This window comes from Pseudomonas ficuserectae (assembly GCF_024584585.1).
Lineage (GTDB): Bacteria > Pseudomonadota > Gammaproteobacteria > Pseudomonadales > Pseudomonadaceae > Aquipseudomonas > Aquipseudomonas amygdali.
The window spans coordinates 863,137-920,807 of record NZ_CP085684.1 but is presented as its reverse complement, the minus strand read 5'-3'; the positions used below and the strand labels follow the sequence as shown (position 1 = coordinate 920,807).

Annotated in this window: 50 protein-coding genes and 3 pseudogenes (2 of these 53 only partly in view); 44 read left to right on the top strand and 9 right to left on the bottom strand. The window is 56.8% G+C overall.

Features of this window, described 5'->3' with window-relative positions; all coding sequences use genetic code 11:
* The 4 genes in view from cobJ to cobG are tightly spaced (each overlapping or abutting the next) and all read right to left on the bottom strand, a layout consistent with a single transcriptional unit that may run on beyond the window.
* Positions 1–1,629 carry the 5' portion of a precorrin-3B C(17)-methyltransferase gene (gene cobJ, locus LJU29_RS04160; protein ID WP_005753157.1) on the bottom strand. Its footprint begins 72 nt before the window's first position, so only the first 1,629 of its 1,701 coding nucleotides appear in the window; it begins with the start codon at positions 1,627–1,629; its stop codon lies beyond the left edge, outside the window.
* Positions 1,629–2,363 (bottom strand): precorrin-2 C(20)-methyltransferase, encoded by a 735-nt coding sequence (locus LJU29_RS04155; RefSeq protein ID WP_371321897.1) that lies wholly within the window; start codon positions 2,361–2,363, stop codon positions 1,629–1,631. Before LJU29_RS04155 ends, cobJ begins: the two co-directional genes overlap by 1 nt.
* Positions 2,360–2,986 carry a precorrin-8X methylmutase gene (locus tag LJU29_RS04150; protein ID WP_002555383.1) on the bottom strand — a complete coding sequence of 209 codons (627 nt, stop codon included), beginning with the start codon at positions 2,984–2,986 and terminating at the stop codon, positions 2,360–2,362. The genes LJU29_RS04155 and LJU29_RS04150 overlap by 4 nt, the downstream gene beginning before the upstream one ends.
* Positions 2,983–4,323, bottom strand: a complete 1,341-nt coding sequence (gene cobG / locus LJU29_RS04145) for a precorrin-3B synthase (RefSeq protein ID WP_306459389.1) — start codon at positions 4,321–4,323, stop codon at positions 2,983–2,985. The genes LJU29_RS04150 and cobG overlap by 4 nt, the downstream gene beginning before the upstream one ends.
* A 125-nt stretch (positions 4,324–4,448) precedes the next feature.
* Between cobG and LJU29_RS04140 the strand changes: the two genes are divergently transcribed.
* Genes LJU29_RS04140 through LJU29_RS04130 form a run of 3 tightly spaced genes read left to right on the top strand, consistent with a single transcriptional unit; the run spans position 4,449 to position 7,479 of the window.
* Positions 4,449–5,651, top strand: a complete 1,203-nt coding sequence (locus LJU29_RS04140) for a bifunctional cobalt-precorrin-7 (C(5))-methyltransferase/cobalt-precorrin-6B (C(15))-methyltransferase (protein ID WP_002555385.1) — start codon at positions 4,449–4,451, stop codon at positions 5,649–5,651.
* The gene (locus LJU29_RS04135; protein WP_257111691.1) at positions 5,651–6,763 is read left to right on the top strand and encodes a cobalt-precorrin-5B (C(1))-methyltransferase; all 1,113 of its coding nucleotides are present in this window, start codon (positions 5,651–5,653) and stop codon (positions 6,761–6,763) included. Before LJU29_RS04140 ends, LJU29_RS04135 begins: the two co-directional genes overlap by 1 nt.
* Positions 6,760–7,479: a cobalt-precorrin-6A reductase gene (locus tag LJU29_RS04130; RefSeq protein ID WP_122321140.1), complete on the top strand. Its 720-nt coding sequence runs from the start codon at positions 6,760–6,762 to the stop codon at positions 7,477–7,479. Before LJU29_RS04135 ends, LJU29_RS04130 begins: the two co-directional genes overlap by 4 nt.
* Positions 7,480–7,629: 150 nt before the next feature.
* Here LJU29_RS04130 and LJU29_RS04125 read toward each other — a convergent pair whose 3' ends face one another.
* Entirely contained in the window at positions 7,630–8,088 is a 459-nt protein-coding gene (locus tag LJU29_RS04125) for an REP-associated tyrosine transposase (protein ID WP_122321142.1), read from the bottom strand.
* Positions 8,089–8,231: 143 nt separating this feature from the next.
* Between LJU29_RS04125 and LJU29_RS04120 the strand changes: the two genes are divergently transcribed.
* From LJU29_RS04120 to LJU29_RS03920, 41 genes and pseudogenes are all read left to right on the top strand, one after another.
* Entirely contained in the window at positions 8,232–8,693 is a 462-nt protein-coding gene (locus LJU29_RS04120) for a copper chaperone PCu(A)C (RefSeq protein ID WP_005753166.1), read from the top strand.
* A 13-nt stretch (positions 8,694–8,706) separates the two neighbouring features.
* A complete protein-coding gene (locus LJU29_RS04115) occupies positions 8,707–9,141 on the top strand; it encodes a DUF2946 domain-containing protein (protein ID WP_005753167.1) in 435 nt (144 codons plus the stop codon).
* 84 nt (positions 9,142–9,225) lie between these two features.
* The gene (locus LJU29_RS04110) at positions 9,226–10,599 is read left to right on the top strand and encodes a PepSY-associated TM helix domain-containing protein (protein WP_057422714.1); all 1,374 of its coding nucleotides are present in this window, start codon (positions 9,226–9,228) and stop codon (positions 10,597–10,599) included.
* Positions 10,600–10,846: 247 nt separating this feature from the next.
* A pseudogene (locus LJU29_RS04105) lies at positions 10,847–12,387 on the top strand (dermonecrotic toxin domain-containing protein); the annotation flags it as partial.
* Between the two features lie 101 nt (positions 12,388–12,488).
* A complete protein-coding gene (locus LJU29_RS04100) occupies positions 12,489–13,349 on the top strand; it encodes a ParA family protein (RefSeq protein ID WP_002552583.1) in 861 nt (286 codons plus the stop codon).
* Between the two features lie 57 nt (positions 13,350–13,406).
* On the top strand, positions 13,407–14,753 hold the full coding sequence (dnaB, locus tag LJU29_RS04095) for a replicative DNA helicase (protein ID WP_055001702.1): 1,347 nt from the start codon (positions 13,407–13,409) through the stop codon (positions 14,751–14,753).
* Positions 14,750–15,340 (top strand): hypothetical protein, encoded by a 591-nt coding sequence (locus LJU29_RS04090; RefSeq protein ID WP_257111690.1) that lies wholly within the window; start codon positions 14,750–14,752, stop codon positions 15,338–15,340. The genes dnaB and LJU29_RS04090 overlap by 4 nt, the downstream gene beginning before the upstream one ends.
* A 340-nt stretch (positions 15,341–15,680) precedes the next feature.
* Positions 15,681–16,466 (top strand): hypothetical protein, encoded by a 786-nt coding sequence (locus LJU29_RS04085; RefSeq protein ID WP_223282472.1) that lies wholly within the window; start codon positions 15,681–15,683, stop codon positions 16,464–16,466.
* Between the two features lie 511 nt (positions 16,467–16,977).
* Positions 16,978–17,649 carry a hypothetical protein gene (locus LJU29_RS04080; RefSeq protein WP_155511866.1) on the top strand — a complete coding sequence of 224 codons (672 nt, stop codon included), beginning with the start codon at positions 16,978–16,980 and terminating at the stop codon, positions 17,647–17,649.
* The gene (locus tag LJU29_RS04075) at positions 17,646–17,975 is read left to right on the top strand and encodes a hypothetical protein (RefSeq protein WP_046835504.1); all 330 of its coding nucleotides are present in this window, start codon (positions 17,646–17,648) and stop codon (positions 17,973–17,975) included. Before LJU29_RS04080 ends, LJU29_RS04075 begins: the two co-directional genes overlap by 4 nt.
* 1 nt (position 17,976) lies before the next feature.
* Positions 17,977–18,381 carry a hypothetical protein gene (locus tag LJU29_RS04070; protein ID WP_005747005.1) on the top strand — a complete coding sequence of 135 codons (405 nt, stop codon included), beginning with the start codon at positions 17,977–17,979 and terminating at the stop codon, positions 18,379–18,381.
* Positions 18,378–18,623: a hypothetical protein gene (locus LJU29_RS04065; RefSeq protein ID WP_032649250.1), complete on the top strand. Its 246-nt coding sequence runs from the start codon at positions 18,378–18,380 to the stop codon at positions 18,621–18,623. The genes LJU29_RS04070 and LJU29_RS04065 overlap by 4 nt, the downstream gene beginning before the upstream one ends.
* Positions 18,559–18,876, top strand: a complete 318-nt coding sequence (locus LJU29_RS04060) for an Arc family DNA-binding protein (protein WP_005747006.1) — start codon at positions 18,559–18,561, stop codon at positions 18,874–18,876. The genes LJU29_RS04065 and LJU29_RS04060 overlap by 65 nt, the downstream gene beginning before the upstream one ends.
* Before the next feature lie 2 nt (positions 18,877–18,878).
* Positions 18,879–20,621: a ParB family protein gene (locus LJU29_RS04055; RefSeq protein WP_257111689.1), complete on the top strand. Its 1,743-nt coding sequence runs from the start codon at positions 18,879–18,881 to the stop codon at positions 20,619–20,621.
* A gap of 36 nt (positions 20,622–20,657) precedes the next feature.
* Positions 20,658–21,395, top strand: a complete 738-nt coding sequence (locus tag LJU29_RS04050) for a DUF2857 domain-containing protein (RefSeq protein WP_007251597.1) — start codon at positions 20,658–20,660, stop codon at positions 21,393–21,395.
* Positions 21,392–22,753 (top strand): STY4528 family pathogenicity island replication protein, encoded by a 1,362-nt coding sequence (locus LJU29_RS04045; protein WP_257111688.1) that lies wholly within the window; start codon positions 21,392–21,394, stop codon positions 22,751–22,753. The genes LJU29_RS04050 and LJU29_RS04045 overlap by 4 nt, the downstream gene beginning before the upstream one ends.
* Positions 22,750–23,868 carry a serine-rich family protein gene (locus LJU29_RS04040; RefSeq protein ID WP_257111687.1) on the top strand — a complete coding sequence of 373 codons (1,119 nt, stop codon included), beginning with the start codon at positions 22,750–22,752 and terminating at the stop codon, positions 23,866–23,868. The genes LJU29_RS04045 and LJU29_RS04040 overlap by 4 nt, the downstream gene beginning before the upstream one ends.
* A gap of 14 nt (positions 23,869–23,882) precedes the next feature.
* Positions 23,883–24,662 (top strand): PFL_4669 family integrating conjugative element protein, encoded by a 780-nt coding sequence (locus tag LJU29_RS04035; protein WP_005747011.1) that lies wholly within the window; start codon positions 23,883–23,885, stop codon positions 24,660–24,662.
* Positions 24,663–24,667: 5 nt separating this feature from the next.
* Entirely contained in the window at positions 24,668–25,222 is a 555-nt protein-coding gene (locus LJU29_RS04030; RefSeq protein WP_005734579.1) for a DUF3158 family protein, read from the top strand.
* Between the two features lie 5 nt (positions 25,223–25,227).
* Positions 25,228–26,061, top strand: coding sequence for a Rha family transcriptional regulator (locus LJU29_RS04025; protein ID WP_122325435.1), 834 nt, complete (start codon positions 25,228–25,230; stop codon positions 26,059–26,061).
* An 11-nt stretch (positions 26,062–26,072) separates the two neighbouring features.
* Positions 26,073–26,534, top strand: coding sequence for a single-stranded DNA-binding protein (locus tag LJU29_RS04020; protein ID WP_005760514.1), 462 nt, complete (start codon positions 26,073–26,075; stop codon positions 26,532–26,534).
* Between the two features lie 9 nt (positions 26,535–26,543).
* Positions 26,544–26,681 (top strand): hypothetical protein, encoded by a 138-nt coding sequence (locus LJU29_RS04015; RefSeq protein ID WP_162234942.1) that lies wholly within the window; start codon positions 26,544–26,546, stop codon positions 26,679–26,681.
* 182 nt (positions 26,682–26,863) lie between these two features.
* On the top strand, positions 26,864–27,151 hold the full coding sequence (locus LJU29_RS04010) for a hypothetical protein (RefSeq protein ID WP_005747017.1): 288 nt from the start codon (positions 26,864–26,866) through the stop codon (positions 27,149–27,151).
* Between the two features lie 75 nt (positions 27,152–27,226).
* The gene (locus LJU29_RS04005) at positions 27,227–27,427 is read left to right on the top strand and encodes a CrpP family ICE-associated protein (protein ID WP_074800021.1); all 201 of its coding nucleotides are present in this window, start codon (positions 27,227–27,229) and stop codon (positions 27,425–27,427) included.
* Between the two features lie 104 nt (positions 27,428–27,531).
* On the top strand, positions 27,532–29,430 hold the full coding sequence (locus LJU29_RS04000) for a PcfJ domain-containing protein (RefSeq protein WP_257111686.1): 1,899 nt from the start codon (positions 27,532–27,534) through the stop codon (positions 29,428–29,430).
* A gap of 2 nt (positions 29,431–29,432) precedes the next feature.
* Positions 29,433–31,385 carry a DEAD/DEAH box helicase gene (locus LJU29_RS03995; RefSeq protein WP_257111685.1) on the top strand — a complete coding sequence of 651 codons (1,953 nt, stop codon included), beginning with the start codon at positions 29,433–29,435 and terminating at the stop codon, positions 31,383–31,385.
* Positions 31,386–31,672: 287 nt separating this feature from the next.
* Complete coding sequence (locus LJU29_RS03990; protein ID WP_057454322.1) at positions 31,673–32,653, top strand: hypothetical protein; 981 nt, start codon at positions 31,673–31,675, stop codon at positions 32,651–32,653.
* Positions 32,654–33,394: 741 nt separating this feature from the next.
* A complete protein-coding gene (gene tssI / locus LJU29_RS03985) occupies positions 33,395–35,251 on the top strand; it encodes a type VI secretion system tip protein TssI/VgrG (RefSeq protein ID WP_054997596.1) in 1,857 nt (618 codons plus the stop codon).
* Between the two features lie 249 nt (positions 35,252–35,500).
* Positions 35,501–36,052 (top strand): annotated as a pseudogene (gene pilL2 / locus LJU29_RS03980) (PFGI-1 class ICE element type IV pilus protein PilL2); the annotation flags it as partial.
* A gap of 496 nt (positions 36,053–36,548) precedes the next feature.
* A complete protein-coding gene (locus LJU29_RS03975; RefSeq protein ID WP_004663588.1) occupies positions 36,549–36,731 on the top strand; it encodes a hypothetical protein in 183 nt (60 codons plus the stop codon).
* Positions 36,731–37,519: a hypothetical protein gene (locus tag LJU29_RS03970; RefSeq protein WP_019740426.1), complete on the top strand. Its 789-nt coding sequence runs from the start codon at positions 36,731–36,733 to the stop codon at positions 37,517–37,519. The genes LJU29_RS03975 and LJU29_RS03970 overlap by 1 nt, the downstream gene beginning before the upstream one ends.
* Before the next feature lie 583 nt (positions 37,520–38,102).
* Positions 38,103–40,124 (top strand): DNA topoisomerase III, encoded by a 2,022-nt coding sequence (locus LJU29_RS03965; RefSeq protein WP_257111683.1) that lies wholly within the window; start codon positions 38,103–38,105, stop codon positions 40,122–40,124.
* A 1,073-nt stretch (positions 40,125–41,197) separates the two neighbouring features.
* The gene (locus LJU29_RS03960) at positions 41,198–41,731 is read left to right on the top strand and encodes a hypothetical protein (RefSeq protein ID WP_019740320.1); all 534 of its coding nucleotides are present in this window, start codon (positions 41,198–41,200) and stop codon (positions 41,729–41,731) included.
* A 207-nt stretch (positions 41,732–41,938) separates the two neighbouring features.
* The gene (locus LJU29_RS03955; protein ID WP_019741155.1) at positions 41,939–42,307 is read left to right on the top strand and encodes a hypothetical protein; all 369 of its coding nucleotides are present in this window, start codon (positions 41,939–41,941) and stop codon (positions 42,305–42,307) included.
* Between the two features lie 304 nt (positions 42,308–42,611).
* Positions 42,612–42,830, top strand: coding sequence for a hypothetical protein (locus tag LJU29_RS03950; RefSeq protein ID WP_005740009.1), 219 nt, complete (start codon positions 42,612–42,614; stop codon positions 42,828–42,830).
* 96 nt (positions 42,831–42,926) lie between these two features.
* A complete protein-coding gene (locus tag LJU29_RS03945) occupies positions 42,927–43,481 on the top strand; it encodes an STY4534 family ICE replication protein (protein ID WP_005740010.1) in 555 nt (184 codons plus the stop codon).
* Between the two features lie 354 nt (positions 43,482–43,835).
* Positions 43,836–44,171, top strand: a complete 336-nt coding sequence (locus LJU29_RS03940) for a hypothetical protein (protein ID WP_019741156.1) — start codon at positions 43,836–43,838, stop codon at positions 44,169–44,171.
* A 95-nt stretch (positions 44,172–44,266) separates the two neighbouring features.
* Entirely contained in the window at positions 44,267–44,878 is a 612-nt protein-coding gene (locus LJU29_RS03935; RefSeq protein ID WP_019741157.1) for a DUF3275 family protein, read from the top strand.
* Positions 44,879–45,003: 125 nt separating this feature from the next.
* A complete protein-coding gene (locus LJU29_RS03930) occupies positions 45,004–45,603 on the top strand; it encodes a hypothetical protein (RefSeq protein ID WP_003319068.1) in 600 nt (199 codons plus the stop codon).
* A gap of 29 nt (positions 45,604–45,632) precedes the next feature.
* Entirely contained in the window at positions 45,633–47,084 is a 1,452-nt protein-coding gene (locus LJU29_RS03925; RefSeq protein WP_019741158.1) for a DUF6094 domain-containing protein, read from the top strand.
* A gap of 103 nt (positions 47,085–47,187) precedes the next feature.
* Positions 47,188–48,969: pseudogene (locus LJU29_RS03920) on the top strand (SNF2-related protein); the annotation flags it as partial.
* A gap of 310 nt (positions 48,970–49,279) precedes the next feature.
* Here LJU29_RS03920 and LJU29_RS03915 read toward each other — a convergent pair.
* The 4 genes from LJU29_RS03915 to LJU29_RS03900 all read right to left on the bottom strand — a co-directional run.
* Complete coding sequence (locus tag LJU29_RS03915) at positions 49,280–49,591, bottom strand: type II toxin-antitoxin system RelE/ParE family toxin (RefSeq protein WP_053486599.1); 312 nt, start codon at positions 49,589–49,591, stop codon at positions 49,280–49,282.
* Complete coding sequence (locus tag LJU29_RS03910; RefSeq protein WP_004643047.1) at positions 49,588–49,839, bottom strand: type II TA system antitoxin, ParD family; 252 nt, start codon at positions 49,837–49,839, stop codon at positions 49,588–49,590. Before LJU29_RS03910 ends, LJU29_RS03915 begins: the two co-directional genes overlap by 4 nt.
* Positions 49,840–50,297: 458 nt before the next feature.
* On the bottom strand, positions 50,298–56,903 hold the full coding sequence (gene xopAD, locus LJU29_RS03905; RefSeq protein ID WP_257111682.1) for a XopAD/skwp family type III secretion system effector: 6,606 nt from the start codon (positions 56,901–56,903) through the stop codon (positions 50,298–50,300).
* Between the two features lie 562 nt (positions 56,904–57,465).
* Positions 57,466–57,671 carry the end of an IS5-like element ISPsy2 family transposase gene (locus LJU29_RS03900; RefSeq protein WP_054078085.1) on the bottom strand. The gene runs 775 nt beyond the window's last position, so 206 of the gene's 981 nt are visible here — the last part of the coding sequence; its start codon lies beyond the right edge, outside the window — the gene reads right to left on this strand; it ends in the stop codon at positions 57,466–57,468.

Genomic DNA, 57,671 nt, shown 5'->3' with positions numbered 1-57,671 from the left:
GCAGGTCAGGGAAGAGCCGATCAGCACCATGGTTCGCATGTCCACCTGCTCCGGCGTCAGCTCACCCAGCGTAATGACGCGCAGTGTCTGGCCAGGACGACCGATGTCGCGCCCAAGCGTGACGGGCGTTTCAGGAGTGCGGTGCTGGCGAACTATCTCCAGCGCACGCCCCAGTTGCCAGGGTCGTGAACGGGAAATCGGGTTGTAGAAGGCCAGCGCAAGGTCTGCCTGACAGGCAAGGTCCAGACGCTTTTCGATGATCTCCCAAGGCTTGAGGTTATCGGACAGCGACAACACACAAAAATCATGCCCCAACGGCGCACCAGCCTGAGCGGCGGTTGCCAGAGAAGCCGAGACACCCGGGAGAATCTCCAGCTCGACAGAGTGCCAGTGCGGGTTACCGGACTCGTGCAGCGCTTCAAGCACTGCCGAGGCCATGGCGAACACGCCCGGATCACCGGACGACACCACAACCACCGAACGACCTTGCGCGGCCAGTTCGAAGGCATGCCGTGCACGTAGCATTTCTTCGCGATTGTCGGTGCAATGCAGTACCTGATCGGCACGAAACGGCCCGGCCATGCGCACGTAGGTTTCGTAACCCAGCACATCATTGGCGCGTGCCAGTTCAGCCTTGACCGCAGGCACCATAAGGTCCGCTGCGCCGGGGCCCAGGCCGATGACTGCAAGCCGGCCACGCCCACGGCCGATGTTCTGCACATCCAGCGGTTGAGTCGCGACGGCAATCGCCATGTCGTCGACGCTGAGTGGCGGCAACCGTTGCGGCACGCAGCGGGAGGCCATTTCGCTGGCCGACCCAGCCTTGTCGAAGCGCACCGGGACGCCCAGCTCGCTGGCTGCCTGATGCAACTGCGCATTGGCCATCTGCTCTTCGCTGGCCAGCAGGCAAGCCAGCGATTGCTCGGCAATGCTTGCGTCGTGCAACGCCGAGCGGACCCGCATAGCCAGTTCAGCGGTTATTTCGCTGACGGCGACCAGTACACTGCGCGGGTAGATCAGTAATTCATGGGGAGCGGGCTCACGTAGGGCGCAGCCGACATGAATCGTCAGCTCAGCCTGCGGGTCTTCGGGCAGTTGCGCTCGCTCCAGCCAGGGTGCCTCGCCTTCAATGCGCACCGGTTCGCCGGAGAGCAAGTCGGAAACAAAACGCTTGCCCAGCTCCAGGTCGCCCAGTGCATAGCCGCTGGGCGGGTTGAGCAGGCAGGTGCCGAAGCGCAATTCGCCGCTGGTGGTGATTGCCGGTGCAACGCCAAGCCCGTTGGCAATGCTGCGCGCCATGACATTGACCCCGCCCAGGCCACCAAGCAGTGGCACCACTGCACTACCGTCCTCAGCTACGGCGAGTACCGGCGGCTCGACGCCCTTCTCCAACAGCAGCGGGGCCAGGGTGCGAATCACTATGCCAGCGGCACACAGGGCGATAATAGGGGTGTTTTGCTGATACAACTGACGCAGCGTGCTACCGAATTCGCTGTAGGTAATGTCAGCGTTCTGCACACGCTCGGCCAGGCCATGAATCTGCGCATCGGGAAACAGCTGCTGAATGCGCCGCGCAGTAGCCAGGCTGCCATTGCCGAGAATAACGATGGCTGGAATGTTGAGAGTCATCAGCCTTGCCACCTGTCACCCGGAACGATAATCAGCGAAAAATACGGCGAAGACATCGGGTCTACCTGATCCAGCAGGACGATTTTCTGGTTGGCCATGGTTGCGCGCTCGACATACAGCGCACGCCCGGCCATGCCCAGTTCGGTCAGCACTTCACGGACCTTGTGGAAGTTGCGTCCCAGTTTCATGATCACTGCTGCATCGGCATCAGCCAGCTTGCGTTTCAGGTCCTCGTGGGACAGCACGCCGGACAGCACCGACAGGCTCTGGTTGCGATACACCAGCGGCGCGCCCAGTACCGAAGCGCCACCGAGCATCGAACACACACCCGGAATCACTTGCGCCTCGTAGCGCTCGGCCAGGCGGTCGTGCAGGTACATGTAGGAACCGTAGAAGAACGGGTCGCCTTCGCAGATCACCGCTACGTCACGCCCGGCATCCAGATGCGCCGCAATGTGCAGGCTGGACTCGTCGTAGAAGTCGCTGATGACTTTTTCGTAGGACAGCGGCGCTGGCAAGGCCTCGGTGGTGACCGGATAGACCAGTGGCATCAACGTTTGAACGTCCTGCAAGTGCGCTTCGATAATGCCGAATGCGTTGCCCTTTTTACCCTTGGCCACGAAGTACGCCACCACAGGCGACTCCCGCAGCAGGCGCAGCGCCTTGACGGTAATCAGCTCCGGGTCGCCGGGGCCGACGCCCAGGCCAATCAACCGACCGCGTGCCTGCATCATTCGATCTCCGTGGCCAGTGCATTGACAGCGGCCACGGCCATGGCGCTGCCGCCACGACGACCCTGCATGATCACAAATGGCACGCCACGGCTGTCTGCGGCAAGCATGGCCTTGGACTCGGCAGCGCCGACAAAGCCAACCGGAAAGCCGAGAATCAGCGCTGGTTTCGGCGCGCCTGCATCGAGCATTTCGAGCAGATAGAACAGCGCAGTCGGCGCATTGCCGATGACCACTACGCTGCCTTCCAGGTACGGACGCCACAGCTCCAGCGCCACAGCAGAGCGCGTATTGCCCAGTTCGAGCGCCATTTCCCGCACGCCTTCATCGTGCAATGTGCAGATGATCTGGTTGTTGGCGGGCAGCCGGGTACGGGTGATGCCTTCTGAGACCATGCGTGCGTCGCAGAGGATCGGTGCACCGGCGGCCAGGGCATTGCGCCCGGCTGTACCGGCACCCGGCGAGAAGCGCAGGTCTTCAATGACTTCGACCATCCCGCAGGCATGGATCACGCGCACGGCGAGTTTTTCCAGGTCGGCGGGGATCGTGTCCAGGCGCGCTTCGGCGCGAATGATCGAGAAGGAGTTGCGATATATCTCCTGACCATCGCGGATGTAATCAATCATGCAATGTTGCTCCGTGAGTCGGCGTTCAACTGCGCACCGACTGCTTCAATAGTAAGGTCACGCGCGCGCAGCACACCGAAACCGGCATGCGCTGCGTCGCGAAAATAAAGGTCGTAACGGCCGGGCGAAACGGCCAGCAAGGTTACCGGCGCTACGTGAGCAGCAGCGCAGGAACGCGTGCAACCGCTTAAATGAACGGCCTGACTGGCAACCAGGCCGGTAGCCAGTTGCAGCGCATCAGCTTTGGTATCGGCCAGCCCTTTTGCACAGCCGGCAGAACCGGTACACGCCACCATCTGCGCCAGTGGCTGTTCGGCCGAACAGATCAGACCCGCGGCCTGCAACGCCGTCATCACTGTTGCAGCGCGCTCGACCGGCACATTGGGCAACAGCAGGCTCTGCCAGGGCGTCAGGCGCAAAGTGCCGTCGCCCTGCTCTTCTGCCAGTTGCGCGACGATGGCGAGCGTGGCGGCATCAAGACGCCCCAGCGGAACCACCGCCCCCACCGCAACCCGCGCAAGCTCGGCCTGTGGATAAATACCGATATGCCGATTGCCCTGGATGGCCGGGCGCTGCCAGCCGGTGACGGCTTGATCCACCCGCAACGCGCAGTCCAGCCGGGTAGACAGCTCACGCAACACATCGTCGGTCGACACCTCGGCCAGCAGATGCCGCATCCGGGTGTGCTCCGGGCGGGCCAGATCGAGGAACAATTCCAGCAACCCGACAACCAGCTTTTCTCCAGCCGCCAGCGGCACAGCGGCCAGCGGTCGATCATTGGCCGGGCAACCGGCCAGCCCGAACGCCAGCAGCACTTCGCCGTCGAGGTTCAGCGCCGACAGCCACACATCATGCGCGTGTTCGAGCATCACAAGCGCTTCACCAGCATCCAGCGACAACGCAAATTTGGGTGACAGTTCATGGAAGCGCGGATGATTTTCCAGCGCATCGAGAACCTGCGCCGCCAACGGTCGGGCATCGAACAGCATGCGCGAATCCAGCCCCGCGGTCGGGCTGAGCATCAGGTTGCGCACATCGTCACTGGCAGGGTTGGCCGGGCCGAGTCCTGCCGCCATCAATGCCTTGATCAACCCATCGTGATCAGCTCCGATGCCGCGAATTTGCAGGTTGGCGCGGTTGGTGGCTTCGATAACGCCCTGTGCATAAGTCTGCGCAGCCTCTGCAACCGCCATTGCCTGCACACTGCTGATGACCCCGCCCGCCAGCTTGATCCGGCAGATCCCGCCGTCCAGTGCCGGGACGATACGCAGCAACCCCGGACAGGCCGAGGGGCGTAGCGTTGCAGAGGATGTGCGAGCGGACTGCGGCTCGTTCAATGGATCACCCGGTATGAACTGGACGTGGATTAGAGCACTTGTACCCCGTCGGGCGCGGTATTATGCCTGCTTTGTCCGCAGGCATGAAAAGGCGCTCTGTCGGAAGTTCGGATTGAGGTAGGTACATGTCGCCGTGGCTGACAGTCGTGGGAATCGGAGAAGACGGTTACAAGGGCCTGGGCAAGAACGCCCGGCACGCTCTGCTGCACGCTGATCAGGTGTTCGGCGGTCCGCGCCAGCTGGCATTGCTGCCGCCGTGCATTCGCGCTGAGCGGCGTGCATGGCCGAGTCCATTTTCGCTGAACCCGGTGCTGGAACAGCGCGGTGCCGAAATCTGCGTACTGGCCAGTGGCGATCCGATGCTGTTCGGCGTCGGCGCCAGCCTGGCACGCGTAGTCGCCATCGACGAAATGCGCATTCTGCCCGCCCCTTCTTCTTACTCTCTGGCCGCCGCTCGTCTGGGCTGGCCGTTGCAGGAAGTCGTTACCTTGTCAGTGGTTGCCCGTCCGGTAGCCGCATTGAACGCTCATTTCCATCATGGCGTACGTCTGCTGGTGCTGAGCAATGATGGCAGCAGCCCCGCAGTGATTGCCGGTTTGCTGCGCGAACGAGGCTTTGGCCCTAGCCGCATGACGGTCCTGGAGCACCTGGGAGGTGAAGCCGAACGGCGCGTCGAGGGGCTGGCCAGTGAATGGGGCAATCCCGAGATCGCTGCGCTGAACCTGGTTGCCGTCGATTGTCGCGCCGACGCCAGCGCCATTCGCCTGAGTACAGTGGCCGGTTTGCCAGACAGCGCTTTCGAGCATGACGGCCAGTTGACCAAACGCGACGTGCGGGCCATCACCCTTGCCCGCCTTGCTCCGGTGCCGGGTGAACTGCTTTGGGACGTCGGCGCGGGCTGCGGTTCCATCGGCATCGAATGGATGCGCGCGCACCCGACCTGCCGGGCGATGGCCATAGAAGCGGACGAAGGCCGTCAGCAACTGATCGAATTCAATCGCGATGCGTTGGGCGTGCCGGGCCTGCAATTGGTCCGCGGCAGCGCGCCACAGGCGCTGAGCGGTCTGGAGCGTCCGGATGCGATTTTCATCGGCGGTGGCGTGACCCGTATCGGCGTGCTGGAAACCTGCTGGGAGCAGTTGCGCTCCGGCGGGCGGCTGGTCGCCAATGCAGTAACCCTGCAAAGCGAGGCTGCACTCATGGCCTGGCGCGAGCGGCATGGCGGCGAACTGACGCGTATTCACGTCGCCCATGCTCAGCCTCTTGGCGAGTTCGATACGTGGCGTCAGGCATTGCCGATCACTCTGCTGGATGTAGTCAAACCCTGATGCGCGAAGAAACCGCCGAACAGCCTGCTCCGCTGCGCAGTGGCCTGACCACTGGCAGCTGCGCCACCGCAACCAGCCTCGCGGCGGCGCGGCTGTTGCTCAGCGGGCAAATCAGCGATGCGGTGGAAATTGTGTTGCCCAAGGGTAAACAGGTGCAGATGCGCCTGGAGTTCTGCCGCCTTGTGGATAACTTCGCCGAAGCCGGAACGCTCAAGGATGCCGGGGACGATCCCGACGTTACTCACGGCGCGCTGGTGTTTGCGCGCGTCAGGCTGGAAATGGCACCCGGCGTGCGCTTCGTGGCAGGCGCAGGTGTAGGCAGCGTGACCCGCCCCGGCCTGGTGTTGGCGGAGGGCGAGCCCGCCATCAACCCGGTGCCTCGACGCATGATGACCGAACACTTGCTGCAGCTGGCGGAAGAACTCGGCTACAGCGGTGGTTTCGAGGTTACGATTGGCGTCGAGGGCGGCGAAGCGCTGGCGCTCAAAACCATGAATCCGCGCCTCGGTATTCTCGGCGGACTGTCGATTCTCGGCACCAGCGGGATTGTCCGGCCCTTCTCCTGCGCGGCGTACATCGCGTCGATCCATCAGGGCATCGACGTCGCCACCACCAACGGCTATCGGCATATTGCCGCCTGCACCGGCAACGCCAGCGAAGACACCATGCGCCGCGTGTACAACATCCCGGATATCGCCCTGATCGAAATGGGCGATTTCGTCGGTGCAGTGCTCAAGCACCTGCGCAAGGTGCCTGTGGATAAGTTGAGCCTGTGCGGTGGCTTCGGCAAGATCAGCAAACTGGCCGCAGGCCACATGGATCTGCACAGCCGCCATTCGAGCATCGACCTGCCGCAACTGGCGCTGTGGGCGGCGGATATCGGCGCGGACGCAGACCTGCAACAGCGTATTCGCGATGCCAATACCAGCCAGCAGGCGCTTGCGATGAGCGCTGCGGCGGGTGTGCCGCTGGGTGATGAGGTGTGTCGTCATGCGCTGGCTTTTGCCCGTAGCGTGGTGCCTGCACAGGTTCAGGTCGAAGTGTTCGCCATCGACCGCCAGGGCGGAATTGTCGGTCAGGCGGGCGTTGCGTTATCGAAGGAACACACATGAAACGAATTCTGCTGTTGGGCGGCATTACCGAAGCGCTGGCGATTGCACGCAGGCTCGGGCCTGAGCACATCTATAGCCTGGCAGGTGTGGGTCGAGTGCCGGCAGATCTGGCCTGTCAGTTGAAAGTTGGCGGCTATGGCGGCGCAGAGGGCATGGCGCAGTACATTCGCGAACAGGGCGTCGACTTGCTGCTGGACGCAACCCATCCGTATGCCGCGCAAATCAGCCACAACGCTGCATGTGCGGCCCGGCTGACTGGAATTCCCTGCTGGGCCTTGCGCCGCACTGCCTGGCAGGCTGGTGCGGGTGATGACTGGCGTGAAGTGGCCGACTGGTCAGAACTGGTCACGGCACTGGCGCCCTTCAAGCGGCCACTGTTCACGCTAGGGCGCGAGCCTTTGCAGCATCTGCACGAGATTCCGGAGCATCAATTCTGGACGCTTCGGGCATTGGACAGCTACCCCGGCAATGACCACTGCGAAGTGATCGGCGCGCGCGGCCCGTTTGCACTGGAAGACGAACGTCAGCTGTTTGAACAACGCGATATTGATGTGCTGATCAGCAAAAACAGTGGCAGCAGCTCCACCGAACCCAAGCTTGAAGTCGCCCGCGAGCGCGGCCTGCCCGTCCTGATCCTGAAACGCCCGGAGTTGCCTGAGGTGGATCGGATTTTGGGGAGTGTGGATGAGGTGCTGGAGGCGTTGGGGCTGGAGTGAATGAACCGTCTTCAGTCCTCATGAAAATCGTGAAACAACCCGGCCAGTGGGAGTGAGCTTGCTCACGAAGAGGCCGGTATAGCCGCTGAAAATCAATTGATCCATTAATCCGCCTTCGCGAGCAAGCTCGCTCCCACAGGGTCGTTATTTTCAAAGCCAAATTGCGTCCCATAAGGGATAATCACGCACGCTTTTGACCAAGCCGGCTCGAACAGGATTGGCAACAATATAACGGGCGAAATTTAAAAGGCTTTCTTCAGTGCGGATGCTTACGTCGTGGTATCCGCTTTGCCAAAAAGGTCCACTGCAGCCGCTGGCTCTGTTTATGGTGATCGCGCTTTTCGATTTGACGCGCTGTACAACTCTGGATAACGAGTGGCTATTCAACTGCAGCAGCCAGTGAATATGGTCCGGCATGACGACCCACGCTAATGAATCGGCCAGTTGCTGCTCCTGGGCTTGCCGAAGCTCATCGACGAACAGACGCCCCATGCGCCAGTCAGAAAAAGCAGGTTTTCTCTGGAGTGTTTTCGCGGTGACCAGATAAATCTGGCCTGTACCGGAGATCCGTCCGATGCGCAAACGATGCGACTTTGCCCTCTCACTCATCCCATCACCTTATGGCCGCGTGCTTGGGAGCAACTCTACAAAACGCGCACACTTAGCGGTGCTTAAAGGTTTACCTGAGTGTTTCGTATGTCCAGTCGAGCTGCCCTTCACTCTTTTTCTAAAACCTCCGGAGAACCCCCTCAATGCTCAAAAACGCACTCCTGCTGGCCGCATTACTGCTGCCAGCCTGCTTTGCCCAGGCCCATGAGTACAAGGCTGGGCCGTTGCTGATTGGCCATCCCTGGTCAATGGAGCTGCCGCCCAATGCGCCGACGGTCGCGGCGTATTTCACTGTCGAGAACAAGGGCGACAGCGCAGATCGTCTGATCAGCGTCGACAGCCCCATCGCCGGGCAAGCGCAGTTGCATGAGCATATACATGCCGACGGACTGATGAAGATGCAGCACGTTCAGGCGGTCGACATCCCGGCCGGTGCGAAGGTGAGTTTCGCGCCGATGGCCTGGCACGTGATGCTGCTGGACCTGACAGACCGTTCGAAGCTGGTTACAGGCCAGCGCTTCCCGATGACCCTGCATTTTGAAAAGGCGGGAGATGTCGAGGTGCAGGTCGTGGTACAAAAGCAGGCTCCGGAACACCAGCACTGAGTCGTTTCACAGAGTGAGCACCTTACGCCGCGTTCGCGACAGCTCAGCCACCCGTAACAAACGGGGCGCATGGCTGAGTCTGTTCGCCATGTTGATGATCTTTATCGGTCCACTGGTTTCCCAGTCGATGCCGATGGATCATCACGCCGGCATGTCGATGTCCATGCCAGCCAGTATGGATATGTCGGCAGACAGCCACGCCCATCACGGCGGCGAGCATTCCATGCCTGCCGACGCGGGCATGAGCGATCACGCGCTGTGGGCAAAATGCGGCTATTGCACACTGCTGTTCAGTTGCCCGGCGCTGCCCCATGTGCTGGAACTGGTCGCAGCCCCGCCGCCAAGGCCGGGTGATTTCTTTGCCTCGCAGCCGCTGCCGGGGCATGCACACAAGGCTATATTCCCCAATGCCCGAAGCCGGGCACCGCCAGCGCTCACCACGGCATAACCCGAAAAAAAGATTCCACGACGGCGCGCAGCTTAAGGCTGCGCGCCATTCGTGCTGTGTTATCCCTATTGGGGAGCGTTGAACGTGTCCAAACCTGATGTCTCTTTTTACAACCTTGCCTGGCGATGGCATTTCTATGCAGGGCTGTTCGTCGCGCCGTTCATGATCCTGTTATCGCTGACCGGCATCATTTACCTGTTCAAGCCGCAACTGGACAACCTGATGTACCACGACCTGCTCAGCGTGGCACCGGCCGAGCACCGCCTCACTGCCGACGAGCTGCAACAGCGGGTAAAGAGTGCTTACCCACAGGCAGCCATTGGCAAATATTTCCCACCGTCAAGCACCGAGGGCAGCGCACAGTTTTTGATCAGCGAGCAAGGCCGCGAGGTGAATGTCTTCATTGATCCCTATCGCGGCGAGATTCTTGGCACCCAGGACGCCAAAAAGAACCTGCAAGCGATTGCCCGCGCACTGCATGGCGAGCTGATGATCGGTACGCTGGGTGACCGGCTTGTCGAGCTGGCGGCTGGCTGGGGGATTGTGCTGGTGGTCTCCGGCCTTTATCTATGGTGGCCCCGAGGGCGCTCGGCCGCTGGCGTGTTCTGGCCACGCCTGACCGCCAGGGGGCGCGTGCTGTGGCGTGATCTGCATGCGGTGACCGGTTTCTGGGGTGCGTTTTTGCTGCTGTTCATGCTGTTGAGCGGCATGACCTGGACCGGGCTGTGGGGCAAACAATACGCTGCGGTATGGAACACCTTTCCGGCAGCCATGTGGACTGACGTGCCCAAGTCCGACAAGCAGGCTGGCGAGTTGAACAATGCCAGCGTGCAGACCGTGCCATGGGCCATGGAAAATACGCCGATGCCGGTTTCAACCGGCGAGCATGCCGAGCACATGGACCACATGCATATGTCCAGCGCACCGGCAGCGCCAACCGTGTCATTGCAGCGAGTTGTCGACATTGCACGCGCCAGAGAGATCGTACCGGGCTACAGCATCACCCAGCCTAAAACAGCTGATGGCGTGTTCACTGTGTCGGTGTTCGCCGACGACCCGCGCGATGACGCGACGCTGCATATCGATCAGTACACCGGCAAGGTGTTGGCCGACGTGCGCTACGTTGATTACAGCGCAGTGTCCAAGGCCACCGAGCTGGGCGTGATGCTGCATGAAGGAAAGTTTTTCGGCTGGATCAACCAATTGCTGATTCTGCTGGTCTGCCTGATGGTACTGCTCAGCTCGGTCAGTGGGTTGGTGATCTGGTGGAAGCGCCGACCTCGAAGCGGGCTGGGTGTACCGCCATTGCGCCACGACCTGCCACGCTGGAAAACCGCGACGATGGTCATGATTGCCCTGGGCGTCATATTCCCTCTGGTGGGTATTTCGATGCTGATTGTCTGGGTGCTTGATCGAATAGTGCTTTCACGCTTTGCCAAAACTGCGGCAACAGCTTAGATTGCTCGCTGCGGGGCCTGAAACCATTGAGTGGCGTTGTGATGAATTCCTCCTCATACCCGGTTTCAGGTCCCGCCCTGCTTTGAACCTTCCATGCCCCCGAAACTTCCTACCGACCAGATCGCCAATGCTGCCTTCACCGACCTGCGCTGGCCGATAGCCGTGCGCCGTCAGCCCTGACTACATGAAATGAACCGCCCGGCTAATGCCTCAAGCGGATCATCCATCATGCAGGCGAATCGGCACAATGAACCTACCGCTCATAACATCAACACCACCTCCACAACGTTCACTTGCCAGCGACACGTATCCACCTGGTTTCAGCAAAGCAACCCAGGAGCTGGCCAGTACCCTGCTCTCCCCCCTCAAACCCGAGCTGGATGTGCAGACAACATGGCTGACCTACCTTGACAGCAAAGAAATACCGAACGAGGGAGCCAATATTCACAGTGTTCCGCTGATCCCCAGTCTGATCGAGCACTTCACCGGCCTTCTGAACTGGACCGACCATGATGTGCAAGGCCTTTACCCGACTCCGTCGTCCACTTCGCAAACACCAGCCATCCAACCGCTGGGCCGCGCAGCTATCGCGACTTTCTATACCCAGGTCAGCCAGCAACTGGAACAGTTCTATAGCCAGAAACTTGAGGACTACTGGAGCATTGCAACATCGGATGGCGAAACCAAGGGACACCAGTTTGTAGCCGAGCAGATCGAGTGCATGAAATCTGAATGCGCGGTGCAGATTGCCCTCGAAAAAATGACGACCGGGCACTACAGCCTGCTGTCGGCAGCATTGGCAGCTTGCGCCCCTGGCCCCGACGGAAATACTGCCGAGCTGCAGCCACACAGCGTTTATGGACTTTCGGCAAGCGCTGGTGATAGCCCTCCGCTTTCGTTTTACGGGGCGTTTGTAATCGCAAGACGCCTTCGTGATGAACCTGTGCAGATCGATCAGGAGGAGCTTGAAGATGTGCTGCTGTTCACCCCGCATGACGGGCTGGAAGCATTTGCATCCTTGACACAAATGAACGAAACCCTTGCTCGACGAGGGGCTGAACCTGATTACAGACGACGTCTGCTGGCTGATTCCAGGGCTGACCAACCAGTCCAGGCTGCACCTGACAGCAGCATCTTGCAGTGGCAATACACTTTGCTGGAAGGCAACTTTCTAAGCCTGTTGCATACACGCCAGATCACCAGACAGCAATCTATGTTCGCTCAGGCCGTACAGCTTGCCCGCACCCAACGAATGGATGCGGTTTGTTTCGAGCAATCGATAGTGCAACTACTGGGATCAGAAGTTTACTTCGACCACCATTGCGGCTCGATAACGATCTGGTGGAAAGCCAGATGCCTGCATGGTGGAAAACCATGAAGCAGTCGCAGCGCATTGAATGGCATGAGCAGGCGCAGCGGTTTGGCCAATCGGTTGTGAATATTCGCAAAAACAGCAAGGACCACTTCGGTCAGCCGGATAACGACAGCCGCACTTACTTCACGCGCTATATCGACAAGCAGCTCGAGGACGTATTGAAACGAGCCTCAGTGGAGGTAGCAGCGCAGCACATTATTGTTTCACTGACCTATATAACCGGCACTGAAGTGCTGGATATTCCCGGCGCGCCTATGATGCCTGCAACCGAGACCGTGAATACGTCGCTATGGCAGTTGGCACACACCCATGCCTACCGGGCCAAAGCTAAGGATGCATTGCTGATCCAGGCTATGGATAGTGAAGGCGCAGTCATCAGCAAACTGGACAAAACCACCGTCAAGGAATTGGTTAAAAGCCAATTGGCTTTTGCTGACATAAAAAAGCGGCACACTCGGATGGTGTGTTGATCGGTTCACGCAGCCTCTAATGTCCCCATTAGAGGCTTTATATCATGTTCGTAACCTCGCTTTTGTCCACCAAAGGTGGTGTCGGAAAAACCACGCTGGCTGCCAACCTGGGCGGCTTCTGCGCCGACGCCGGCTTGAAGGTCCTGCTCATAGACATGGACCCGGTCCAGCCTTCACTGTCCTCTTACTACCCCATGACAGAGGAAGTCAGCGGCGGCATCTTCGACCTGATCGCACACAACCTCACTGATCCAGAAAGAATCATCTCCCGGACCAGCATCCCAAACCTGTCTCTGATCCTGTCAAACGATCCGAACAACCAGTTGATCAACCTGCTGCTCCAGGCACCTGACGGACGGCTTCGACTGGCTCATCTCCTGAAAGCGTTTGCGAACCAATTCGATCTGATCCTCATAGATACTCAAGGCGCACGCAGCGTCATGCTGGAAATGGTGGTGTTAGCGTCAGATCTGGCCGTTTCACCCTTACCACCGAACATGCTGAGCGCCCGGGAATTTAACCGTGGCACATTGCAGATGCTTGAAGGCCTGCGTCCTTACTCAAGGCTGGGACTGCTCGTTCCCCCCATCAAGGTCGTGGTGAACTGTCTCGACCAGACTGTTGATGCCCGCGAGATCCATGACGCGATCAGAAGGACTTTTGCTGACAACACTGAGATCGACGTCCTCAGAAATACAGTTCCCGCTTCAGTTATTTTCCGCCAAGGTTCAACCGCAGGCATGTCGGCTCATCGGATAGAGTACAAGCAACCTAGCAATCGCCGCGCGCCCAGCGCCCTGAAGATCATCCGAGATCTGGCCATCGAGCTTTTTCCGCAATGGGCGGACCGCTTTGAGTCAATGACCGAAAACGCCGTTGAAACCCTTGTCAAAGGGGGCCATTGAGATGGCCTGCGTCGACGATCAGGACTTGCCGTCCCTGGCAAGCATCGGGAGGGCGTGATGGATATATCCAATATGTCACCCCCTCACTCCGTCGAAGCCGAACAAGCGGTGCTTGGCGGGCTGATGCTCGACAACGAGTCATGGGATTTGATCGCAGACCGCATCAAAGCCGATGACTTTTTCCGGGCCGAGCACCGTCTGATCTTCCAGAGCATTGCGGCGCTGGCTGAATCGAACAGGCCATTTGACGTGGTCACGGTGTCCGACTCCATTGCGGCCATAGATGCTGCTGGTGGCTTGGCTTACCTCAGTGAGCTCGCCAAGAACACGCCCTCCGTGGCTAACATCAAGGCGTATGCCGACACAGTGAGCAACCGAGCTCATCTGCGTCGGCTGATTTCACACGGCTATGCATGCACCCGGGAGGCTTCGGATCCTCAGGCGGATGCGGCTGTCGTGCAGGACGTCATCGAGCAGCAGCTGTTTGCTCTGGGACAAGGACGGCAGACGTCTGACTTTGTTGACGTCAACCAGATGCTCCTGCAGGTGGTCGACAAGATCGATCATCGCTTCAACGCAGGAGAGTCGGTGGTTGGAGTGCCCACTGGACTGTCCGATCTGGATGAGTTGACGGGTGGCTTACAGCCAGCGGATCTGATCATCCTCGCTGCAAGGCCATCGATGGGAAAAACCAGTCTGGCGCTGAATTTCGTGGACGCTGCGCTTCAGAAAGATGACCACTCCACTGTTCATATCTACAGCTTGGAGATGCCAGCCGAAGCGATCATTTACCGGCTTCTATCCATATTAGGGCATCTGAATCTTGAGAAGCTGATACGCGGACAGCTCGAAGATGAGGATTGGTCGAGGCTCTCAATGGCAGTGGCCAAGGTCAATTCCTACAGGGACCGCCTTGTCATTGATGACCAAGCAGACCTGACGCCTTCGGCAATTCGTGCCCGGGCACGCAGAGGGGCACGGCGTTTCGGAAAGCCAGCCCTGATCATGATCGACTATCTGCAAATGATGAAGTGCCCTGGCACGGAAAATCGGGCCAACGAAATCAGCGAGATATCTCGCTCGCTCAAAGCGCTGGCCAAGGAGTTCGACTGCCCTGTCGTCGCGCTCTCTCAACTAAACAGAGAGCTGGAGAGACGTCCGAACAAGCGGCCTATCAATGCGGACCTACGTGACTCGGGCGCGCTTGAGCAGGATGCGGACCTAATTCTCTTCGTGTATCGGGATGAGGTTTACAACGCCGACACCGAGCACAAAGGCATCGCCGAGCTGATCCTTGGCAAGCATCGCAATGGCTCGCTCGGCACCGTCAGAACGGCTTTCATCCCCCAGCACACCCGTTTTGAAAATCTTTCGGCCAGCACCTGGCAAGGAGCAAGGGCATGACGTCCTTCATTGAACTGACAAAGGAATCTCTTGCCCCTCATCTGCACGAAGCAATAAGTCAATGCCTGACAGAAAAGCCTCATCCGTCTGCTTGGCTGGTGGATGACATCATGCTGATAGATGCAGCCGCCCTGAGCGCGCTTATCAGCATTGCATTGAACCCTCTACCAAGTCGGCAAATTCCGAGCGATTTGGCTGACCTTCTGCTGCAACTCGAATTGGTATCACGTCCGCAACGCTACGTTCTGAGGTATGACTCGAAATTCGGCGGTCGAGCGCGTTGGCGTCCATTGTTGCAGCTCGCCAAAGGCGAGCTACCTGACAACGCACTTCTGGATGCATTTCCCTGGTTCTGCCATGAGGTTGAAGATCACCCCTTCATGGCACTGGGTATCCCCGGGGATATATACGCCACACGTCCTCAGGCGAATCGTTGGAGTCTAGCTCTGTTGCTTCCCGATCCCTCCACGCTTGCTTCGCACCATAGGCCATCTCCAGTCCTGCCAGCTCCTCATGCAGTGATAGCCACTTATCGCGAGGAGTCATTTGTCGGATCTGATCAGGAAACCAGGAGTGCCGGAGAATGAGTGCATATTCAATCGCCTCCAAGCCTGACAGATCCCAGTTTCTTGCGACAGCCAGTGAATCACCCAACGCAGCCAGACAAAAGGTCTGTTCATACCACTGTCGCTGTGCAACGAAGTTAAACCCTAGCAGCGCCTGCGCGGACTTCCAAATTTCTTCCGCAAGCGCATCGTACGACTGTACTTCTCTAGGTTTCATGCCGGACCTCCGGTGGTTTGGGTTTTTGTTTGGAAACCAAACTCTACCACCGGTTGCGTCCGGCACCCTTTCCCCACGAGTCCGTGCGGTCCTGCCCGCTCATGTTCAACGGTCTGCTGTCCAGCCGTATGAGGCCCACTCGCTATGAATACGCCAACTGACTTCAGCACAGCAACACTTGTCTGGTCGCAGTCAACGCCAACCCAACTCGGCTACTATTGGTTCTGGAATGGAACAGAAGGCATGTCCCCTCAGCCTTTTGCGCTGACCGACGTCCGTCAAGCACCCAGCGGTTGGTGGTTGGAAATGACAACACCACCGGCTCCCCTGTCAGCGCCAAAACAGGTACAGGGCTCGCTCTCGATAGAGCTTCTACGTGAGGCGCTGGCCTTGGCCGTGCGCCACACGATTGAAAACGACCCGCCCGAAGCCCGCAAAGCCTGGCTCACCGAACACCACGTTTGGGCTCTGTACCCAGCACTGTATCGGGATCTCGCCCGCGCACTGATCGACCTCGATCCATCGTTACAGGTGCCCAATCAGAACGATCTTATCAGACAGCTTGCGCAGTCCCATCTGATCGCTCGCCCCAGAGCCGTCGCGGTACGCGAAACGGGCAGCACCAGTTTCTCACACCTTAACCTGGCTGTAGAGATCGCCCCTGAGCACGTTTGGGGTGACGGCGAACAACGCCCACCACTCTGGTACGAGACGTTTGCCGACGGTCCTGCACTCAAGCAGGTGGCAGACCTGATGGGTTTACCACCCATCCCAGAAGATCAACCTCGACTGGCTCTGGGTTCTTTACTCCCCAAGCCTCAATCGCAGCCTGATCAATGGGCAGGCTCAGTAAATCCTCGTGTAGTGCTAGCCATTTACTGGCAGGCGGCAGAGCTTGCACCTGAGGAAGAAACCAGGAGTATTTTCTGATGATCGCAAAATCTACGGCATCCATGCCCTTGAGCGGCCATCCACGCGCTTGCGCTAAGGCATTACCCAGTGCCGACAGTGCATATATCGGCAATCGCTGGTTTCTCGCCCTGACTTTAGCCATCGGGGAACTGTTTTCAGCGGGATATCGGTCTTCCAACGCCAACAGGAGTTGGTCGTACCAACTTTTTTCAACTGTGTCCATGCCGGACCTCCGGTGGTTTGGGTTTTCGTTTGGAAACCGAACTCTACCACTGGCTGAGTCCGGCACCCTTTCCCCACGAGTGCGCGCGGTCCTGCCCGCTCAGGTTCAACGGTCTGCTGGTCAGCCGTCTGAGGCCCACTCGCTATGAATACGACAACCGACTTCAGCACTGCAACACTTGTCTGGTCGCAGTCAACGCCAACCCAACCCGGCTACTATTGGTACTGGGATGGAAAAGAGGGTAATGCCCCTACTCCATTTCAAATAGTCGACTTACGACAAGCGCCTGCAGGTTGGTGGGCAGACATGCTCACGCCCAAAAAACCAAACTCAGTATCGGTAGAGACACCGCTGCCCGCCACCGCCACGCTTTTATCGTCGCCGGATATGCCAGGTATTTCCAGCGAAATACTCTGTACCGCGCTCATTGAAGTTTGCCGTCATCAACTCACCTACGAAGGCGTCAGGACCAACGCCTGGCTCGTCAATGATGTGCTCCTGACCGCTCAACAGTGGCTATTTGCCGAAATTCGAACTTACTTCGAAGACAACACCGACCTGTTGGTTGACGGTCGAGCCTTTAACAGCAAAACCATGATGGACAGGCTCAGAGATGAACAACTGATCAGCGAACGCTGTGCTGCCGTAATGAATCAGCACGAAGGTAATTTTCAGTTCTCGGAAGTCATTCGCATAAATCCCGAGATTATTTGGGGGGAAAGCGAACCACGTCCTATGTCATGGCTCACAAAACCATTCGATTGCATGGGTTTGCGGGTAGTTGAAAGCCGGGCGAATCGCAACACCAAGGGGCGTCGCGGCTCCCTGCCTCTCCTAATGGCTCTCCTGCCAGATCAAGCCACGCGTCCTTCTCAGGTGCATTCAGCTCAAGGCCTGCCAGGGTTTCATGGAGTACTAGCCACTTATCCCGAATTGGCATGGCCCGAACTGTCCCAAGCAGCCAAGGAATCGCTATGAATACGTGTGCTAAGGCCCTTTTGATTACAGATGAATGCCGCAACTGCGGCCAACATCTTCCAGCTCATGTGGCGATGACGGCAGCGGAGTGCCCGGTATGCCATAGCGGCGACTTGGTCGAGGTCCTCACGGTCGAGACCAAGGCACTTGATGCAGCGCTCAATCAGATGCCCCGCTGCATGGAGTACACCGTTGTGTTTCGTATGGAAGATGGCTGTTCGCGTCGCTCGTTCATGGAGAAGCTCACCGAGACTTTCGCCGACCAGGAGGTTGAAATCCTGGAGATCCAGGCGGGTAACAAGCTCAGCGGATCGGAGGAACAGTGACATGGCGCGCCACTACAACATTCTTGAAGAGGATCTACCCAGTCAGTCAGATCGAGAGAGAGACAGGCTGCGGATCGAGAAGGCCATTACGGAATACTTCAATCGCGGAGGGTCCATCCAACGAGTGGAAGCCGATCAGCGTGTGAATGCCCCTTCGTTCATCATCAATGCTGAAAAAACGGCCCTGTTGAAGGCTGGTACTGAGTCTCAGAAGCAGAAAAAAGCAAATGCGCTCAGCGATACCGAGCTGGCACGCTTGCTTAGAGCTCACTGCACTGCCGGTTCATCACTCTTTTCAGCAGCTGCGTCGCTCAATCAAACGCGTAAGCGTTGTGAGGCCATAGCTCGCCGCTACCAGATCCCCTTTCGCTCGGCTGCTTTCGGCAATGCGAGGGCACGATCATGAGCAATATGCCTGCATCTATTCGAGGCGCAAAAAAATCTCTGCAGGCGTTGGCTGACTTCGCCATTTCGCAGGGATGGGCGGTCCATCGCACTCACGGTGGCCACGTCAAGTTCACCAAAGGTGGATGTTCGCCCATTTTCACCTCGTTCACACCCAGCGACCACAGGGCCGGCCTCAATGCTCGCGCTCAACTGCGCCGCGCACACCCCCTCAGCCATGATGGAGAACGCCATGTTGAATAGCGAAACCGTGAATATCCGTGACGACGACAAAGACGAAAAGTTTGTTGTTCGTTTCCCGATGGGAATGAGAGCTCGGCTATCGATGGCTGCCAAAGCCAGTCATCGCTCCATGAATAGCGAATGCGTACACCGCATCGACTGCAGCCTGAAGCAAGATCAGGAGATCGCCAGGCTCAAGGCCGTGATCGATGTGTTGCTCAACGGCGGGACGCCAGCGAGCAATGTCGTTCAACTTTCTGAGGCGGGTCAATAATCATGGCGAGCAAACTCACTGCCGATGAAATAACGGGCAAGTTGCTCCAGGGCTCATTTAGTCGATCAGGTCCATCCGTAGATCGACTGCCAGACCCTATAGCAGACACGCCCATGGTACTGACCCTGGACGAGTTGTCAGCGTATGAGCATAACCCTCGCACGGTGACCAACATCAAGTACCAGGAGATCAAGGACTCCATTCGGGTCAGGGGTCTGGATCAGCCCCCCCAGGTCACACGTCGTCCGGGTGAGAAGAAGTTCATCATCCGCAACGGCGGCAATACGCGGTTGTCGATTCTGCGAGAGCTGTACAAAGAAACGGGTGACGAGCGCTTTTACAGGATCAGCGTACTGTTCCGCCCTTGGGATGGCGAGCGTGGGGAAATCATTGCCCTCACCGGCCACCTGGCCGAGAACGACCTGCGCGGTAACCTGATGTTCATCGAGCGCGCCGTAGGCATTGAAAATGCCCGAGCTATCTATGAGCAAGAAACCGGCGAGCCCATATCTCAACGAGAGCTGGCGAAGAGGCTGAAAGCTGACGGTTACCCGGTATCGCAGTCCCACATCAGCAAAATGCAGGAGACAATCCGTTGCCTGCTGCCGGTGATCCCCGCCGCGCTCTACTCCGGTTTGGGCAAACCTCAGATCGAACGGCTGCTGGCCCTTCGTAAAGCCGCCGCTCAGACGTGGCAGACGCACACCGAGGGCAAAACGAACGTCACCGACTTCGAGGTGCTGTTCCAGGACGTGCTGTCAATGTTCGATGGCGATGCCAGCGAATTCGTCTGTGAACGTGTTCAGGATGAACTGATCAGCCATATGAAGGAAGGTACGGGCAGGACGTATGAGCAGGTCCTGCTGAACGTCAACGAAAACCTGACGATGGCACGTCGTTCATCGGTCATTGAAACGCCGCTGCGATTACCACCAACACCGCAGGTGCAGCCCGAAGCCGAGTCCGAATCTGATGCGTACCGGCCCCAAGAGGACCAGGAACCAAAAACGCTGCAATCGGAATCACTGACCCAGTCACCTGACACGCAGGTGACTGCACCGTCGGCTTCTGCCCTGAAAACCGACAAGCCTTTGCCGCCGCCACTCTCTGATGAAGAGCGTATCGCGCGGCTGGAAGCCCATGTCGTCACACCGGTCTCAACCACCGACCGCGTCTTTGAGATCAAGCGTCAGGTTGCGGCGCTGGATGGCGAGGAACTGCCGGACTTCAAAGCCAACGCCTTGGTGTCGATTCCCGTGCAAGCCGGGGGCCTGCACCCCATATCGGATGTCTGGTACATCGAACGAATCATGGACCAGCCCGATGAACTGCGTCAGGTCATGGCTCAGCTTGCTCACGAAATCGCCACGACCTCCGGGCTGAACCGCGACACCGTGGCGCAAGTGCCTGGAGGTCTGGGCTTTATATGTCACGAGCCGCCGATGGACCTGGAACTCACAGAACTGGCCAACAATACCCTGACCCTGCTCCAGGCCATCAGCGGGGTCTACGCCATCGCCCTGAACCGGCAGACGCCTGAGGCTCCCCTGGATGTGACGGAGTTTCAATTCACGGCAGCGCTGGGCCAATTACTGCTTGGCAGCCCCAGGTATGAAGACCGGGAGGCCGTGTTGGCGGGCCGTCTGGATGATGCCTGCATCGTCAAGCTTTTCCGGCTGATCCGGTTAGGCCGCCGGCTGGTCGAGCTGGAAGCGATGAACGTTGATGGGCCATACACCTCGTGAGGTTTTATCGCGGCGTTCTGCGACAGGAGTTTGAACATGTCAAAACGACATAATCCACTGAATGAAGCCATGGTCGCCCAGATTCTGCATCACCTGCGCAACGGTGAGGTGAAGCGCTGCATCGACATGGGCCTGGACCCGGAAATTCTGGTACTGCTCCAGCAGCCTTCCTCTCAGAGCGTGCTGTTGAACTCCAACGTCATCTGGTGCCAGGTGGCGATTGATCCAGACATGGTCAAGCGCCTGCTCTCCAACAAAGAACGGACCGACGAAGAGATCCGCATCGTGCAGCGCGCGCTTCGTCTGGGTGCCACCACACCGATGCTTCAGCAGTTCTTCGGCATGTCGCCGCAAGAAGTCTCTCTGCAGCGAGTTCTGGTCGGCGTACCTGGCAAGCCCGGTCGCTTTCGCGATCTGCCCGATGACACACCGTTATGGCACCGGTTCGTCCAGTTGATGGCTGATCTCAACGTCGATCATACCGACGGCGTCGCCTTGCTCGACGTTGCCATGTTGCTGACAGAAGAAATCAACATTCCGGCTGAAGAGCAGGATCACCACTCGCCCGAACCGATTACGCTGGGCCTGGTGTGGAACAAGATTCAGCAATGGCTGGCTCAGGACCTCTACCCACCGGGGAAAAACCGTAAATCCGCCAGCCTCGTTCTGATGAGCGAATCCCGACGACTGACCAAAGCCAACCCGAAAGGCAGGGCTCCCGAACGTGGCCTAGAAGAAAGCGCCGCTGGCAAGGTAGAAGGCGAACGGATGTGACGAAGATGAACCGGCGCCCTCCCCTGGCAGTCGCCATCAATGCTGCGGCTGGAACACTGCAAAACCACTTGCTGCTCCAGCAGATGAAATTGGCTCAACAGCAGAATGCTGGCTCAGGTTCCACACCCAGTGACACTGAATCCGTCCGCGACGAGCCGTATGCAGGCGTCGTCTTCAGTGGCAATCCACACGAAACGGTGCCCCGTGGCCTGCTGCTCGATGATCGTCTCTCACCGCTTGAGCGCAATGTCTGGCAAGTCTTCAGGCTGCTGATCAACGGTGATGGCGTCACGGCTTTTCCGAGCTATGAAAAGCTACGTCCCTACCTAGGTTCGTCACCGGGTAAATCGGCCTCCAAAGAAACCGTGGCCAAGGCGCTGACCGTCTTGAGACTGACGCGCTGGCTCAGCCTTGGACAACGGGTACGTGACTCGATCAGCGGTCGGGTGCAAGGCAACGTCTACATCCTGCACGATGAACCGGTAGGGTGTGCCGAGGCGATGGAAATCGATCACAACTATATGCAACTCGTCGGCCAGGCGCTTGAACATGCCAACAAAGCCGTCAGAGTCGTTGCAGACCATGCGTTCAAAGAGTTTGCAGCGGCAACAGGCACGATGCCTTCACGACTCGAAGTCATCGAGCAGAGATGGCAGCAGCAGGGATGGCATGACGCTCCGCAAGCCATCGAACACGCACAGGATGGCACTGAGTTCGGAATCCGAACCAAGGGCTCAGACGAGTCAGATTCACTGAGTTCGGAATCCGAACTCAGTGAAAAAAGCGCCGGAGCGAATTTAAAAACACCGGGTTCGGATTCCGAACTCAGTCTGAATTCGGCCTCTTTCGGCTTGGTTCGGATTCCGAACTCATATAGTACGTATACCAATACAAATACATCTGTATGTAAAAGCTTTGTACCGCGCGAAGCTCAGGAAAGTGCGCCGGATCTGCCCTCCGGGTTTGAGCGGTTCACACAGGATCAACGTGACAAGGCGATGATCGCCTTGCAGCGGGTAGAACCCGGGTTGCGAACACCGCTGCTCGATCAGTGGCAACATCGGTGCAAGAGCGGATCCGTGAAGAACCCGTTCGGCTACCTGTTGAGCTGCACGCAGAAAGCCCTGAGTGGTGAATTCAATGCCCAGTGGCAGGCCCCCTCAGCGGCCACCCAGCAGCCACAGGTGGCCGCCAGTCACTCAAGGTCACCGATCACCCAGCCACCCGCTTCCACTCAGGCTCCCCATACCCCAGTCACGAGGGCTTCGCCTCGAGAGCGAGATGTGTCTTCACTGGCAACCGGACGCGACGCCATGTTGAGCATCAAGCAGATGGTTCGACCGAGGACTCGGGGTTGAAAATGCTCGATGATTGCTCCGTTGGGGACGCCCAGCGACATCTGGAGCTGGGTGATGCCAATGGCATCACTACGAACCCCGATCAGGGTGATGCCACTGGAATCACTCCGAGTACCGATCCAGGTGATTCCCCGGGAATCACTTCAAGCACCGATCCAGGTAATTCCCCGGGAATCACTTCAAACACCCAGACAGGTGATTCCACTGGAATCACTTCGAACACCGATCAGGGTGATTCCACTGGAATCACTTCGGCCACCGATCAGGGTGATTCCACTGGAATCACTTCAAGCACCGATCTGGGTGATTCCACTGGAATCACTTCGAACACCGATCCAGGTGATGCCACTGGCAACACTCCGGCCACCGATCAGGGTGATTCCACTGGAATCACTTCAAACACCCAGACAGGTGATTCCACTGGAATCACTTCGAACACCGATCCAGGTGATGCCACTGGAATCACTTCGGCCACCGATCAGGGTGATTCCACTGGAATCACTTCAAGCACCGATCTGGGTGATTCCACTGGAATCACTTCGAACACTGATCTGGGTGTTGCCACTGGCAACACTCCGGCCATCGATCTGGGTGTTGCCCCGGGCATCACTTCAAGCCCCTATCAGGGTGATTCCCCGGGCATCGCTTCGAGCACCGATCCAGGTGATTCCCCGGGAATCACTTCAAGCACCCAGACAGGTGATTCCACTGGAATCACTTCGAACACCGATCCAGGTGATGCCACTGGAATCACTTCGGCCACCGATCAGGGTGATTCCACTGGAATCACTTCAAGCACCGATCTGGGTGATTCCACTGGAATCACTCCAAGCACCGATCTGGGTGATTCCCCGGGCATCGCTTCGAGCACCGATCCAGGTGATTCCCCGGGAATCACTTCAAACATCCAGACAGATGATTCCACTGGCAACACTTCAAGCCCCCATCAGGGTGATTCCCCGGGAATCACTTCAAGCACCGATCCAGGTGATTCCCCGGGAATCACTTCAAACACGGATATTGAGAAACCCCAATCGATCAAGAAACGGTTTGTTACTGACCAGAGCCAGCACGCGCGGGCAATCTTGCCTCTCTCCATCAATCCGCTCATATAAAGGAAGCGCTCAGCATGGCTGACAACTTTCAGCTCAACCTCGGTTCACTGCGAAGCAGCGTCAATCTGACCCTGCACACCCACCACGCCTCAAGGCTCTGGTTTGGTCGTCAACGCACCGAAGGCAAGCCCGGGATGATCGGCCTGAGTGGCTTTGCCAACATCCTCAATCGCATCAAACGTGGCTGCGAACAGGACGATCCTTATTCGGACTGGTTCCTCCTTCTTATAGAAGAAAAGATCGACACCGCCGAACAGGAAATGAAGGACATCGATAACAGGCTGGATGAAGTCATGGCTGCACTGCCCGCCATGCTGTCCATTGGCGAGAACCTGTCCGTGCAGCCCGTGACACTCCCGTTGTATCTGTCGACGCCTTTGGCATTCAAAGCGGTGTATCTGCTGACCGCCTACGACGAACTGGTGCGCCGCATCCTGCTGGCCAGCCACGTCGGCCTGATCGACAACAATGCCAAGGGCCAGTGGCTGGATGAAGGTGCTGCGATCCTGAGACGCCTCTTCGGCCTGAGTCAGCGTTACAAATTCTCGGGCGCTAGCCGGGGAGACTTTGCAGCCAAGAACGCACGCGCCGAGCAAGCGCGCGAAATGTATGCACCGTTTGGTGAAATCCCCCAGGACATCCTGGAGGGCGTCCGACGTTCCAAGTTTGCGCCAGCTCTGGCCACCGCATCAAACAGCCCAGCGGACGTAGACGACCATGAAGACAGTTTCGACGAGGCAATGACACTGGGCCAGTCAGACCACGAACAGCCTGGTTCAGAGTCCGAAGAGTGAGCGGCGTGAAACAGCAGGCGGCTAACGGGAAAAAACTGCAACAGGGTGCCTTTCAGCCTCTGCAACAGGATGCTTTCAGCACCCTACAACACGCGCCCTTCCTAAAAGGCCTTTTAAAACCTTTTAAAGGTAAGGGGGGGATGCTCCAGTTGACCGAGCTGTGCCGTTCCCTTGAAGAAGATTTGAACGCGCTGGCCGAAGACCAAGTGCTGGCCCAGGCGAACAGACATCCCTACACCCTTCTACCGGTTCGGATGGTTCGGCAACGCACAAGCGCCGGCACCGTTTTTCTTCGCTGGCAGGAGATGGGCACTCGGCAGATGGGCGTCAATGTCTGGTCCAGCTTACTGACCGATCCCAGAACACCCGAATCACTGCTCCAGGATCTGCACGCCATGGAACAGCAACGCGTCGCTTTGAACATGCAGATCAGTCTGATTCATAGCATCGGTCGCCAGGCTGCCGAATGCGCCGAGAAGATGGCCCAGGCTGATGCCGTTTACGCAGAACGTCTGCAACAGATCAACCAATCCCGCGTCGCCAATGTCTCTCAGGAGTAACTGCAATGACTGAATCAATCGTCACTTCTTCCAACGCTAACGCGACTTCCGAGGTCAGCATCGAACTGGTCAAGGGCCAGCCCATGACGACCAGCGTCGATATCGCATCGCACTTTGGGAAGCTGCACAAGAATGTCATCAAGGCCATCAAAGCCCTTGAGTGTACGGACTCTTTCCATAAGCTCAATTTTGAGCCGATACAAATTGACGTTGATCTAGGTATGGGTAGAACGCGTAAAGACCCAGCATTCCGCATTACCCGCGATGGCTTTACTTTTCTGTGCATGGGGTTCACCGGCAAGGAAGCTGCACGCTGGAAGGAGGCCTACATCAACGCCTTCAATCAGATGGAGCTGGCCCTCAAAGCCCAGCCCGTGGAAGTCGACAACAAAGCGGTGCTCGCTTTCGCCCTCAAGACACTCGAACTCATGCGCGGCCAATCGCAAGGTCGTCCTCCTCGGCCCAATAGCGAGCAGGTGGTCCAGACCTACCTCGATATCCAGTCGCTGGATCAGGCCACCGCTGAACAGATCAAGCTGGCGTTGATCTTCGTCCAGGGTCAAATCATCGGCGAGGGGTCTGCCGCCGTGAACCTGCCCAATGTCGCGGGCTCCTCCATCGCCAAGGATTTGCTCTATGGCCTGCTGCGCTCGGCACACGATGCCGAACTGATGTTCAACGCGTTGTACGACAAGGGGGTCGAGGCACTGGCCAGCGACGCCTTCAAAAACCACATGACCGGCAAGCTCGCCGACACCTCACGCCAGGCCCGCGAGTTGCTCGGCTACGTCGCCAGCCACGCTGCGCGCACGCCATACGCTACCAAATTCACTCACTGAGGGGACGCACCATGGGCACATCAATAGATTGGGAAGGCAACATCGGCTCTGCTCCAGAATTCAAGGAGTTTGCCAACGGCAACAAGGATCCGCGCCGCTTGCTACGGCTGAACGTCTACTTCGACAACTCAATCCCGAAAAGCGATGGCACAGGCTTTGAGGACCGTGGAGGGTTCTGGGCCAATGTCGAGTTTTGGCATAAAGACGCAGAGCACTATGCCAACGTTTATCAGAAAGGTATGCGGGTGCTGATACAAGGCCGGGCGGTCATGGATACCTGGACCAAAGATGGAGAAGACTTTTCGGCGTTGAAGGTACAGGCCTCTCGTGTGGGCATCCTGCCTGCCCGGATCGAAGCGGTACAAATTGCACAGTCTCACCCTCAGCAAGCGGCCCGTACGCAGCAGCCCCAGCGGGCGCAGAACAACAACGACGACGCACCACCGGATTTCGACGACGATATTCCCGTGTAGATGACCGGTGTGAAAAACCGCGCCTTCTGCGTGAGGCTGCTGGTGGAAATGAAGCTGCTCAGCGTCGTTCTTCACCAGCAGGCAGCTCTTTCTGCACTGTTTATTCGCCAGAGCAAAAAAACGCCCTTTACGTGGATCAGTTGGTGAAAGAAATCTGCACATCGGCGAACCCACGCCACGATGAATCTCTTACGGGTCGAATCTCATGGGTCTCAGAAACTTTGTAACCTATGTCATCCGCATTCCAGACAACACCGCATCAAGAACCGCCCTGACTGCCAAATTGAATGATGCCCACAAACTAAATCCGTTTTCTGGAGAAATGAACAATGACAAATGAAATCGTGAAAACTGAAACGTTGCCAATCATCGTCGAACTGCAGTACGAGGTTGCCCTACAAGCGCCTGACGTCAGGGCCGCGCTTTTCGATTGCGAGGGAGCGCAGGCACGGCGGGACAGCATTGGCCGCAAGCTATGTAGCGGGTCTACTGCTGTGACGGTGCGCGATCTGGAGCGTTGGGAGAAAGCACTTTCCGACGCCAAGAAAGTCTTGATGCAGATTGCGCCCATTTTGGAAAGGCACCCGATTTGCGCTTCTGTGGTTGCCCACAGCTAAATCTGGATATCCAAAAAATCGCCTCGTTCGTGACGCCCTGGATGTCTTCGATCTCCACCACGGGAATCCTCAGTTATGAGAGCAGTTCCTGACGCGATGCGTGACACTCCGGATCGGCGTCGTTTCAACAACCCTCACCATGCCGTGATGCGCGCGGGTGCTGACGCGGCGCGCAGCGGCATCCCTCTCCACGCATGCCCCTACCGGCATCCCGCCATGCGCGCATCGTGGCTACAGGGCTTTGCCCAGGCGCAACAACAAAGCTTCAAGTTTTGACTCAGAGCGATTAAACCACTCCCCCCACGTTTACGGTTACGTATGGCGAGCGCAGATCAGGTCTAGGACAGTGCTGGCTCAAGTCACTTTGAGCTCATTGATTCATGACCGCCGAGCCTATTTGCAAACCAAATTTCGTCCAGACTCTTCTCGATATTGCGAAATTCCCAGAGCGTCATCGTGCTGTTGCCAACACGTGGGCTGATCATTTCGGCGTACCGCCGGAGCGACGTGACGAGTTCATTCTGCACTACCTGACTCACACTTCGTCGACACGGTGCTGGTGCGTTTCACTTCATAACGACGACCGGGTCGCACGGCCAACTGTGGCGCGATTCGGCAGGCAGCTTCAATACTTCGATGGCCGGCTGATTTCAGCTGTGCGCTTTGATGAAAAGCGAAAAGTCCCAGTCCACGCACCCACGACGAGTCGAGCGTTGAAGCTGGTTCATCAGTTGATTACTCATGGGGGTGCGCAAGCACTTCTGACGTCGTTCAGCAAGCACGCACGGGACCTGGCACTGCACGAGGCGCAGCTCAGTATCAAACCGCTCATGAAACTGGATTTCTTGGCGGCCAGCGAAGAAGGCCGAAACAAACGGTTTTACGGTCCACGTAACCGGTTTTACCTTACCTGCATCGGCGCCACGCTGAAAAAGTTTTGTCAGAGCCTGGATCAAGAGCTTTTACACGCCGTACGTTCGGTACAGTGCCCGTCAGCCCAACTGTATAACTGGCTGGCTCGGGGGGATCGTACGCGTCGGCTCCAGGCCTTGAAAGCGCAACCCGTCCTCATTCCAGTGCTGGTCATTGGCCATGCAATGCCTTGGCCGAAAATTGCAGACAGCCTCCTTCTTGAACAGTGCCCATGGAAAGACCTGCAGGAGTACTGCGGCTCCTGTGATGATGATTGCACCAGAGATGGAGCAGGCTTAGTGGGGCACGCAGCCGATACCGGCCTGCCTTTGAACAAAGTGCTGGCGTGGCTGTTTTCCACCCCCATCTCCGCGATCCGCTATCTGGGTCAGCAGCGGGTGTACGACACCGGCAGTGCGTTGAGCCGCTTGAATGCTGAGGGGCTCGAGGCCGGATGGGGCGATTTGATTGCAGGTGCCCGTCTCGGTAACCGTCGCCCGAGCACCAAAGCCCAATGGCGCTCGTTCTATACGTTCAGGTCGGCAATCCCGTGGTCATTGCTTCGAGCATTGCCTGACATGAACGCTCTTTTGGCGGGTTGCCCAACCGACTGGGCAGACCCTGCCTGGTCGAACATCACGACCAAGCTGGTCGATCTCAGAGAGCTGTTCTCCAGCCTCGACAGAGCTGGCAGTCGCGCGGCGTTAAACACCAAGAACCGTCTGAACGCGTTTGTGGGCGGCTTGAGCTTTCGTCAGATATCAAATCTGACCGATGCGTTCCACAGCGAACTCGAAGCGATCAGGGCCAGGCTGGAGAAGGCTATCCCCCCTGAGCCATCAGATGCCTTCACTCGCTGGCCGGGGCTGATGCTCAACACCGACACCATCACCTGCAGTGAAACAGGCCTACACATCGTCGAATTACGCTGCGCTGACGACCTGGACCGGGAGCACCGTGCTCTGGGTCACTGCATCGACACCTACGACTATCACGCATTTTTAGGTAACTGCCGACTCCTGTCGATCCGTTCTAACGGGATCCCGCTGGCATCGGTCGAACTCGCGCTCAGGGCCCATAGTCATGAGCACAAGACGGGGCAATCGGGCAAATGGACTCCCAAGCATCTGCACGTCGTTCAAATCAGAGGCCACCACAACGAAACCCCGGACACGGGCTCGCCGGTGATGAAAGCGTTCAAGAGGTTCATCGCAGAAGTCATGAACGGTCGTCTTCCGGTGAACCTGGACTGGCCCAACCTGGTAGCGAAAATGGATCGCTATGCCGACAAGACCTCAATCTACAACATCCGTTTCGCAGAAGAGGTTATCGGGTGGGCTGAGCGCTTCATGGACAGGGGACTCTGATCATGGCAGCGCCGCGATTGATGAACAAGCGTCCAGTGCTGCTGCGCAAAGCCATTTACGACGGCTATGACTTCGGACTATCCCTGAGTTATCTCGAAGGTGCCAACAAGCTGTTGTTGCGCCGGGGTGGTTTTTTCATACGCCGGTCTGATCACCCGCTAAATCAGTTCTGGCGCGTGCCCAAGGCCAAGCTGCTCGATGACCTCGATGTGCTGTATCGGGAACTGGCGGAGCTCGCGAATGGGAAACACATCGAAAGCTGGCAAGCCTTCCGGGACAGGATCACCTCTGCCCAGTCCGACCTGCACCGTGACGCATTCACTTGGGGGATGAAGTTTCGGCTCGCGCCGTTGGCGGAAGGTGGCGTGATCCTGTCAGGGGATTTTCATCCGGGTGCTGTCGCCATCGCCAAGCGCATGCGCGGAGTATACCTCTCGGCGGGCAAAGCCTGGCGGGTCCAAGGCACCGCGGAGTTGGTCCGAAGCAACCTTATCCTGGAGCTGGGCCTGGCTGAGGATCAGTTCGAGATTCTGGATACCTTGCAAGAACTGCTTGCCGACGGATCTGTTTCTCCGGTGCGTGAAGTCACCAGCATCAGTTTGGGGGGGTACTCCCCGGAGCCGACGAAGTCCGAGGAGGAGGTTTCAGATTCAGGTATCTATTTGGCGTCGGTGCCCTCGATCAAAAACACCGAACTCACGAATGCAGAGATCGACAAGGCGCTCGAGTCTTTTTCTCTCATGGATCACCAGCCTGCTGGTATTCGTCATTTGCTACAGCGCACCAGCGCACTGCTGGCCGATGACATGGGGCTGGGGAAAACTCGCCAGGCGGTGATTGCCGCCGGTATCCGCGCACAGGGCAAACCCGTTCTAGTGATCGTGCTCAACAGCCTGATCATCAACTGGCAGCGCGAAATCCTGATGGTGTTTCCAGAGGCTCAGATTGCCCTGCAAACCTTCGATGCGCAGGCGAGCTGGATCATAGTCAACTACGAACGTCTGGGCGACTTCGTCAAACACGCAAGCTCGTTTGCAGTGATGGTCATCGATGAGGCTCACCGGCTCAAGGAACCCACTGCTGCATGGACACGCCACGGTTTCGATATAGCCGCTCAGGTACAAAACCGCTACCTGTTGACGGGCACGCCTGTGCTCAATCGCGAAGCCGAGCTGCACACACTGCTCAGGCTTTCAGGCCACCCCATCGGTCAGCTGCCCCTCAATGAGTTCTGCGAGCGATTCGCCGGCAGTCCTGAGTTTCGCAAGACGCTTAGAGATGAGATATCTGACTGGATGCTTCGTCGCCGCAAGGATGTGCTGCCCAACCTGAAGGGGAAGCAGCGGCAGACTGTGCCGGTGATACTCAGCCAGGTAGAACGTGACGAGTACAATCAGATCATGCGCAGCGACCAGCACCGATTCGCAAGGCTGGGCGCCCTGCGTCAACTGCTAGAGCGCGTGAAGGTACGGATCCTGGCGGATCTGATGGCAGAGCTGGACGTCGACGACAAGGTGATCCTCTTCTGCGAGTATCAGGAATCTGTGGCCACGTTGCGTGAGCACTGCCTCAAGATGGACGTCGGGTGCGTGACGTTGGTAGGCAGTGACTCGCCCAAGAAACGACAGAAAGCGATTGATGCTTTCCAGCAGGATCCGGACTGCAGGGTATTCATCGGGACCAGGTCGGCCGCCGGCACAGGTTACAACCTGACTGCGGCAAACTATGTCTTTTTCCTGGGGCTGCCCTGGACGCCGGGGCTACAGGACCAAGCTGAAGACCGGGCGTATCGCAATGGGCAACTCCGCATGGTGGTAGTCAAAATTCCCTTGGCTGAAGACACCATCGACCAGCAGCTGTGGCAGATGCTCATGGACAAGCGCGCGCTGGCCAGCGATCTGATCGATCCTGAAGCGGAAGAGCAGAGCAAGCAGACGCTGGCCTGGATGCTTTGACTGTTACCAGCATTCCCATGAAGGGGCGTGACAAAGCAGCTATGAATTTTTTCAGTGCGGCCGCCAGTACATACTTTAGGCAGTTATGAAGAATCTCCCTTTTTTCAAACACTCATGGCACTTTCGAGCTTTAAGCATGTCTGAGCACTTCTTGGGGCATAGTGGCTATGGTAACGTTGGATGGCTTTGTATTGCCACCATCCTTGGACGGTACTTGGCATCGAACCAGCGTGTAAAGGAGGTTGGTCGTGAGTAATGGACTCTATCCATGTACAGCTGCAGATCCCATGGGAACAGGTCCCCAGCAAGGATTGCTTGGCGAAGGGTCATTGCCATGGCCAAGTGTTGTTGCCGCTAGGGCCTTCCCCTCATCCTTGGACATTGCAGGCACTTATGCCACTGATGATCTAAGTGCTGCGGAATTTCTCATCAACGAGCTTAGCTCTCCAGAAGCTGAGCTCTCTCCTGAAGAAACCGAAGACTACTTCACGACGCTGATTTTCTTGTTTGATAAGCTAAAAAAAGCCCCTGAAGTAGCAGCAAAACAGTTTTTGGAGCTCAAGGAGAAGGCGGAAAAAATTCCGGTCGTGGGCCCTTTGCTATTTTCTACGGCTAACCTGCCAGGCACGCTCGCGAGTGGGGGAGGTATTCTTCATGCAGGTTCGAAAGCAACCAAGGTTGAGAACCTACTCGATCTTAGTAAGTCGACAAAGACGCAGCTTAAAAAATGGGCGGCCTCCCGTGGGAAACCAGGAAGTGTCTCTGCTCATCGGGCTTTTCGTGGCAGGATCAAGCTCATTCGCGTAGGCGGTAACTTATACTTTGAAATACCAGCAACGGCCAAAGCCAGTATCTATCGAGTGGGCGGGAAGGTCGTGGGCAATACGATTCATATCCCAGCATACAATGCAGCTAAAACGTTAAAATCGACTGCGCATGTCGACGGCGACTTGTATGGTCAGCGGGGGGTTGGGAAGATGCTTGTCGGGAAAGCCGCCGGTCCGATTCTCGCGTTCGGTCCACAATTGGTTATGGATATAAACAGCGCTACTAGTGGTAGGGATTTTTTAGAGAAAACTGCCTATAGCCAGCCCACGAATGCTTTAGTTTTTGCAAGTGGAGTAGCGATTGGTGCGACCGTGAGTGCGCCTGCGGTAGTAGTAATTGCGATTGGATTAGGTGTAGGCCTCGCAATACAGATTATTATGAGCGACGATGTAAGCGGGTGGGGTACCTCTTTTGGTAATTTGCTGACGGGAAAAGACTAATAATGTTCCATGTTGAACCGCATCGATACTTAGCTACTGTATGGGGGGCTTGGTTTTTGTTCACCCTGCTGGCCGTGTTTTCTGCGGCTATTGCACCGAGCGTGTTAACTATTCCCTCCGCTGTATTTGTGATATGGGTAACATACTGGTGCGTTGACTGCGCGTACCGGACTGAAAGATTTAGTAAGTATGCCAGTCTTAGGCTGTTTACAAATTTGGGTGTTGCCCCTGGATTCGCATTTTTAATGGCGTTAGTCGCGACTTACAAGCAGTTTAAGTTGGGACTTGGCATGTCGTTACTGATCAGTTGTATGCCGCTAGCTCTCTGCACGATTATCTATTCGCTATTATGTGTATGGCGGAGTCCTAGAAAGTCTCTGGTAGTGCGCTCGCAGCGCGTCGAAGTCGTTGAGCCAAAGCAGGAGAATCGTTGGGCACTCGGCGCTGTTGGGGGCGGCCTGGGAATACTGATTTATCCAGTTTTCCACGTTTATAGATCGCCAGCGACGCTGCTCGTCTTTCTATTTATAGTTATTGCCCTATTTATGCTGTTTTACCATCGCACCAGTATTTCATCCCTACGTACTCTGAAGGATCAAGAGGCGCGAGAACATCAGGAATACACATTCATGAATGTGGAAGAGCTTCGTTCAAGGCGCGCAGCGTCTTGGATTGGCCGCATTTTCGCTACCAAGTTAGACCGATGAGTTTTGCAAGTAGCCAATTTTCAAGGAGCGCACAATGTTGACGGATTTTCTTTCCATGCTGAGCCCGCAGAATAAAAGGCTTTTCAAGCTAAATACATTTGCGTCCGGCGGTGAGGAGGAAATGCTGCTGGAGCATTTTTCTGGTTCAGAAAGCCTCTCCCGGCTTTTCGAGCTAGATTTGGCGCTACTAAGCCAGCGTTCCGATGTGAAGCTAAAATCACTCATTGGCCGCCCCGCGACCGTGGAAATCGAACTTGCCGATGGTTCTAAACGCTATATCAACGGCTACGTGAACCGCTTCAGTTCTCAAGGTAGCGATGGTGGGCTTTCTCGCTACAGTGCGGTGCTTGGGCCGTGGTTATGGATGCTTACCTGTAGATTTGACACGCGAATATTTCAAGATAAAACAGTTCAAGATGTATTAACTGAGGTATTTAGCAGCTACGGAGCATTTCCAAAATACGAATTTCGCCTGAGCAAGTCCTTAAAAAATCATAGTTATGTCACCCAGTACCGCGAAAGTGACTTTAACTTTGTACAGAGACTGCTTGAAAATGAGGGGCTTTTTTACTATTTCGAGCACACTGCCGACTCGCACGTGATGGTTGTGGTTGATGACTCCAGCACATTAGTGCCTTTGGCGGAGCAGCCTCAGATTCGTTTTCACACAGCCTCAGTGACCGAGACGGCTGACTCGATTACCCAGTGGAATGCGACCCGCCAACTGCAGTCTGGCAAAGTTTCCGTACGTACCTTTGATTACCGCCAGCCAAATAATGCGCTACCAGTCACCATGCAGAGTATGAATCAGCAGGGAGACATCGACAGCTTCGAGATATACGATTTCCCAGGGCAGTATACTCATGGAAACTATGAGGATGGTGAGGCAATGGTCCGTAACCGGATTGAGGCCTTGGAGTTATTAGGTAAAACATTTTATGGCGATAGCAACTGTCGTGTCATGAAGCCGGGCTATACGTTCGAGCTGACCCAGCACTATGAGCACGATACTGGAACCGCTGAAAACCGGCAGTTCTTAATTATATCGGTTGACCATGTAGGTAGTAATAACTACTTGACTGGTGATCAGGCAGGTTACCTCAACAAATTTGTATGTGTTCGCAAAAAAATTGCTTATCGGCCTCAGTTAGCAACTCGTAAGCCCTCAATTAACGGCCCACAAACCGCCATTATCGTTGGCCCCCCCGGTGAGGAGATCTACACCGATGAAATGGGCCGCGTAAAAGTACAGTTCCATTGGGACCGCTATGGCAAGTTTGACGATAAAAGCTCCTGCTGGGTCCGCGTAGCTCAATCCGGCGCCAGCGGCGGTTTTGGCAGCATGCAGATTCCGCGAGTCGGCGACGAGGTGGTAGTCGTTTTCCTTGATGGCAACCCTGACCGTCCGCTCGTCATGGGTAGCCTCTACAACAGCCAGAACACACCGCCTTGGTCACTGCCAGCCAACAAGACCCAGAGTGGTTTCCTGACCCGGTCGATGAAGGGCGACGGCGGTTCGGCGAATTTCTTCCGGTTCGAAGACAAGGCCGGCGCCGAGCAACTCATCATGCACGCCGAGCGCAACATGGACACCGAGATCGAGCTCGACGAAACCCATAAAGTTGGCAACAACCGCACGATGACTGTCGATGGCAGGCAAACCGAGATCATCAAGAAAGACACCGTGATGAACGTTCAGGAAGGCTCACTGACGATTCAGGTGGATAACCAGTTCATCCAGGTCAACGCTAAGCAACACATCATTCTGCAAGTGGGGGAAAGCAGCATCACCCTCACGCCGGATGGCATTGAGATCAAGGGCAACGCCATTACCACAGTGAGCAAGGGTACGACTCAAATCACCGGTGCGCCGGTCAGAGTCAACGACTGACGTGACTCATTCTCTACAACAACCATGGAGGCTGACTCTGCCAGCCTTCATCATCATCCAGTTAGCGATCACCTATTAGCCGGCGTGGCGCATTGATCAGGAGGGTTGTCATGACGGCACTCCTCCCCCCGCCCGCGCGTCTCAATGCCTCCTCGAATAACCTGAATTGATCCGTTTAGGGTTTAACAGTGCTTTGTAATTGAAGCGCTGGCACCTTGGCCACCATCAAGAAATGGGGTCAAGGCACACATGATCAGGCAGCTTTCCACACTTTCCATACTCGCGTTGTTCGCCGGATGCACGTCTGTAGCGGACAAACCGGTTGGACCAGCTTACGACAGCAGCCAGAATCCTGAGCTGCTCTCGCCAGACCTGTATTCAAATGGCGCCAAGTCAGGTCAGGAGCCGATGGTTCGCTACGGTCGATACGCCCTGGTGAATACCGCTCCACAAGCCGAACAACGCGACCTGATGGCCCAGATCATCGATGTCAGCATTCCTCCCAACATGCACCCGTCCGTCCAGGATGCGATGCAGTATGTTCTCAGTCGCTCGGGCTACACCTTGTGCCCACCGACGACGAATCATGTAAACATCCTGTTCACGCGCCCCCTTCCTTCGGCGCAGTACAAGCTCGGCCCCATGAGCCTGCGCAACACCCTGCAGGTCCTCGCAGGTCCCGCATGGCAGGTCAAAGTCAACGAAGTGACGCGCGGCGTGTGTTTTGTACTGCGCCCTGGTTACCAATTGCCGGAAACTCCAAAACCTGCGGAAGACTCCCCGACACAGCAAAAGTCATCGCCCGTGCCCGCATACCAAGGGAAACTGTAAATGGGGCGGTGGCTGGTACATGAGTGGAAGGTTCTCATCTATAGGAACGCCTTGGCCGAGTATGCAGAGTTACGCGACAGCCGGAGCTCGAACGAAAAAAGCTGACAAAGCCCACACGCCCTGTACGCATAAAGAAAACTCTCATGACCTGACACCGCGACAAGCAATGCGTTAGGGAGCCGCTGATTTATTCGATTTTTCGTCCCTGCAACGCTCTGGAGGCCTTGATTTATCAGGGTCAACAGCTGGGTTTTAGAATAAATCAGCGTCTCCATAAGGTACCAGATAGCCGTGTTCTTCGCGCCTTGCACGCAGCTTGGCAAAGCGGTTAAAAGCCTTTGTTCTCAATTGCCTAAACTGAACGATAGATGAGAAAATTCGCGTGCGCTGTGCTAGATTAAGCGGTGAATGAACAGAATTGGACATTGTTCATGCGTTTCCACGAAAGCCGACCTGGAGAATGAAAATGCTTGGGTTACTTTTTAAAACTAGCAAGCATGAAAAAGAAATCCTTGAATCGCTGCGCGGACTCAAAACGTTACGCATCAGCGATCGCGGTGGAATGTCAATTGACACTCAAGAAATCCTGACAAGCAAACGCTTCATTGAAGCTAGCGAAAAAGCAAGAAAAATTGTGGCTAATGGCTGATGGGGCTGCTTCTCATTCTGCCTATTTTGGTTAGCGGCTACCTATTCTGCAGTGGAAGCATTTACCGGCAAGCGACCATGAGCCGCTACGACGGTCAGCTTTTGTACATGCTGATAGCCAAGACTGGAATTTTCATTTTTGCTGTTGGTTGCGCTGCAAGCTTTGGGTTAATTTACGCGAGCAAACATGGTTTTTTTGCATCGGAACCAAGCAAATATATTGATTATATCAAGTACTTCAAAGGCTTTCTTATCCATAACCAAATAACTGAAGCCAGAGAGGCGCCCATATGGGCGTTTCTTGTTCAAGCATCCGCAATCTCATTGGTAATAGCTTGGCTATCACCACGCCTGTTTACGCTACTGCTAATGATTAGGCATAGGGCATTGGCTCCGACCATCAAAGGTCTGATTCTAGCATCAAAGGTACCTAGCCGACCACTGACGCGGCATCTTATGAGATCTATGCGGGATGAGAACGGCCTGTACATGTTCTCTATGGAAGATCGTAAGGTTTACGTCGGGCGAGTCTCGCATATCGGCGATTTGCACGAAGCCGGTGGTATGGATGAAGATTTCGAGATTGTTCCAACCATGAGTGGCTATAGGGATAAAGATTCTTTAAAGGTTACCTATACCACAGATTACTCTGCTGTAACTAAAGAGATGACACTTAAAGGCCGAAAAATCGATTTCTCAATCGTACTCTCTCAAAAAAACATTGTTTCTATGAGCCCGTACGAGGAAGAAATATGGAACCAGTTCAAAAAACGACAAAAAATATCTTAAAATCGAAACTTCTAGTGTACTGTTTGCGAAATAATTCACCCATGACCTGCAACCTAAGTCATTGATAAAATTTGAATTTTCCGTTAGTCAACAACTGGCTTTTTCGAAAACAGTACACTAGCGCACTGTTTTCGAAAAAAATAGCTGCTGATTCCCGTAGAGTCAACTTTTATCAACGGGTTACCTTATCGATAATTAGTAGGTTATTACGCAAACAGTATACTAAATAACTTTTGAACACTCATCAGACCGTTATCGCATTCTGCGGCGTTTAGGGCGACGCTGATTTATTCTAAAGCACAGCTGTTGCCCCCTGATAAATCAAGGCCTCCAGAGCGTTGCTGGGACGAAAACCGAATAAATCAGCGGCTCCTTAGGTCCAGTTCGGTCGGAGCAAGAGGCCGGATTCTGTATGGCGTTGTATATCAGCTTTTCGATGTTAAGAACCGCCAAAAAGAATCAGAAGAGCACCACACAAAGCGAAATTTCAACCCCCCAGAACTAATCTACGGTTTCCTAGAGCGTTTCATTCAGCAGACAGGCAAGGTTTCCCTTTGAGCCGCAAGCCCTCATCGGAGTCCTTATGCGTTTGTATCTGTGCGAGAAGCCCAGCCAGGGTAAAGACATTGCCGCCGTACTCGGAGCAAAAACCCGGGGTGACGGCTGCCTCAGAGGGCCGGGGGTGGCCGTCACGTGGGGCATTGGCCACTTGCTGGAAACTGCCGCGCCGGATGCCTACGGCGATCACCTGAAAAACTGGAGCCTGGATACACTTCCTATTTTACCTGCACAGTGGAAAGTCATCGTCAAACCGAAGACCGCCAGCCAGTTCAAGGTCGTGAAGCAGTTGCTCAAAGAAGCGACAGAACTGGTGATCGCGACCGATGCCGACCGCGAAGGTGAAATGATCGCGCGCGAGCTGATCGAATATTGTGGGTACCGTGGGCCGATTCAGAGGCTGTGGCTTTCGGCCCTGAATGAGGCCTCCATTCGCCAGGCGCTCAACAGCGTCAAACAGGGTGCGGAAACCTATCCGCTATACCTATCAGCGCTCGCACGCTCCAGGGCGGACTGGTTGATCGGCATGAACTTCTCGCGGCTGTTTACCCTGCTCGGACGACAGGCCGGGTACACCGGCGTGCTGTCCGTCGGCCGTGTTCAAACTCCGACGCTGCGCCTGGTGGTCGACCGGGACCGGGAAATTGCAAACTTCATCCCCAAACCGTTCTGGAACCTCGACGTTCAGCTCTGCGCTGCCGGGCATTCGTTCCTGGCTAAATGGGTCGCCGATGAATCAGTCACCGATGACGAAGGCCGCTGCCTCGATCAGAGCGCAGCAACTGCCGCGCTCAATGCACTGAAAAATAGCCAGACGGCTACGGCTATCTCTGTGGAGATCGAGCGTGGTCGGGATGTCGCGCCGCTCCCTTTCGATCTGAGCACCCTGCAGGAGGTATGCTCGGCGAAATTCGGGCTAGGGGTTCAAGAGACGCTCGACGTCGCCCAGGCCCTCTACGAAACCCACAAAGCAACAACCTACCCCAGAACCGATTGTGGTTACCTGCCAGAGAGCATGCTGGATGAGGTGCCTATGGTACTTGATGCCATCAACCGAACTGATCCCACTATTGGTAAGGCACTCCTGCTGATCGACCCGGAGCAGCGCTCACGGGCGTGGAATGACAAAAAAATCACGGGGCCCCACCATGGAATCATCCCGACCCTGGAACCCGCGAACCTTTCGGCAATGTCTGAGAAGGAGCGCAGGGTCTATGAGTTGATCCGCGCTCACTTTCTTGCGCAGTTCATGCCTCCCCATGAATATGACCGTACCGTGGCCACCTTCGAGTGCAACGCGGTTTCACTGCATGCCGTGGGCAAGCGAATAGTGGTGCCGGGCTGGAAAATTCTATTTTCTAGCTCATCCGAGGAAGAGGGAGACGCAAGTGGGGGTCGGTCACAGACCCTGCCAATGCTGCAGGTTGGCTCTCGATGTGACATCCAGGACCTGCAGCTGAAAGCGCTGAAGACAGAACCTCCCAAGCCCTACACCGAGGGCACGTTGGTCAAGGCAATGAAGACCATCGCCAAGCTGGTCAAGGATCCACGGCTGGCTCAGAAGCTAAAAGAAACGACGGGGATCGGGACGGAAGCAACTCGCGCCGGGACAATCCAGAGCCTGATCGACCGAGGTTCGCTCATCAAGAAAGGTCGCGCGCTGCGGGCAACTGAAGCAGCGTTTTCACTGATCGATGCGGTGCCTCCTGCCGTGGCCGACCCTGGCACCACTGCGATCTGGGAGCAGGCGCTCACCATGATCGAGCAAGGCACCTTGACGCTCGATGATTTCATCTCTAGGCAATCGAGCTGGATCACCAGGCTCGTCGATCAGTACAAGGGCACTACCTTGTCGATCAAGGTTCCCGAAGGTCCCACGTGCCCGTTGTGCAACGCGAAAACCTCGCAGCGCAAAGGAGCCTCAGGTGTTTTCTGGGCGTGTACCAGGTACCCCGAATGCAAAGGTACGGTGAACATCGGTACAGGGAAGAAAAAATCGTCGGGCAAGTCAGCCAAGACGCGCACCGCCACGACGAAAACCGCTTGAACCACTGGATATGGCGGCCTGACAAATGATGTGCCACAATAGACTCATTCACTGTTCCACCCCGTTGGTCACTGACGGTCATCAGTGACACCCTGGAGAAGTCGGCCTTGCCTTCATTCTCCAACCCCAAAGTACGCAAAGCATCGGGAGGGGCGTACAGATCTTGTTGTGAATTCTCCCTGTGTCTCCCTGTTCAATAGCAGACACGCAGCCGTCTAACTCGTGAAAGCGGGTTCATAGGCACATAGGGTTCATGGAAGGTTCGATGCATAATCGTCTCAGGGTCACACTGGTGTTGTGGCCCACTTTTTTTTCAAATTCCCCCGCTTTTTCGGAAGGTAACCTGGTCATCTCGCAGCGCGCTGGATGACCAGGTTACCTTCCGAGGTAGCCACTTTTCGCTGCCGGTGCCCGCCGGTGAAAAAACGGGCTCCTTTTGTGCGCGAATGCGTGCCTTTTGATTACTGGCCCAAGCCACGACAACGGGTCGGGTGATGTCGATGAAGCAATGCGTGCGATCAATGCCCAGGGATCCTCGCTGAGCTTGCGCTCACAGGTGGCACATTTTTCAAGTTATAGCCAAGCCCACATTGGCTGAGAGTGATCGTCTGTGACGATGATAACTCTCAGCACGATTCTCATCGTTATCCTCTTGGCCGCTGCGCTCAAGTGATCCCCGATCTGGCGAGCGCTCTCGCCTAAATGGTGTGCGATTCATCACGTCATTGCCGTTCACCCAAGATCATAAGCGACTCCTGCGCTACTACTGCTTGACAAGCCCTCCCCGAATTCTCATTCTCAAGACATGTACCGCTGACGTTGTCAGCCACATGCCCGGGTAGTCTGGATCTCATGACTACGGTGCGTTCAACGCATTGATCCATCCCTAAGTTCGCAAAGCTTCCGGAGGCGCGAACGATCGGTATTCGGTACCGATGGATGCATACTTCACGTCGCACACCGTGCTGCACTCGGCTTAGCCGAGTCATATCATATAACTCACCTACCCTCGGGGAATACTTTCCCTCGGGGACAAGTGTCTCCGTTTTCTGCTGTTTGAACGGAGATAGACCATGTCGAACCACGCGGCTTCACCCTCACCACTCCAAAATGTTGAGATTACTGAACGCGTCAACATGCTGTACGGCGACGCATGTTGCAAGTTTCCCACATACGAAACCATGGTCCTCAAACATTTCTGTTCGCGGATGATCGAGACTTTTGGCGGTGACGAAACGTCACCCGAAGTGGCGGAGGCATTTGCCTATGCACGCTATGCCTATGATTATCTTTCACCGTCGGAAATTGAGGCACACATGGACGATATTCGTAGTCACGGCATCTGCAGCCACGGTCTGACTGAAGACACTTGTCCTTGCGGGTGTTTTGAGCTCCCCGGGCCAGATGACTATGTGGACTTCAGTACAGATGGATATTACCCCGAGGATGATTCGGAGCTCATCCGCAAAGAGTGGGCCGAGAAAGAGGAGCGCTGGCGTCAAGAGGAAATCGCAGATGCAAGTAGAACCGGCATGAAAGCCATTGTCCTCAACACAAAGAACGCCTGTATCCGTAGTGTCCTCAAGATCTTGCGCCTATGGCGTTGATGTTGTCAGCAGCACCCCAGGTAGTCTGGATCTCATGACTACGATGCGTTCTGCGCATTGATCCAAAAAAAGTTCGCAAAGCTTCCGGAAGGGCGAACGTTCGGCGACCCAATTGCCGATGGTTGCACACTAAACGCGTCACTCACCCAGCGGGGAATCACTCCCCTCTCGGGCGGTGTTCTCCGCATTTTTCCCAGGAGAAACACCATGAGTTCAGCAAGCTTTCGTTTTGGCGTTAGGGTCGGCACGGCATTGCGTGAATGCACACGTGCGGTCAACCAGAAGCTCAGCCCTGCAAACGTCCATATGGCGGCACCGCAGTGCAGGAAAATGCCCGAACCTGCAATGACCCACGACGAGTGCGAAAACTACTGCAGCGTCCCAGCCATAGTGCGTCGCAAAGGGATCAACCTTCATGATTGGTATGAGGCTAATACGCAAGAAGCTCAGACCAAACCAGCGAAGAAACCCCGCAAACCTCGCGCATCAAAGGCACCCGCCACCTCCCAAAAGCAGGATGCTGAACCAGCCGTTAAGGGCCTTGTACTGGGCTCTCTGGACCCGCTCATTGCTTGATAATCCCCCTCCCCCGACAAGCCCCTCATTCATTGAGGGGCTTTTTTCATTGGGAGGGTTGACAAACGAATCGCCCGTAAAGGATTCTAAAGCCATGTACCGCTGACGTTGTCAGCAACATGCCCGAGGTAGTCTGGATTTCATGACTACGATGCGTTCCACGCATTAATCCAACCCCTAGTTCGCAAAGCATTCGGAAGCGCGAACGGTTGATCAGATTATTTGATTGATGAATGCACATTGATTCTCACACCCATCGGGACCTTTCCCGTAGGGTAGGTCTCGCGCTCAGCAGGAGACCTTCATGAAAAGCAGTATTGCGCTGTACCAAGCATTGATTTCGATTGATGTCGAGGAAACCCGCGCCGCTGCAGTTGTCGATGCCTTGGAGTCTGACATGCAAACGCAGCTCGCCACCAAAGCCGATCTCGACAAACTTGAACTCAAACTTTCAATTCGTATGGCACTCATGCTGACTGCGGCTGTAGGTGTCATGCTTACTGCGTTCAGATTCATGCATTGATTGTCGTGAAATTTCGCTCTACCACCCATGCGGGGAATACCTTCCCCCTGGGCGAAGTGTATCTCCGCTTTGATCATTCAAAACTGGAGACACACCATGAGCAACTCGACTAACGAAAGCAAATACTTCGACCTGCATACCACTGGTATTGGCTATCTCAACCGCATTCGTGAAGTGAAACCCCGTAAAGGGAATCCTTTCATGGCTGTCACAGTGGCCGCGCTCAAAGGCAGCACTGACTCGGCTGAGTACGCTTACATCGATTGCAACGTGGTTGGCGCTGAAGCTGAGAAGCTGATTCGCCGATGCCAGGAAGCAGTTGATGCTGGTAAGAAAGTTCTTGTTTCTTTCCGCATCGGTGATATTTGGGCTGATGTTTTCACCTACACCAGTGGTGCCAAGCAAGGGCAAACAAGTGCCAGCCTCAAAGGCCGTCTCTTGTACCTTGCCTGGATCAAAATTGAAGGTGAGTTCGTTTACGATGCCAAGCCTAAAGATGCGACTACTGTCGAAACTTCAAGCCAAAGCTCCGACGAAACTCCCCCAGCTCAATCTGAAGCCGAAGCACCAGCTAAAACGCCTGTAACAGAAACACCCGCTGCAAAGACACCTGCCAAAAAGCAGCGCGCGCCTAGAGCACAAGCCGCTTAAAAGCATGATTCATTCTCAAGGCGCCCTCCCAGGCGCCTTTTCTTTTTCTCACAACGCAGGTAACGATTCTATGAAATACGCCATCGCTACATTCGTGTTGACGGTGCTCTGCCTATTTTTTCTCGAATGTGGACAACAGACATCCGCATCGCTATTGACTCGAATAGGTGCAAGTGAACTGTTGGCCAGTTTTGTCACCTTGATGACCACAGCGCTCACGTCCTGAAGCATCGCCTCCCAAAGATGCCTCAACAGCAAAACTCAAACCACACGTTTTACTGAACGAAAACCAACCTGATCGGGTAATTCACCTCCCGGTCGGGCCAGGTGGTTACCTGCACCTGGAGAACTACTATGTCCATCACCGTAAACCATCTGCCGTCAACTTTGCTGAAGCTGCCTGTTGTGCTGACTCCTACCGCTTGGAAAGAATCGGTTCATATGGAAGCACCATCACACATTGCGGAGGTCGGTACTCGGTTAGGCGAAGTCGTACTCGAAGCCTATCGCGAGCTGCATCTGCAGCCCGATGAGCCACAGATTGACTTCGGCATCTATCGTTTTCTGCCCAACGGGGACCGCTCGGGGCGTCATTGGCTCGAACTGAGACTTCATCGCATTGATGCAGTGCACGGCAATTCGTATCTGTGTATTTCGCTGAGAGATGAACAGCCACTCTACCTTTTCTGATCCAGTTTGCAACTTGCTACCACTAACAAGCCCGAGTATTCGGGCTTTTTTTCGGGGGCCAACTATGCGGCCAGCCCGATAATCCGGAGTAGTTCATGATTACCCTGCCCGGCTATTTGGCCATACGTACCATCAGCGGCCGTAACGGCGAATTCAATGTTGGGCGACTTTCGACGTCCATAGGCGAGTTCGTCATCAAGGACGCACTGCTCGATCAGCATCACGAAGGTAAATATCGAGGCGATTTCGTTATCACTGAAATTCGCCCTTCCTACTACACAAACGGCGGCAGATTAGTGGTCGAAATCCGCGCCAGGCTGGACAGCATGTCATTGGAGGATGTGGCCAATCTGAGCGCAGATGAGGCTGAGAGGCTGTCCAACAATGAAACAGACCCAATAGACGAAGAGGTTTCGGGAAGCTCCTCTCCAACCAAGGCGCGTCGCACCGTTCACACAACGTCCGCACGTTCAGCGACCAATGACAGTGACGCCCCCTTCGGAATGGCGAAGGCCGCACCGCAGAAGCAGTTCACGACAGTTGAAGCTGATGCAGAGCTGTTTGGCACCATCTGGCCTCTTGGAAGTTCAGTCAAGCTCGATACAACGGTAGACCGTCAGCGACTACGGCGACAATGTGTACGCCTTGGCGAGCTCGGCTATGAGCTGGACTTCAAGCTGCAGACCTGGAATCTCAGCACACCTTAATCCTGCTCCAAAGCTGATCATTTCCTGGTAGCAATCGAGCAAACGGTTTTATCCATTCAACACCATCAATCCTGAGGGGCTTCTCCGCCCTGAGGGTGGGTTCCCCTCCTGTTATGGAGGCCCTAATGCCCAACCGCACTCAACTCTTTCGCATAGAAGAATGCCCAGATCTGTACGTCGACGCGTGCGTCTGTGACGAGCAGCGAAACCTGATATTTCTATCAGCCTGGGGCCGCGACACGGCCATGCAGGAGTTTCTGGCCAGGCTAACACTCGGCTCTGCTGAGAATGGCCTAGACCAGTTTCACATCGTCATGAATGACCAACGCATCCCCGTGTTCCCTGATACGGATCTGTTGGAAAAACGCACCACTCGCCAGCTTCGCGGAACGCTTTTCGGCAGCCTGTTGCACTTATGGCTGTTCGATCAGCGTTGCTCGCAGCCGGATCGAGCAAACCATTCTGCTTACGCGCTCATCAATCAAGCCCAAGACCCGTTCGACAGGTTGTGGCCGCTGATCGTAGACACTTGTCCGCTTCCCTTCCTTCCACATTGGCGTGAGCCGGTGATGGAAGTCCTTACTGCGCACAACATGCTGCATCCGCTACCAGGGGCTATTGGCTCAGTGACTGCCTGGCGTTTGTCGCTGCAGCTGGACGTGCTCGAAAAAGCCCTGGGCGAACTCATTCGCGCAGGAAAACTCACCACTGAACTTACGGCGTAGTTCACACCCACTTGTCCAAGGAGCCCATCATGGCTTTGATGTTTTCACGGCTTGCCCGTAATTTTGCACGCAACGGCTACTACCCCACTGACGAACTGACGCTGGAACGCACTCTGCAGGCGTTGGTGCCAGCTTCCTCGGGACGAATGCGGATACTTGATCCGTGTTCGGGAGAAGGCGTGGCGTTGGCTGAGGTCGCACACCGATTGGAGCGCAACCGAACCGAGGCCTATGCCGTCGAGTACGACAGAGAGCGCGCTGATCACTCGAAAACGTTGCTGGACCGAGTGCTGCAGGGTGACTTGATGGACACCATGATCTCTCGACAGTCCTTCGGACTGCTCTGGCTCAACCCTCCTTACGGGGATCTGGTCGCTGATCACTCTGGCGCTTCACAGTACCAGGGTAGCGGCAGACGGAGGCTGGAGAAAGCGTTCTACCAACGATCACTGCCGTTGCTGCAGTACGGAGGGGTGATGGTATTTATCGTTCCTCACTACGTGCTGGACGACGAGCTGTGCGGCTGGCTCACCAATCACTTTACCGGGCTGCGGATATGCGCTGCGGTAGACCGGACGTTCAAACAGGTCGTTATATTCGGAATCAGGGTACGGCGTCAGGATCTGGCAAGACCCCGGGAAGTGGCGGCGATGCGTGAGCATTTGCGGGCAATCGGATCCGGGGAGCAAGCTGCTGATCTGCTACCGGCCACTTGGCCATGGGAGCAATACGCTGTCCTGCCGATCGCCAATGATCTGGAACAATTCTACCGAATCACGCTTGAACCAGAGCAATTCAGTGAAGAGGTTCTTCGTCTGAGAGGCCTATGGCCTGATTTCACGCTGCACTTTGGCCAGACTGGCGCTCAACCGCGGGCCCCTGTGAAGGCACTTTCAAGGTGGCACTTGGCACTTGCACTCGCTGCTGGAGCCATAACCGGTGTAGTGACCTCTCGGTCCGGGCGTGTCCTGGTGCTCAAGGGCGACACTTACAAGGATAAGGTTCCCAAGACCGAATTCACCGAGGACGAGGACGGCAACGTTTTCGAGACACGGATACTGACTGATCGTTTTGTGCCCCGGATTCGGGCATGGGATATGACGCCAGGCTCATCCTACCTCGGGTGCGCACTGACCATCAGCTCAGATGCGACAACACCAGCAGCACACGAAACCACCTCAAACACTGATGCACGTAGTCAGGACGCTTTATTTGAACTGGGCCGTGTGGTGCTCACGCATAGCGTTCAAAGTCTGCTCGAAAACAACTCTCTCGACGTGATGCAGTACCTGCGGCGTCACGCGACGGGCGATTGGGGCGAGATTTCGAACGACGACTGGGACAGCAACCAGCAAGCACTGAGTGCTGAAGGTCGATTGTTTTCCGGGTATGACATCGACGCTGGAGATGAAACCAGACTTTGGATCATCACCGAGGTCGATCGCTCCGTGACCACCATCATGTTGCCGTCGGACTACTGACAGCGCATTACACAAAAAATTCTCTCAACCAACCCGCAGGGTATGCCCAATACCCTTCGTGGTGTCGTGCGTGCCCTGTTTCATTCTCATGTGGAGAAACACCATGAACGACATTACATTGCCAAGGGCCTCGAACCACCTGAAAGCCGATGCTTTAGATATTGGACTCACTGAATTCATCGAAGAATTTGGCGATCAGCTTCTGGAATCTCTCAACCGCTCAAACCCGCCGGTCTATGCCGGCATCGACAATCCGGCTCGGCAGTGGGTGCTGGAGGGCCTCAAACGACAGCCCTTCCCAGCCCAGGCTCAAGTGGTCCAGGCCATTGCCGCGCTTTTGCTCGATCAGAATGAGCAGGCTGGCATCATCAATGCCGAGATGGGCACGGGCAAAACGATGATGGCCATCGCGCTCGCTGCAGTTATGCATGGAGCTGGTTATCGCAGGACGATGGTCATCGCGCCTCCGCACCTGGTCTACAAATGGCGGCGCGAGATCCTCGAAACCATCCCTGACGCTCGTGTCTGGGTGCTCAATGGACCGGATACCCTGGTCAAGCTGCTGAAGCTGCGCGATCAACTGGGTGATACCTACGACGGACGTCAGGAGTTCTTTATTCTCGGCCGCGTGCGGATGCGGATGGGGTTCCACTGGCGTCTGGCCTTTTGGCAACGGCGTGCCGGCGGTGGAAGGAGCCTGGCAGCGTGTCCAGATTGTGGACGTCTGCTCCAGGACCAGGAAGGCAATCTGATCACCGCTGAGGAATTTCAGCGTGAAGAGCGACGTCGACGCTGCGATCACTGTAATGCCGCTTTATGGACGCTGATGCGTCCGGGCAAATCGGATGGCGGCAGCCGCCGCAACACGGTCCTCAAGTCGATGTGTCGCATCCCTACAATCGGACCTGTTCGTGCAGAACGGCTTTTGTCTGACTTCGGCGAAGACTTTCTCGCCTCGATGCTTCTGGACAATGTCTCTGAGTTCATCAACCTGATGGACGCCAAAGGCAATTTCATCTTCAGCGACCGCCAGGCCAAGCGCATGGAGCGTGCGATGGCCAACATCGAGTTCGGGTTCGGCGAGGGGGGTTACCAGCCCACCGAGTTCATCAAGCGCTACCTACCTGATGGGTGCTTCGACCTACTGGTCGTGGACGAGGGGCACGAGTACAAAAACAGTGGATCGGCACAAGGTCAGGCTATGGGCGTGCTCGCAGCCAAAGCACGAAAGACTGTGCTGCTGACCGGCACTCTCATGGGCGGCTATGCAGACGATCTGTTCTACCTCCTGTTCCGAATCCTCACCAGACGTATGATCGAGGACGGCTATCAGCCCAACGCGCGAGGAAGCATGGCGCCGGCGGCGATTTCTTTTATGCGGGATCACGGGGTATTGAAGGACATCTACACCGAGCGTGATGGCAGTTCTCACAAGACGGCCAAAGGTAAGAAACTCTCAGTGCGGACGGTCAAAGCTCCGGGGTTCGGCCCGAAAGGCATTCACCGCTTCGTTCTACCCTTCACTGTGTTCCTGAAACTCAAGGATATCGGCGGCAACGTGCTACCTGGTTACCTGGAGGAGTTCATTGATGTTCCGATGTCTCCAGACCAGGAGGCGGCTCACCGTAAGCTTGCCCAGACATTGACCGTCGAGCTTCGGCAGGCGCTGGCCCGTAGAGATACGACGCTGTTAGGGGTGGTGTTGAACGTGCTGTTGGCATGGCCGGACTGCTGCTTTCGACCTGAGGTGGTGAAACATCCTCGATCCAAAGACACATTGGCTTTCGTGTCGTCGGTCTTCGATGACGATGAGCTCATGCCGAAGGAACAAGCCCTTCTGGACCTATGTCTTGCTGGGGCGAATAGAGAAAACGGAAAAAATCGTACGCTAGCGTGAATTTTGTCAGGTTGAGGTCATAGAAATTGACGGCGATCCGTCAGGAAATACAGAAAACCATCCTAGTCTGACAGGGGGCTGGTGAGCGGTCTGACGCCGGGTTGAGGTGTACTTCAATCGGACACAGTCCAAGCTGCACGAGAGCCTCTCCAATGTCGGCAGTGCTTACCGTACGATTTTTTCCGAATTCTGCGGGTTCCCCATTTCAGTCTAATGGCCGGAATTGTGGTGACGGCCGCTAGGTGTAGCGGCTTGCAATCGAAAACAGCCGCTATTTCCATCATGGCTACCCAGACTATTACTCTTTGAGCCGATCAACCAGTCGTGTCATCAGATCCATGCGCTCATGGAAAATAGCCACGATCAGAGCAGGCGCTCCCTCACGCGGTAGGCAGAAGACGTAATGATGCTCGTACCGCCCCATCCGTAGAGCCGGAAAAAGCGCACTCATGTCTTTGAACACACCCCGGCCATCGGCGAGGTTGGCGATCCCCTGTTCCAACGTAGCGATGTAGCGGCGCACCTGCGCATCGCCCCATTGCTTACGGGTGTAGCGGACGATGCCCCGCAGATCGGATTCTGCCGCAGCGGTGAGAACGTAGCCGGTCAAGCGCTGCCCTCGATCAGTTCTTCATCGAGAATTTTGCTGATGCTCTTGGCAGACACATTGCCGGTAAGTCCCTCGTGAATACGTGCGCCGAGCAGGGTTCTCAGTTCTTCCCATGCCTGATTGGCATCAGCATCGCCCGGAAACAGTCTTTCCAGCGCATATTGCTTGATGGACTTGCCCTGCAAGGCAGCCAGCGCTTTCAGGCTTTGGTGCTGCTGGTTTGTTATGTCGATGGTTAAGCGACTCATGGGATAACCTCCAAGACTACACATTCCCACATTAGAACATATGTGCTAATGGAGCAGGCGGTTATACATGGTTACATTGACGCAGGTTGTCGTAAAACACCTGTTTGGCGTCAATTCGCACCAGTACTCGCTTCCCGCCCATGACGGAAATTTCTGGGATTCCGGCTTACCGAGCGATCAGCTCAAGATGACCGTTTGTAGTACTGCAGTCCTTCACCTTCTTTCCGTCGATCCGGCACATGCAGCGGAGTCAAACAGAAACTATTGGGCTTGTGCTCAATGGGGAAGCCCTTGTAGTACGATTTTTTCCGAATTCTGCGGGCTCCCCATCAAGGTCCGCGACGAGCTGGCGCAACCTTAGTCGGTCAAGGCCAATGGCGCTGACCTACTCATCGTCACGAAGCACCCAGCCCGCTTTTGAAAAAGCCCACCGGCTCAGGAAGAGGCTATCAAGGGGGTCATCGAGTTGGCACCCTCTGCTGTGACAGCGTCACTTGCGGTGTGCTGCTCACGCCTGCACGGAATTTTGCGGCGTCTTTGCGATTGTTTGGTTGGGATTTGAAAGCCGGAACCGTGATTGCCAAGGCCGGGACGTTCTCCTCCTCCCAGTCGTCGATATCGTCGCACTCTGGCGGCGAAGGCACGAGTCTGAAGGCGTCTTGCGCGGGCGCCTGCACTTCTCGCTGGTCAGTCAGTGGGGCACCCTGAAGCTGCAGCGCATAGCCGTGCTTGTAAAGATCATGGAATTGCTCCTTGAGCCTGAAGGTGTCAGGCGTGTGGAACTGGATCTCCCAGAGCGCGCCTTCGGGACTGCGCATAGTGACATTGACCGCTTTAAAGGCTGGCTTGTGCTTGGCAAACAGGTTGTTCAGCTTGACGCGCACATGGCCCTGATCGTCCAGCGAGGCCAGCACACCGCGCAAGCCAGCGGTGAAATCCTGCGGATCCAGTACTACGCTGTAGCGCAACGCATCGTTCACGCCGGCCACGGCTTCTTCCAGGGTCTTGTTTTTCACAGCCATCTGCTGCTTTAGCTTTTCCTTCAACGAGCCGACCGACTTCAGTTGATGGTCCATGCCCGCCAGTTGCCCAGCATGGGACTCGGCGACGCGCCTCAGCATGTGAGTGACCCTAGGTTCCATCTCGCGAGCACGCTTCAGTAAGCTCTGCGCCTCAAGCGCAATGTCCTCTGGCTGCACGGCGCGCAAGCGCTCGGCGGGCGGTGGCGGTGGGTCGATCAGGTCTGCTTGCTGCAGCGAGTGTAGCGCGTCTTGCATGACGCCCGCAGCCATCGTCGGCATGTTCTGCAGGTCCATCTGGGTCTGCTCGGCGTCGAAGCGACCATCGTGCATGGCCCGGGCAGTCACCTTGCCATACGGTACGCTGCGAACCCGATCAGCGAACCCTCGCTCGGATCGTTCGCACGACTCAACGATCTTGGCGAACAGCGCAGTGCCGGTGTCAGACTTCAGCGCATCGGTGCCCACCTTGATCGCGATGGTGAAGAGGTTGCGCATGCTCAGTTCCGGCTCTCCAGGGATGAGCCCCGGTTGCCCTGCCGGGAATTGCGCGTGCGAGAGCCTGCACACCGGGTAGTTGTCGATGATGGCGTGAATCCGTGCCTCAGTATCAGGCGCAGCAAGGTACGCCTGGGCGAGGCGTGGGAAGGCCTCGCCCAGCGCATCCGGCAATGGCGGCATTTCGGCACGCGATGATGCCCCCGGCTCCAGTCGAAGCAGTTGTGCATGCAGGAGCTCGGCGGCTTCACGTGCCTCGGGCAGGTGGGCGCGCCCGATGGCGTTGTATGCCTGGTTGCGCAGTTCCGTCAACACCTGAGGATCTCTGGCTTTGCTGTCGAGTGCTACACGTAGACCGTTACGCAGGTCGCGCTCAATGCCGTCATAAGTGCCGAACATCATATTGCGCGCCATTGCCTCACGCAGGTGGTCAGGCTGCGCCATGAAGCGCGCTGCCAAGGTGCTGGCCGCCCCCATGATCTGGCCGCCACGTTGCAGAGACATGATCTCGGACAGCCGCCCCGCCTGGTAATGGCCGTTGTCAGGATCAATGGCCGGCGTGGCCGTTTTCGGCGGCTTGAAGGAACGTGGCTGGCCGCGGCGTACCTCGCGATCGGCCATCTCGCGCGAAATCAGCGCGGCCAGCTTGGGGTAGCCCGCGTACACGAACGCGTCGTCGCCGTCGGTGTCCATGTTGCGCTTGCGCAGTTCCGGGATAGGCAGTGCGCCCATGCGTCCGGGCTCCACGATGTCCTTGAGCCGCAGGCTGCCGGTGGTGAGCATGTCCTGCGGCACGGCACTGCGGTCGCGACCGGTCGTCCAGCGCGATAAGGTCTTGAGGTCCTCCTTCGAGCAGGCCAGATCCATGTCCGCAAAATTGGCTGGCCAGTTCTTTGATGGCACCACGATGAGCATGCCCTTGCTGTGCAGCATCTCGGCGTCGCTGCCCGATCCGTCGTCGAAGCCAGTGTAGCTGTACTGGATACCAAAGGACTGCGAGAGGAATTCGGCGGTGGCGTCGCTCTGCGCCACTGTCGCGACGCGTTCTTCCGGCACGGGCAGCAGGTTCTCCTTGTCATAGGGCGGCTTGCCGATCAGCAAGGCGCCGCCTGCGGCGTCGAAGGTCTGGCTGCGCTCGCTCGGTAGGTGCACCTTGTCGTCGGCAGCAGGCACCGCCCTGACTCTTTGGCCCTGGTAGCCGCCGCTGGTGGCCAGTTCGTATAACGTGAGTTGACTCAACTCCGACGGCAGCGCCTGCAACCGGCGCTGCATCGCCTCGTGCGCCTCCTGCAGTGCCGCCTCGTCACGTGGGAAGTGCTGCAGCGCCTGCGGTGCCAGCCGCGTGGGTCCCTTATCCTTGGCAATAAGGTCACGCTGCTTCTGGCTGGCCTCACCGGCCTGCACTGCTTGCCAGGCAGAGAAGTACTCACGGAAGGCCGGTATGCGTAGTGCCACCTCCAGCTTCAGGAAGCCGCAACCATCGTTGGGGCACAGCGCCAATGCATGCCCGTCCGGTGCTGTTGGCTTGAACGGGTGCGCAGGGCCGCTGACGTCTTCAAAAAATCCCAGACGCAGTGTGCCCTCAATGACGTGATCGGTCGGCACCATCTCTAGTAGCGAGCGCTGCATCCGCGACCAGTCTTCGCGCTGCGGGGCAAGCTTGGCGATGAGCTGCATCAGGCTACTGCCCGGCGCGGTGTCTGTATAGCGCATTGCCGGCAGCAGCGACGGTGCTCCGGATGTGCCGGACAGCAACTGGGCGGGGCGACTCATGTGGCCTCGCGTGGCGCGGCTGCCGCCGAACATGTCAAAACGCCAGGGTTCGTCCTGGTAGGTGAGCGTACGCGCGAGCATGAACGTCGAAATTGCCCCAGGCAGTTGGACCTCCACCAGCGGCAAGCCCGTCAGCCGTGTAAATAGCGAGTACGGCTTGTTCGTCTCGGTCGCATTGGTCGACACTTCCTTGCCGCGCAGATCGACCACGATGTGGGTCGTGCTGCCGTTGCCGGGTGCCGGAGCAACGGGCTCGCCGGGTGCCGACCGCATGCTCAGGCGCCCGGCGTCAAGGTCGAACTGGCTCGGTGGATGGGCCTGCGTAATCTTCGCTGCTTCCTTCGCCATGCGCAGGTCCAGGGCGTCAAATACGATGTCACCGGCCTCGATCTGCGCGATCAAGTTCCAGCTCATCTCGCCGAGGTCCTCCTCGATGGCCTCGCGTGTCCGCTCCAGCGTCCTGTCAACCCATTTCCCCAACTCTTCGCGACGTTGGCGAATTTCCTGGCGCGAGCCTTCGATGTGGCGCGGCTTGCATTGCCGGCTCACCATGCTGTAAGCCTTGAGTACCTGGAAGAAGGTCAGCGCCGGGCATCGAGTGGCGTATTGTTCGAGGTCGGTCGAAGACGGCGGGACACCGCCGGTAAGGTACAAGTCGATCTTGCGCTCGATGATGGGCTGCAACGTATTGAACACGCGCAATGCGTGCCCCCGATGGCGAGAGGTCAACTCTGGGCTGCGGATCAACGGCAAGAATCCCATGCACAGGCTGCCGAGCCCCTCAAGGTTGGTTTCCCGTAATCCGTTTTCCTGCGCGAGCACCGCAACCCGCTCCAGGGCCGACCGAGCCAGCGGACGCATCTGGCGATGGAGTTGCGCCGATGAAAGGGCCTTGAAGAGCATACCAATGTCTTGCGCGGAGGCAGACTCAAAACGCTCACGGTGCAGCTCCAGGTGCCCGGCCATTGCCAGCAGTTTGGCGCGTCCCAAAATTTGGAACTGTTCCTCATCCAGGTGCAGCAGACGGGACATCGCGTTGGCCACCATGGCGAGCCCACGCATCTCGAACTGCTGCCACGGCAACTCTGCCGAGCCGACGCGTTCGGCGAGCAGCAACACTGCCGAATGACATGCCGGCCTTCCGAGGCATCTGCTCAGCGCATTGAGCGACACAGCCACGTGGTGCTCATCCATGGCTTGTCGCAGATCGTTGTCCTCCGCCAGCCTGCCGGCCAAGACATCGGTAGCACTCTCGCAATTCGCACGTTCGGGCCATTTGCTCAAGGCGTTGAGTGCTTGAGTCACGCCGATATGACTGAGGGCGTTGCGTAACTCGCGATCATTGGCCAGTCGCGAGGCCAAGGCGTCAGCGGAGGCCTGGCTAACGTCCACGTCGGGCCATTTGCTCAGGGCGTTGAGCGTGTTGGCCACGCCTTGCGGGTCGAGGGCGCTGAGCAAGTGGCGATCATTGGCCAGTCGCGAGGCCAATGCGTTGGCCGCGTTCGCGCAATCCGGTGTGTCGGGCCATTTGCTCAGGGCATTGAGCACGTTAGCCACGCCTTGCGGGTCGAGGGCGCTGAGCAAGTGGCGATCATTGGCCAGTCGCGAGGCCAATGCGTTGGCCGCGTTCGCGCAATCCGGTGTGTCGGGCCATTTGCTCAGGGCATTGAGCACGTTAGCCACGCCTTGCGGGTCGAGGGCGCTGAGCAAGTGGCGATCATTGGCCAGTCGCGAGGCCAGTGCGTTGGCCGCGTTCGCGCAATCCGGTGTGTCGGGCCATTTGCTCAGGGCGTTGAGCGCGTTGGCCAGTTCTTGCGGGGTGAGGGCGTTGCGTAACTCGCGATTGTTGGCCAGTCGCGAGGCCAGTGCGTTGGCCGCGTTCGCGCAATCCGGTGTGTCGGGCCATTTGCTCAGGGCGTTGAGCGCGTTGGCCAGTTCTTGCGGGGTGAGGGCGTTGCGTAACTCGCGATTGTTGGCCAGTCGCGAGGCCAATGCGCTGGCGACTGCCGCGCAGTCCGGCGTGTCGGGCCATTTGCTCAGGGCGTTGAGCGCGTTGGCCAGTTCTTGCGGGGTGAGGGCTTTGCGCAAACCGCGCTCGTCGGCCAGCCGTGAGGCCAGCGCGTTGGCGGCGTACTTGCTGTCTGGCGTGTTGGGCCATTTGCTCAGGGCGTTGAGCGCGTTGGCCACACCTTGCGGGTTGAGGGCGTTGCACAACCCAGGGGCGTCGATCAGCCGCGATGCCAGCGCGTTGGCAGCGTCCGCGCAGTGCGGTGTGTCGGGCCATTTGCTCAGGGCGTTGAGCGCGTTGGCCAGTTCTTGCGGGTTGAGGGCGTTGCGTAACTCGCGATTGTTGGCCAGTCGCGAGGCCAATGCGCTGGCGACTGCCGCGCAGTCCGGCGTGTCGGGCCATTTGCTCAGGGCATTGAGCACGTTGGCCACGCCTTGCGGGTTGAGGGCTTTGCGCAAACCGCGCTCGTCGGCCAGCCGTGAGACCAGCGCGTTGGCAGCGTCCGCGCAGTGCGGTGTGTCGGGCCATTTGCTCAGGGCGTTGAGCGCGTTCGCGACGCTCTGCCCATCCATCGCATGACGCAAGCGTCTGTTGCTTGCAAGCATATCAGCAAGCAAGTACGCCATGGATTGGCAGTCCGGATTGTCGGGCCACTTGCTGAAGGCATTGAGTGCCAGGCCGATGTGCTGCGCGTCCAGAGACGATCGGGCAGAGTGGTTACGTTGCAAGTGACGCGCCAGACGAGCCACCGCGCGTTCACACCTGCCGCTGTTGAAGTTCTTGGCGAAGGCGTTCAAGAATAGGACTGAGTGGCGGCCATCCAGTCCCGATAAATCATCTGCCTGATTGAGCTGTCCGGCGATCCACGCGATTGCATCCATGCACGCTTGCTGGTTCGGATGCTTGCTCAGCTTGTTGCCCACATGGGCCAGCTGCGTCAGCGATGCACCGTCAAACCACTTGGTCTTGCAGAGATACTGCGCCGCAACCTCCGTGCAACGATCGAGCTCGCTATGCGTTACGCCTGCCCCTGTGGCGCGCCTTGCACTGGCAATCATCAGAAGGTATTGGTCGAGCCACTGCGCATTGGTTTGCGCGTTGACGCTCTCATCCAGGAAAGGCAGCGCCAGCCCGCAGCCGATGTGACGCGCCAGCGCGTTTTCCTTTGCCACCGACACGCACAAGCGAGCGTTGTGGTTCTGAGGTACTCGGCTGGGGGCACTCAGCCATTTCCGATACCGCTCTCGCTGTTCCTGCAGCTGCTCTTTTGCAGCTGGATCGAGCTGATGTTCGGCCTGGTGAAGATCCGCCGCCGTCCACTCCAAGTCATGCATTGGCCGCTTTGGCTGCCGATACGGCTCTCGCTCTTCCCGAGGTCGTTTTCCTGCCGCCCGGTCGAACGTGTGTTCGGCCAAGCGCGCCTCCCAGCCATGCGTTGTTCTTTGTGGCCTACGATGCGATGACGATGCACTGACGTCAGCGGGCGCTCTGTCATGGGGCCGCTCGGACTTGGTACGATGTCGGTCGGTGATATCGTTGCGCAAGTGCGCGTGAATGGTAGGCTGTTGCCGAGCGTCCCTGTCCCGTGCGCGGCCACCGGCTCCAGGTTCATCCTGCTCCACCCGTCGCCGTTTGGCCGGCTGCCGCTCATTGCAACTGTTGCCGGTACTGGCTTCCGGCTGATCCCCGGTCCGCTTGAGCTGGTCCTCTTCACTGAAAGACCGGTTTGTGCTCAATGCGTTTAGATTGACGTTGGGGATTCTCATGTCTGCAATTAGTCCATCCGAATGTAGTCGTTGTCACGGTTGAGTTGCACTGGGCCGTGTTTCTTGGCGGTCAAGGCGTTGTTTGCTGACGCAATACGACCTTTAGCTCTTGCACCTGATCTTCGTACCGACGCTGATATTTGAGCGAGGATCCGCTCCTCCAACAGGGCCGCCTCAGTGGCGCGTCCAGCCAAGGTGCCGTTTGGCCGCTCACGCCTCGCGTTCGAACTGCAGTGATGTCTCTGCGCGGCTGTGTAATGAGCGAGCCAGCCTCTTGCCGGGCCTGCTGAGCGGTTGGCTATTTTTGCAGCGTTCCTTAAAGAGGTTTTTGACCACTGACGCTGAAGTTATGTAGCCACCAAATTTTCATTAAAAGTGTCGCGTTGTGTGGCCTTTTGGACGGATTTGGTTCCTTGGGAAGGTCTGAAGTAGCCGGATGTTTTCCGGCTACCGAGTCCTCAGCACTTTTCAAAAAACGATGCATGTCGAAATTTGCTCAATTATCTTCGCTTTTTAGCTCTTTCGGCCGCTGCAAAGCCTTTTGCGGTAACCATTTCCTGCATTACACGCGCACCTCTCCTGCGCTCGCCAACAAATGTCGGCGGGCCATCCACAGGTTTGACAGGGCGAACAACGTCACCATCTGCGCGGTGTTCTTGGCCAAGCCCCGAAAGCGCACTTTTTCATAGCCAAACTGGCGTTTGATGACCCGAAACGGATGCTCGACCTTGGCGCGAACCTGGGCCTTGGCCTTCTCGATTTTGCGGA

Excerpts from the sequence above, each read along its gene's own strand:
- LJU29_RS04155 (WP_371321897.1), bottom strand. The coding sequence starts at position 2,363 with ATGATGCAGGCACGCGGTCGGTTGATTGGCCTGGGCGTCGGCCCCGGC.
- LJU29_RS04150 (WP_002555383.1), bottom strand. The coding sequence starts at position 2,986 with ATGATTGATTACATCCGCGATGGTCAGGAGATATATCGCAACTCCTTC.
- LJU29_RS04140 (WP_002555385.1), top strand. The coding sequence starts at position 4,449 with ATGTCGCCGTGGCTGACAGTCGTGGGAATCGGAGAAGACGGTTACAAG.
- LJU29_RS04135 (WP_257111691.1), top strand. The coding sequence starts at position 5,651 with ATGCGCGAAGAAACCGCCGAACAGCCTGCTCCGCTGCGCAGTGGCCTG.
- LJU29_RS04130 (WP_122321140.1), top strand. The coding sequence starts at position 6,760 with ATGAAACGAATTCTGCTGTTGGGCGGCATTACCGAAGCGCTGGCGATT.
- LJU29_RS04125 (WP_122321142.1), bottom strand. The coding sequence starts at position 8,088 with ATGAGTGAGAGGGCAAAGTCGCATCGTTTGCGCATCGGACGGATCTCC.
- LJU29_RS04120 (WP_005753166.1), top strand. The coding sequence starts at position 8,232 with ATGCTCAAAAACGCACTCCTGCTGGCCGCATTACTGCTGCCAGCCTGC.
- LJU29_RS04100 (WP_002552583.1), top strand. The coding sequence starts at position 12,489 with ATGTTCGTAACCTCGCTTTTGTCCACCAAAGGTGGTGTCGGAAAAACC.
- dnaB (WP_055001702.1), top strand. The coding sequence starts at position 13,407 with ATGGATATATCCAATATGTCACCCCCTCACTCCGTCGAAGCCGAACAA.
- LJU29_RS04090 (WP_257111690.1), top strand. The coding sequence starts at position 14,750 with ATGACGTCCTTCATTGAACTGACAAAGGAATCTCTTGCCCCTCATCTG.
- LJU29_RS04085 (WP_223282472.1), top strand. The coding sequence starts at position 15,681 with ATGAATACGCCAACTGACTTCAGCACAGCAACACTTGTCTGGTCGCAG.
- LJU29_RS04080 (WP_155511866.1), top strand. The coding sequence starts at position 16,978 with ATGCTCACGCCCAAAAAACCAAACTCAGTATCGGTAGAGACACCGCTG.
- LJU29_RS04075 (WP_046835504.1), top strand. The coding sequence starts at position 17,646 with ATGAATACGTGTGCTAAGGCCCTTTTGATTACAGATGAATGCCGCAAC.
- LJU29_RS04070 (WP_005747005.1), top strand. The coding sequence starts at position 17,977 with ATGGCGCGCCACTACAACATTCTTGAAGAGGATCTACCCAGTCAGTCA.
- LJU29_RS04065 (WP_032649250.1), top strand. The coding sequence starts at position 18,378 with ATGAGCAATATGCCTGCATCTATTCGAGGCGCAAAAAAATCTCTGCAG.
- LJU29_RS04060 (WP_005747006.1), top strand. The coding sequence starts at position 18,559 with ATGCTCGCGCTCAACTGCGCCGCGCACACCCCCTCAGCCATGATGGAG.
- LJU29_RS04055 (WP_257111689.1), top strand. The coding sequence starts at position 18,879 with ATGGCGAGCAAACTCACTGCCGATGAAATAACGGGCAAGTTGCTCCAG.
- LJU29_RS04050 (WP_007251597.1), top strand. The coding sequence starts at position 20,658 with ATGTCAAAACGACATAATCCACTGAATGAAGCCATGGTCGCCCAGATT.
- LJU29_RS04035 (WP_005747011.1), top strand. The coding sequence starts at position 23,883 with ATGGCTGACAACTTTCAGCTCAACCTCGGTTCACTGCGAAGCAGCGTC.
- LJU29_RS04025 (WP_122325435.1), top strand. The coding sequence starts at position 25,228 with ATGACTGAATCAATCGTCACTTCTTCCAACGCTAACGCGACTTCCGAG.
- LJU29_RS04020 (WP_005760514.1), top strand. The coding sequence starts at position 26,073 with ATGGGCACATCAATAGATTGGGAAGGCAACATCGGCTCTGCTCCAGAA.
- LJU29_RS04010 (WP_005747017.1), top strand. The coding sequence starts at position 26,864 with ATGACAAATGAAATCGTGAAAACTGAAACGTTGCCAATCATCGTCGAA.
- LJU29_RS04005 (WP_074800021.1), top strand. The coding sequence starts at position 27,227 with ATGAGAGCAGTTCCTGACGCGATGCGTGACACTCCGGATCGGCGTCGT.
- LJU29_RS04000 (WP_257111686.1), top strand. The coding sequence starts at position 27,532 with ATGACCGCCGAGCCTATTTGCAAACCAAATTTCGTCCAGACTCTTCTC.
- LJU29_RS03995 (WP_257111685.1), top strand. The coding sequence starts at position 29,433 with ATGGCAGCGCCGCGATTGATGAACAAGCGTCCAGTGCTGCTGCGCAAA.
- LJU29_RS03990 (WP_057454322.1), top strand. The coding sequence starts at position 31,673 with ATGGGAACAGGTCCCCAGCAAGGATTGCTTGGCGAAGGGTCATTGCCA.
- tssI (WP_054997596.1), top strand. The coding sequence starts at position 33,395 with ATGTTGACGGATTTTCTTTCCATGCTGAGCCCGCAGAATAAAAGGCTT.
- LJU29_RS03975 (WP_004663588.1), top strand. The coding sequence starts at position 36,549 with ATGCTTGGGTTACTTTTTAAAACTAGCAAGCATGAAAAAGAAATCCTT.
- LJU29_RS03970 (WP_019740426.1), top strand. The coding sequence starts at position 36,731 with ATGGGGCTGCTTCTCATTCTGCCTATTTTGGTTAGCGGCTACCTATTC.
- LJU29_RS03965 (WP_257111683.1), top strand. The coding sequence starts at position 38,103 with ATGCGTTTGTATCTGTGCGAGAAGCCCAGCCAGGGTAAAGACATTGCC.
- LJU29_RS03960 (WP_019740320.1), top strand. The coding sequence starts at position 41,198 with ATGTCGAACCACGCGGCTTCACCCTCACCACTCCAAAATGTTGAGATT.
- LJU29_RS03955 (WP_019741155.1), top strand. The coding sequence starts at position 41,939 with ATGAGTTCAGCAAGCTTTCGTTTTGGCGTTAGGGTCGGCACGGCATTG.
- LJU29_RS03950 (WP_005740009.1), top strand. The coding sequence starts at position 42,612 with ATGAAAAGCAGTATTGCGCTGTACCAAGCATTGATTTCGATTGATGTC.
- LJU29_RS03945 (WP_005740010.1), top strand. The coding sequence starts at position 42,927 with ATGAGCAACTCGACTAACGAAAGCAAATACTTCGACCTGCATACCACT.
- LJU29_RS03940 (WP_019741156.1), top strand. The coding sequence starts at position 43,836 with ATGTCCATCACCGTAAACCATCTGCCGTCAACTTTGCTGAAGCTGCCT.
- LJU29_RS03935 (WP_019741157.1), top strand. The coding sequence starts at position 44,267 with ATGATTACCCTGCCCGGCTATTTGGCCATACGTACCATCAGCGGCCGT.
- LJU29_RS03930 (WP_003319068.1), top strand. The coding sequence starts at position 45,004 with ATGCCCAACCGCACTCAACTCTTTCGCATAGAAGAATGCCCAGATCTG.
- LJU29_RS03925 (WP_019741158.1), top strand. The coding sequence starts at position 45,633 with ATGGCTTTGATGTTTTCACGGCTTGCCCGTAATTTTGCACGCAACGGC.
- LJU29_RS03910 (WP_004643047.1), bottom strand. The coding sequence starts at position 49,839 with ATGAGTCGCTTAACCATCGACATAACAAACCAGCAGCACCAAAGCCTG.
- xopAD (WP_257111682.1), bottom strand. The coding sequence starts at position 56,903 with ATGAGAATCCCCAACGTCAATCTAAACGCATTGAGCACAAACCGGTCT.